The organism is Pectobacterium sp. IFB5596, assembly GCF_021432585.1.
In the GTDB taxonomy this organism is placed as follows: Bacteria; Pseudomonadota; Gammaproteobacteria; order Enterobacterales; family Enterobacteriaceae; genus Pectobacterium; species Pectobacterium punjabense.
The window spans coordinates 1-57,671 of record NZ_LXFY01000004.1; the positions used below are offsets into that span (position 1 = coordinate 1).

Sequence of the window (57,671 nt, forward strand, 5' to 3'; positions counted from 1 at the left end):
TATAACAGGTATCAATATTTCGACGAGAGGAAAGAAGCTTTAGAATTATGGTGCGATTTACTTATCTCTTTGGAGAAAGGGGAAGGTTATAATGTTACTCCATTGAGAAGAAAAATAATTTGATATTTTTATTTTATTTGAAAAGCAAGTATCATTAATGATACTTGCTAAGTATACAATTATATTATTCCCTAATGCGAAAAAAATATTTATTTTCCTACCTTATATATTCCATCCATAGAGCCGACAGCAGAAAGGCCACAATAACCTTCACAATCTCGAGTCATAATCTCCACTGTGCCATTTTTAAATTCACTAATAACCATCACGCACATGCTCGAAGAATCACTATAAGCCCATCGATTCTTTTGGTTTTTCATTGCCCCAATAGATACGGCTTCCCCTTCAATATTACATACACCAGAAGCCTGTCCGTGAGAGGCGTTAATAATGAAATTAGCGGATGAATCATTTTTACTCAATGAAAGAAAACCATCTTTTTTCACATACTCTTTGGCATAACTTGTTGATATTAAAGCGGGCATGAAGGCAATAGCAACAATAAACCGCATCATTCTATTAATACCAGCATTAACTGAAATCATAGTTTAGCCCCATTAGCATCTAAGACATAGATAGCATAGCTATAAAAAAGTTCGTAAACTCTCGTGTCATCAATATTATTTTTTGATCTTATAATATCATTACCAACAACAATACCCTTTAGATAAAACTCCCCGTCTTCTGAATAAAAAGAAAATCCTGCATATGGCTGCCCTGATATTTTGATCCTAATACCAATTTCTCCTTTTTCATCTATTTTGCTTATTGATTTTAAGTTTTTTAATTCAAACATCATCGCTAAGTACTCTCTTAGCGTAGAGTATTTAGAAAAATTTACAGCAGGATGACTTCTTACATATATTTCCGAATCTAATTGTTTATTACTAAAACCTACTCTTGATATATCACCATTATGTTTATCAACTAAATCATTAAGAACATCTCTTACAGGCCTAGTCTTTTTATCTGATACTTTTTCAAATCTAGCATCATTAAGCATATGAGATGGAGTAGTTGCATAGCTAACATTTATCGTGGGTAACATAAATAAAAAAATAAAAAACACTTTCCGATTTATCATGATTTTTTCCTATCAATAAATCATTCTGAATACCAAGTTTCTCTTTTTGATGAAAAATCAAACAAGAGAACACAAAACATCACACACTGATCAACAATACCCTCACGAATAGTCCATAAGAGAGTATTTATGGATTTATAATCCATGCCAGATGTTTATGCAAGAGTAAAAAGCCAACAAAATTCCAATAATAGACTATTACTAGGGATCTGAACGGCATATGGCAAAATTAACATCAGACATGACAGATAAGCTCGTCGGGCAACGAATCCAAAAGAGACGTAGAGAACTTGGCATGACAGCGCAGCAACTATCAGAAGATATTGACATTTCTCAGCAGCAACTTTCTCGCTACGAGCGAGGTACAAACAAAATTAATGTCGCCCATCTTGTGAGTATTGCTACAAAATTAGATACACCCATTGGATGGTTTTTTATGGATTGTTTCTCAGAAAACGAGAAAAAAATTGAATTTGTACCAATAAAAGATATAGAAATAAAAACAAGGCTGGAACAGATATGGCCCAAAATGTCACATGAGCAGAGAAGAGTATTAGTGTTATTCTTGGATGAATATATAAAATAAATTTCGGTCTTAAATCAAGTCAATGGGGTGATTTTATTTACTCGCCTAACTTTATTATCTAAATTCAAAGGAGAGAGTCTTTCCTTATATACAGCTCTAGTAGAGGGTTTATTGGAAATAGCACCTTTATCTTGTTTTATTATCTCCTGATCTATTTGGTTAATAAGATAAGAAAATACTTTAGAGTATATTTCAACGAGATTGCGTTTTTTCTCTTCTGGCCTTGGATAACTAAGTGCCTCACACAAGTCGGCTAGTTTATTGTAATCATCATTCGACACTTGAATTATCAAGCTATGTTCGCCCAGACCCTTCAGTTTATTCCTTCTCACTCTTTGATACTCGGCATCTCTACGACGGCGATCAAAGTCTATTTTTCCGCTACTTGCCATATCTAACCCATATGTCATGAATAAAATCTGACAGTCAGATTATCATGAGCCATTTTATTGTCAAGTCACAATTCTGACAGTCAGATTAAAGGTTGATTGTTCGCGAGAAAAAATCTGACAGTCAGATAATAAATAACATAATTATCAACAAGTTAAATATAGTTAAGCATTTATTTTCACCTTAAAAAAATGATGTCCTAAGAATCTGTAAAAACTTTTCGTATCAATCGGATACGTAAACATAACGAGTTTTTGCAATGAACACTTCACGACTAATCAAACTGAAAACAGTCCTTGAATATTGTGCTTTTTCACGAGCAACACTCTATCGTCAGATTAAGGCAGGTCATTTCCCAGAGCCTGTTCGTCTAACAGGCGGCTCAAATGATGAAAGTTGTTCTTCTCGTTCAGTTGCATGGAGAGAGGAAGAAATAAGGCAATGGATAAGTAGTCGCCAGAAAATTCCGCTATCAGAAAAGCAAAATAGCCAGTCGCTCTAATAGCACGTTATATGCACATCTATATGGATAGTGATTATCTCACTCAATACTCACTATCCCATACCGATAGTTATTTCTGTAAGAGATACAAATGTTACTGAACAAACGCAATATAGATTTTTGTTGCTCGCTTGATATTGGCATGAATACCAGAGATCAAAAACTAAAAATGAGAGCTGATAAACTCAGTGTTGTAAGCAGTTTCTATAACAGTGAAGAAAGAAAGATTACTCATACAAAACTAAAAAAAATGAGAAAGAATAAATTCAAAAAATACCGTGTTCAATATATCCGAAACAAAGAAGGAAAACCTTACCGAAAAGCATTATTGATACGAGGAAAGAAGAAATATTCGCCTATACTGTTGCGAATAGATTACTCCCCTATAAATCGAAATACAGGCGGGATCCGTTTAGATTTCCGTCCCCAACATATGACAACAAGAGAAATAGATCATTTGTTATCGTGGATAGACCGTCGACTAGGTGGAATATTTTACCAACTCCTTGCACGAGCTTGGGTTACTCAAATTGATGTAGCTCTCGATATTTATAATTGCAAGTTAGATGATTACATATGGGGTTTAGAACGCTCTGGGAAATCAAAATATTTCAATACAGAGAATGGGTTACCAGGTCTCAGAGTAGGTAGTAACCGTTCTATTTTACATATTCTTTGCTATGAAAAAGTAGATGCTAATAGCGGTATAAAACTTGCCTATCATCATAAAGCAGAATTCATTAATATCAACATGGGTGAATATCAGCAATTTTTACGTATTGAAGCCCGATATAAGCCGGGAGCGAAACCTACAAGCAAAAGGGGCAATCCGGTGATGTTAGCTGACATTATGGGAATAAAAAACCCTTTCGAACGGCTTCAAATATACTCGAAAGATTTGGCACATGAACTACTGATAGAAGGATTTATTAATAAGATCCCCAAAAAAACCAGTATATCTGCATTGAAACACGCTATCGTGCTAAACAGGAAAAATGCACGCTTGTCCCGTCAATCCATTGGCATAATAGTTAAACACAAAATTGAGCTATTCGATAGGGATATAATATGGCAGAAGTGGTCACTCTGCACTGAAAAATTAAGCAGTATATTTAATATAGATTCTTATTTGTCCATGAAAAAAAGTCAAGATAAACCTATTAGACCCAGAGAATAGATTCTATTTTTTTAATATTTATTTCCGATGATATAAAAAATATTAAATAGGTAAAAAACAATGATTTAAATTTTTTACCTACACTTTCTCATTTATAAATCAATACTCTTGTAGAAGAGACGTCAATAACTACAGCCATGAATAGCTTTAATTGACTAAATACATGATAAAGTACGGTAAAAAACTCCGGTACATTGGTGTGAATATATTTATTTTAAGATATTCATCTACGATATACCAATGATATCCTCTTCAAGCTCTTTAACAGCGGATGTTATTTTATAGTTAAATTTTCTTTCAACTTCAGCATCCCTTAAATTGCTAGCAGCCTCTATACCAATCCACATAGAAACTATCTCCCGTTTCTGATCTATACTAAGATTGTCAAAATTTGGGATATATCTTGATGTAAATGCTGCACCATGATTCAACTCATAGAATGTCTTTATAAGAGATTTTGCTTTAATATCTTTAGTAAGTCCAAATCTCTTAATAAAAATTGTTACAGTATGGTTTACTGCACGTAACTGAGCGGTACTGGAAATCTGAGAGAAATAAGAAACCCATCCAAGACGCTTACCATTAAAAATACAACCAGTGATCCTTAAATTTAGTTTCCATTTACAATAAGCTATTGCTTTCTCTTTATCTTTCTTATTTCTAGCTTGAGAAAGTGCATGCCGATAGGCAGTGAATATTTTCGCAAGAGATGATTCAAAACGAAGAATACTTTCTTTCTTAATTAAAAGTTCATTACCTAAAATCTGATATCCTAAAAAACTAAAAGGTGTTCCTATCATTCCTACTACTGATTTTGAATTCTCTTCGTTAAGAGGATGTGGCTGAAGTCCGATAGCTTCCAGTTTTCGAATAACACTACCAGCCACACTACTTGCTTGACCGGAAGGAGCCAAAATCAATATATCATCAACATATCTCTTAAACCATATATTTGGATCGGTTGATAATTCATGATCAAATTTTCTAAGTGATATTTCAGCAAGGATATTAGAAATAGCTAGACCTTGGGGAACTCCCTTTTTATTTGGCAAGGCATGCCGACCTCCTTTTAATTCATTAACCGTAGGAACAAATAATGCTGACATGATCAGTGTTCTTAATTCAGTTTTTCTGATTCTATTTTTAATAGCATTTTCTATAAGAGAATGTTCGATTGAGGGATAAAAGGATTTGAGATCGATCTTGGCATATTCCGAAAAGATACCACTATGCAAGGCATCCTTGAGAGAATCAATAACCGTATGAGGTAACTTAAGCCTTGCTTCAGGAAACACATCTGTCAGGCATTCACATAACGCCCTAAGTGTTATCCGATCTCGAACTGTAGGAATTGAAATCTGCCTAGGATTAGAATTTGCGCCTTTGGAAATTAATTTCTCTTTATAAGCTGTGAATTTATAGTTTCCACTATTAACTTTTTTCGATATTAGTTTTATTTCATCACTAATTTTTTTTTCTAGATTTAAAGGACGAACTCTATCTATACCTATAGCTCCGGATTCTTTGATCTTGTTTTGATAAATCATTTTTAGATTTTTTACAGAAAAACTGCTCTTAAACTTAAGCGCTGCACTCATAATTAATCCACAATAAAATTAATGGGATAATATACAATAATACTGTAATAATAACTTTCAAAGACTTCCAGAATCGAACCTCTCTAAATTCTTCCGATGTTGGTTTCCGTGTCGTTAATGTTAAATGAGCAGAAACTCTAGCTATTTTGTCATCAATTATCTGATGATTTTCAACTTCACTTAAAAGGTTATTATATTCTGTAAGTTGCAATGGTGTAAGAGGTTGTCCTTGGGGGATTTCAGCATATAACTTCTGGAGAGCCAGATAATTTTTTCGCATTGCGATAGCTCGTCCACGAAAGTCAAGATTTGATACAGCTAAAGACACACCAAGCAAAACAATAGATAAGATTGCAGCCCAAATATCTGTATTATCTCCAATAACTTTAGGATAACGAATTGTTATAACAGAAAGCACAGCTCCCAAAATGGCATACCAGACAAGAAGAAATTGTGAGTTTCTTTCCATCCATTCTAGTCGATGGTGCGCATTTATACGCGCTTTGTAAGTAAACCAAATATTATCGCGCAAAAATATCTCCGATTTACAATAGGGGAAAGGACAGGAATTATTGAGAACCGTTGAACACCCCGAAGGATCAGTGAGCCGAAACTCAACAGCTAAAAACAAAGCTGTTCTTTATTAGAGCCACCCTTACACAAAGTAAGAGGAAAAACCTGCCTTTCCAAGCATACCAATAGCAATTTCATTTAGCTAAAGTCAACTCAATTTTTACTTTTTACAACCCTGTAGCGTCAATATTACAATAATGAATATAAAAATAGCAGATAAGATAGAATGGTTATAATAACTTCATATACACAATATCACATCGAAATACTGCATTGCATAACGTTAGTTCCAGAAAACCTCTGTGCTTAGCACATAGTATGATACGTGGTAGCTAAATAAATCAGCATAGTATGACTCACGTCATACTATGCTGCTCGATTAAGTAGCATTTCCATTATAGCGTTCGTTTTCTGTGTACATACACGTGTACATAATGAAAAGACGGGTTAGATAAAATTCAATAAAATCAATGCTTATAGGCCATAACTCAACATTCAGATCCAATCGAGTGATTTTCGTATCGCTTAAATCGTTCATATAATGCCCTGTTTTCAGGGCATTTTTGTTTTTATGGTTAAGCATAATGATGCAACAAAGTGCATCATTTTTGTACATGCAAGTGTACACAACCGCTAAGGTCTAAAAGACCAGATACCTACTACCCTATCTAGTTTGGATATTATCAAAATGCCAAAAATAACAGGCATTCAGAGCAACGCATCGATACCTAAACAGGTATGTTTAAGCAAGTTACTAGTACAATATGGGATAGCTTTATTTGTATAAAATTAGGCAAAATCAGTAGAAACGAATTGACGCGAGATCGGCGTTGCACAAAAATGAAGCTGGGTAATAGGCGTTTTTATATTTAAGGGTGCAATGACAGCAGATGGGCAAGAAAAATAGCCTGACTCTCAAACTTGACGGCACAAGCCCAGACAAACTGCCGATGGCTAGGCTGGGTAAGTATCTGTCTGCACTTTCAGAGCTTTACGGTTCTGCTGATGCCGTTCACTTCAAAGATGTGAGCGAGGGTTCTGCGTGCCTAAACAGCTGGGTTGACAATGACTCTGCATATAATGATGTATTGCAGCGTTCCATATCTCAAGCATCTAACTCAGGTAGTTCTTACCTGAAGCTGCTTACCTTATTAGAGCAAGATAAGCTAGAAGGGAAAATTATCAATGACGATGACATTACAATTGTTGATTTCCCACGAATAAAACAAGATTCTCCGTTTTTGATTAGAAAGAAAGCAAAAATACAAGGCAAGCTATATAACGTCGGCGGCAAAGATGAATCAGTCCCAGTAAAATTAGAAGGTGCAAATGGGGAGACATTCAACTGTGAAGCTTCTCCATCGATGGCTATTAAACTCGGAACCCTGCTCTTTCAAGAGATAAGAGTAGAAGGCGATGGTGAGTGGGAAAAAAAAGACGGAATATGGAAGCTCAAGAAGCTTAAAATTTCATCATATGAAGAGTTGCAAAAATCATCTCTAAAAACCGCTTTGTCATCTATACAGAATGCGCCTGGAAATCAATGGAAAGAACAAGATGACTTACATGTTGTCTTAAAAGCATTAAGGGCTCTCAATTGCGAATAGTCTTTGATACCAATGTGCTAGTTCAAGCGATTACTGGCACTAAAGCTGGTTGTACATTATCAAACCCTGTGAATGGAGAGGTTATATCTAACCTTGAACGCAGGATGGATGCCCTAATTGATCACGTAGAAGCAAACCGTGGCAAGATAATCATTCCGACCCCGGTTTTAGCAGAATACTTAGTTGGGATCGATAAGAGCCACCATCAGACACATTTAAATCTTATACAATGTCAGTCATGCTTTGAGATTGCCCCATTTGATGAAATTGCGGCCATTGAGTGCGCACAGATGCCAAGCATAAAAGAGCTAAAAGCGATGATGGCTACAGACACAGCAAACAAAGTTAAGTTTGACAGACAAATAATATCGATCGCGATTGCGCTGAATGTAGATGAGGTATGGACTCACGACAAAGGTGTTTACAACCGTTGCAAGGAACTAGGCATTGTAGCCAAATCTCTAGCAGACATAACACCAGCACCAATACAAGAGATTATTGATTTGTCGAATGAATTTCCAACTGAGCTTCATTGACACTAACCTGCTACAGGCTTTTTATTGCCCTGTCTACGCACCTAAAATTTTAGCCAACTACGAAACTCGTAGTATCTGAACTCGTAAAAAGCATCGACAATTGGCGGCACTGACTTTCAAGGAGGATCGCCAATGACCACCATAAATGCTGCCGCTACCGAGAGTTCCATTACCGTTTTCCGAGATCTGATCGCTTCGCTACCCATTGAGCACCTTAGTCGTGCTCAACGTGACGATCTCAGTGCAATCGCCACAGAGTCAGTTGAAGGGTTGTGCCACGGTCTGCAATATGCCAGCGAATCACTGGCGACAGAAACCACCACAGAAAATCGTCAACAACTCAGCACCTATTTCAACGCATGTGCACACTTGATTCCGGCATTGCTGGTAATCAGTGAAAAGGTTCATTTCACACCAACAAGCTGCTGTATTATCCGTTGAATGACGGAACCACCGAAACATACGATTGAGGTGTGAATTAAGGAGAACACAGATGCAAATCAATACCTCAACCAACACCAGAGACACGGCATCTTCCAAACTGGATACCGCCGTGGAAGCCACCCAAAAAGGCATGAAACCTGCCGCTGCGGTTGGTAAAGAGGGCATAGAGGCGTACCAAAATGCCAAGTTAGACGCCGAATTTGCTCTCATCATGCGGTGCCACGACCATACCATTGAAACGCTGAACGACCGATGATACATGCAACAAAATAGGACTGTATTCCTACAATAGCACCAAAATCTACCCACGCTTTCATAGGTCACAGATTGACCAATTCTTAAATGACAAGTAGACTACATTCATATAGACCAATTTTTTTTAAGAACTTGACCAACTCTTCGGAGGATCTGTGCAAAAAATCAATCTCTACGAGGCAAAGACCAATTTCTCTAAAATTATCAACCATGTATCTGAAACGGGAGAATCCTATGTTATCGCCCGCAACGGTAAACCTGTAGCGAAGATCGTTCCTCTTACCGTTACCGAGAAAACACCACGCATTGGTTTCATGAAGGGCCAAGTTTCAGCACCAGAGAATTTTAATGATTTAAATAAAGAAGAAATTATCGACATGTTTAATGGGAAATAATGATGACAATCAACAAGGACGATGCCCCAAAGCGGCGCTCTACTAGCTACTTGTTAGATACGCACGCGTTGATTTGGTTAGCAGGTGAGCCGGAAAAACTTAGCAGCGACACAATCACCATTCTTTCCGATGACAATAACCGTTTTTACTTCTCTTCCGTCAGCATACAAGAGATAGCAATCAAGACTGCGTTGAACAAACCCAGCTTTAGCATTGATGCTGAGGCTATGACGAAAGGTTTATTATCCGCGGGTTACCTTGAGCTTCCGATGCAGGCAACTCACGCCTATAACCTCGCTGACTTACCCGAAATGCACCAAGACCCGTTTGACCGAATGTTAGTCTCTCAGGCGAAAATAGAAGGTCTGACGTTGATAACGAACGATGGAAATATCATCAAGTATTGTTCAGAGTATATCAACGTGATCGAGTGCTGTTAGTACACCAGGGAAAATAAACCGACATGCGTTATCTCGTTCTCCCCCTCATTCTTCTTGCCTTAACAGGCTGCCAGGCGTTAACCACCTTCGATAAATACGCCACGCTGCGTCTTTACGAAGTCTATGAAGCCGAGAATCTTTCTGCCTGTGATTACAAACCGCAGTTTCGTGACTGTACTGTGGATAAGCGATCTTTTAACGTCAGGATTACTGACGATAAGAGCAAAATTGCGTTAGTGGTAGGAAAGCGCTATGCCTATTTCGGCTTCACGCGTGATGATTTTTCGCGCCAGACGCAGCCGCTGCGTGACTTCCTGATCTGGGCAGAAAATCCGAACGCACAAGATAAACAGATCAAGCAATTACGTAAGACCGGAAACGTTGGCGGAAGTTTGTTTTACAACACGGAGGTGGAATATCAGTTCGATTATCTGCACACGCGTGCCGATGTTCCGCTGCTCGTCGTTAAACCTCATGAAAATGCAAATTCTTACGGCCTGACCGTCGAAGAAGTGAAAAACCTACTGTCGGTGATGGATGCCTGGTATGCCGGCACGTTCTCAGGAAAACAACTGACGTAAACGCGGTAAAGACGGCCAGACAAGTTTACGTCTGGCCGAGTATTTCATTAAAACTTCTGCATTCTGGAAGAGAACTGGCCGCAGTTTTTCAGCATCAAATCTTTGACTGGCCTGCGATCGTAGTAGCCTTTTTCCGTCTTGAACACTTCGTAGACTTCAATGCGGCGTGGCGAATAAGTATCAACAAATTTACCAGTAACATAATAGTAATTCCCCACCACGGGCTTAAAGGTCACGGTACTAAATCCGCCATTCGCAGCAATCATTCTGACTGCAATATTGTGCTGTGCGCTGACCCAGAATTCACGAATCATTGTTGGCGTTTCAGGAATAGCCGGGAAGCCGAGCTCTTTATTATTGAGCTTAGTTTGGAACCCAAATGCATTATTGGTGTAGCCATTTTCTGGCGCATCAATATTAATGCATCTATCGGTCGTCGGATAAACACGAATATAGTCGAGATTGCGATTATCGAATGTGACCCCTACGCGCTCAGCACCCTGATCATCTTCCAGCTTATGACTATAGGTCGCAACCGAACATCCGCTAAGTAATAACGCACCCATTCCTATCAGGAGAATTTTCCCAAACATAACCATCCCTTACCTTTATAAAATCAGAACGTCCTGATTATTTTTCGCCGTTTTTTCTTCGAGAATTTATGTTGTATTACCTCACCTTAAACCCTCCTGAAGAGAGGGCTGTTGGCGAATTGGCCTGTCGTTCTTCGCCAAAGCTCCCTCAGGCGTCGTGTGGATCACGCCTGAGGGCAAGGGATTTGGACGTAGTGCAGGCGGATCACTCTGCCTTCTTATTTTCCACGTCCTGGCTTTCCCCCCTTCGCTCCGTTGCCGTCTTGCTATCCAAAGGCTGACTCGCCGTCGCATCAGCGCCTTCTGGATTCACTGTACTCGCATACAGGCGACCCTCTTCGATAAAGTCTTCATCAATACCTTCAATATTTTCCTGATTATCGCGGCCAGACAGAATGTTCCAGCAGGCGATGAACAGCGCAGCAATGAGCGGACCAATCACAAAACCGTTAATACCGTAGATTTCCATGCCGCCCAGCGTGGCGATCAGAATCAGGTAATCCGGCATTTTTGTGTCTTTCCCCACCAGCAGCGGACGCAGAATGTTATCCACCAGCCCAATCACCAGCACAAAGAATGCGACGATGAAGATGGCTTGCCAGAGCATATTTGTAGCGAACAGGAAGACGGCGGCAGGTACCCAGATAATCGCCGAACCCACAGCGGGGATCAACGACAGGAACGCCATCAGCGAGCCCCATAACAAGCTACCTTCTATCCCCGCGATAGAGAACGCAATGCCGCCCAGCGTTCCCTGCACAATCGCCACGACGGCTGTACCTTTCACCGTCGCCCGCGATACGGCAGCAAATTTCACCAGCAGGTGATGTTTAACGTGGGTGGAAAGCGGCAACGATTCCAGAATCAGGTTCACCAGATAGGAACCATCTTTCAGAAGGAAAAAGAGCAGGTAGAGCATCACCCCAAAGCCAATGAAGAAGGTGAATGTCCCTTTGCCGATCAGGAGCACGCTCCCTGCCAAATATTGCCCCCCTTTCAGCGCCACCTGAGAAAGCTCTTGCTGTATTTTGGCAGCGTTATCCAGATTGTGTTCCGTCAGGAAATGGCGTGCCCATTTGGGCAGATGCTGAAGCAGCTCCGCTAACACCACCGGAAATTGGGTATTACTGTCCTGCAATCGGGTGTAAACCCCGTTAATCTCAACCACCAGCGAGGAAACAATGATCCCTAATGGAATGAAGACGATCAGGAAGATAATCAGAACGGTCAGCAGCGAAGCGATGCCGTTGCGATCGTTCAATTTTTGCCGAATCTTGCTTTTCAGCGGATGGAAGATAATGGCCAACACTGCCGCCCATAAAATGGCGGAATAATACGGCGCCAGTATGTCAAAAAACGCCAGTGTGACGGCAAATAGGATCAGGATGAAGAATCCCTTCGTAAGCCCTTTAATATTCACAACGATTTCCCCTTCGTTCAATCTATCCCCGAAATATAGAACGAAGTAGGACGTTTGCAATACAGGAAAAAGCGCATAGTGCTGAGGAAATGGCTATGCACGTGCCTCATGCGTTGCAATAAAGTCATTTTTTAACTGACTATACACTGCGGCATCGTTGCCACATGCCAGCGCCGCGGCACGCTTTACTGCCGCGTATTCCGCACACACGGAAGGATTAGCTCGCAGGTAATCACGAAAAGCCAGGTGCCGCTGAACATGCTCGTCACCCACCACAAAAGCGTGAAGATGATGAGTACGCGCCTCGCCGCCCTTGGTGTAGTAACGGCGTCCCGCCATGCCATTTTCGCCGCGCGGATGATAGCCCAAATCGATCATGGCGCAATCTAGCCTGTCCAACTCGGACAGCGAAACCACTTCCAACAACATATCAATCACCGGTTTAGCGGGTAGCTCTGGTACGGCCGTACTGCCGATGTGATGCACTCTCACCGCAACCGCGCCGAGCGCCTGCGTTAGCGCTCTCGCCTCTGTTGCGTAATTCGTCACCCAATATGGATCGTAATCCACCACGGCTATTGTTCGTCTGCCCATTCACGTATCCCCAACACAGTCTTATTGCATACAGGTTATAACGTTTAGGGGAAGGATCAAAAGCCATCAGGAAACGCGGCGAGAGGATGATTCCTACCGCCTGATTAGCGCTTACAGACCATTCAATCGCTACCGGGTCGCCTGCACCAACGAATCGGCGGTAATGTCGGCAATGGATTTGGCACCCGTGAGCGTCATCGCCACTCGCATCTCTTTTTCGATCAGGTTCAGCAAGTTAACCACACCCGCTTCACCCGCCGCCGCCAGTGCGTAAACAAACGCACGTCCGAGCATCACACCATCCGCGCCCAGCGCAATCATGCGCACCACGTCCAGACCGGTGCGAATACCGGAATCCGCCAGAATGGTGATATCGCCTTTCACCGCGTCGGCTATCGCTGGCAGTGCACGTGCCGTTGACAGCACGCCATCCAACTGACGACCGCCATGATTGGAAACCACAATCCCGTCTGCGCCGAACCTCACCGCTTCCTTGGCATCTTCTGGATCGAGGATACCTTTGATGATCATCGGCCCTTTCCACAACTCGCGAATCCACGCCAAATCCTGCCACGAAATAGAGGGATCGAAATTCTCCGCCAGCCAGCCGATATAGTTTTCCAGCGTCGTCGGCGTGCCGCGATAGGCAGAAACATTCCCCAAATCGTGCGGCTTACCATGCAGCCCGACATCCCACGCCCACTGTGGATGAGTAACCGCCTGTAAAATACGCCGTGTCGCCGCATTCGGACCACTCATGCCAGAATGCGCATCACGATAGCGCGCACCCGGCGTCGGCATATCCACGGTAAATACCAGCGTCTTCACCCCCGCCGCCTGTGCACGCTCCAGCGCATTACGCATAAAACCACGATCTTTTAGCACGTAGAGTTGGAACCACATCGGGCGATCGATGGCGGGAGCCACTTCCTCAATCGGGCAGACTGAAACGGTAGATAAGGTAAACGGAATCCCTTTCTGTGCTGCCGCTCGAGCAGCCTGTACTTCGCCGCGTCTGGCATACATACCGGTCAGGCCAACGGGTGCGAGCACCACCGGCATCGCCAGCTTTTCACCGAACAACTGCGTCTCCAGACTCAGGTCAGACATATTTTTCAGGATGCGCTGACGCAGCGCGATATCTGCCAGATCGGTAGTATTGCGCCTGAGCGTGTGCTCGTTGTATGCCCCGCCGTCAATATAGTGAAAAAGAAACGGTGGCAGCCTACGTTGCGCTGCCGCTCGGTAGTCCGTTGAAGCAGAGATGATCATCGTCCTTTCCCATCCTTCTTCTTGTTGGTGCCATTATTGCGGTCAGTAATAACCGTTACTGGAACGGCTTTTAGTGAAATTGATGCTGTGCGCGTAAGCCCGTTTTTAGGGGAAACACAGGGGGAGGTTTCCACAGGGACACCTCACCCCTGTGGTCACCCCGTGTATCTCGATGCTTAAACGATCGGCATGACTTTAGTAAAATTACCTGTTAATGAAATTGCAGGTACGCGACATGCGTTTGCAGGTATTCCTGCAAGCCGTGTTTGCCGTCCGCACCACCTACACCGGATTTACGCCAGCCCGCATGGAAGCCCTGCATCGCCTCGAAGTTTTCACGGTTAATGTAAGTTTCGCCGAACTTCAGCCCTTTCAGCGCTTTCATCGCGGTATTGATGTTTTGAGTATAGATCGACGATGTCAGGCCGTATTCGCTGTCGTTCGCCATTGCAATCGCGTCTTCCAACGTGTCGAAGGTCGCTACCGGCAGCACCGGACCAAACACTTCTTCGTGCATGATTGGCATCTCTTGCGTCACGTTCACCAGCAGCGTTGGCGGATAGAAATAGCCCGTACCGCTTTCAGGCTTGCCGCCGAGCAACACTTTCGCCCCCTGCGATACCGCTTTGGCCACTTTGTCTTCCACACGCTGTAGCGCTGCCGCACTAATTAGTGGCCCCATATCTAACGCCTTTTTCTCCGCCGTATTGCCGAAGGTCACCTGCTCCATCGCGGCTTTAATACGCGTGATAAAGTCGTCGTAGATGCCTTTCTGCACGTACACACGCTCGGCGCAGTTACACACCTGCCCGCTGTTAATCACGCGAGAACTGACAATCGCTTTGACGGCCAGATCGAGATCGGCGTCGTCCATCACGATGGCAGGCGCTTTGCCGCCCAGCTCCAGCGACACTTTGGTCACGTTCTGCGCCGCCGCCGTCATGGTGGCAATCCCCGCCGCCACACTGCCAGTCAAACTGACCATGCCCACTTTCGGGTTAGCGGCCAGCTCTTGCCCGACCGTCGGGCCGTAGCCGGTAACGAAATTGATGACGCCTTTCGGCAGGCCAATCTTGTGAATGATTTCGGCAAAAATCACCGCATTATTCGGTGTGATCTCACTCGGTTTGATAACGATGGTGTTGCCGGTGATCAGCGCTGGCGCTGCCTTACGCGCAATCAGGAAGAAAGGAAAGTTCCACGGCAGAATACCGGTCGTGACGCCAATCGCTTTGCGGAAGACGAAAATGTTCTCATTCGGGCGGTCGCTCTGAATGATTTCGCCTTCATAACGGCGCGCCCACTCTGCCATGTAGTCCAGATAGTCAGCGGTGAACAGCACTTCCGTCTGCGCCAGGCCGTGGGTTTTACCGCCTTCCGCAATAATGGTATCGGTCAGTTCGGCTGCGCGTTCGCGAATACCGGCAGCTATTTTGTGTAACCAGACGCCGCGTTCAACCGCGGGCAGTGCTTCCCAGCCCGGCTGTGCGGCTTCTGCTGCATCAATCGCTCTTTTTGCATCGTCAGCGGAGCCTTCCGGGATCTGCGAAATGACCTGTTCTGTGGCCGGGTTCACCACATCAATCCACTTCCCGCTTCTGTTTTCAACAAACTCACCGTTGATGTACATACGTTTCTGGGTGGTGCTCATGTCAGGCATCTCCAAAGTGATATACGAGTTGTTAAAAAAACACGTCTTTTTTGTGAAGTTTTGCCATGCTGCGCGTTCTGCGCCGCATTTACCTTTTCATGGCTGCCATCTCAGTCTAGCAAGTGGCAAAAAAGTCATGATGAGAACGTCTGACGTAACACTTTTGCAAAGTAGCGGATAACACAGAGAAATAACGGCAGTGTGGGGATGAAGAGGGGGTGGCAGACGCCGCATTCATCTACGGCGTCTGTCTTTAAAGCAGGGAAATCTTACGGTTCGTCGCTTTCCGCGATCTCTTCCGTCACTTTCCATTTACCGCCCACCAGCTCGCGAACGGTGACTACCGTCGCCTGCCTTTCTTCAGAATAGGCTTCCGTGGTTTCGACAATCAGGACAGGCTTATTATTGACCACCTTGTAGGTAAACGACTGGAACCAGCAGCAGCTGCTTTTGGCAACCGTCGTGATAGTCTTACTTTTCTCATCGATATCGAACAGGCTGAGGTCGGAACTGGCTAACTCGGTCAGCGGTGCATTCAGGGTGAACTGCTGCTTTTCCACATCAAACAGGTACACATCGTAAGACGATCCGCCAGAAGCCTCGTTAATGCCCGTGCGCAGCATGATATCCGCATGATGATCGAAGTTAGCGTCATCAATTACCAGCCCGCGATGGTTCTCGACGTCGACCCGATTCGCCGTCACCTCGCTCTTCGTGTTCAGTTCGATAAACATATTTTCCATCGTGATACGCTGGAACAGGTCACCACGCCCTTTCTTAAAAATATCCAGCGTGCCGGAGCCTTCACAGGTTGAATAAGAGGAATCAAGATGGCACGTTGCCACGCTGAGAACGAAGTCCCACTGGTCTGATGCCTGCGTAATCAGGGAGATATTTTCACTACCGGAAAGTGCCTGAATACGGGAAATCATCTCATTCTCCAGACAAACGTCATCCTTACAGCGATCACGTTCGACCAGCCACGTGTGCTGCTCCTGACGCACCTGCGCGCTGTCTGCCTTTTTTACATAACCCTGATTCGCCTGGTTTAATACCGCATCGAGCTGCTGTAAGCGGCTGCTGGCGCAAATCCTTTTCTCGGCGTCTGTGCTGGCCTTGCTGCAATCCATCGCCCAGACGGACGAGGTGAAAAAGAACAGCAGGGATGAAACGGCCAGAAATAAATAACGCATGACGTATCGCTCCTTGAATACAGATTGATAAAAATGGGTAATAGCGATTGTTAGCCACCCTTTCCCATCTTTTTAAGAAAGCGCTGCTGCTCAACTAAAATTGCTTTCAGCGTAATGCACTGATACTCAATGCCGTAACGTGGGGCAACGTCCGCAATAATTTTCGATAGCGCGGGATAGTGTCGGTGATTCCAGTTGGGGAAAATATGGTGGGTCAGGTGCATATTGAGCTGCCCTAGCCAATAGCCAAGCCAGGCGGGACGAGTAGACCAATCTACCGTGGTGGAAAAGACATGCTGATAGCGGCCGTGCCTGAACAGGCCATCTTCCGGTGCCTGATAGAACGTCCCTTTTGCCCAATGTGACCCCAGAATCAGCACGACAAAAATCAGCGACGACAGCATCTGGCTCAGCAAATAAACCAGCAGCAGTGAGCCGAAGCCGATCGGCATCGGCGACAACAGCCAGTAAGGGATCGCCAGCGCTAACAAAGCATGCAGCGCTTTTGATAATAGAAACACGCTCCAACCTTTCACGCCCTGAAGCGTCATATTGCGCGTCACCTGCGTTTTCCCCGCACGATCGATCCAGTCAAAAAACCAGATAATGCAGGGGAAGGTCAACGACGCCACCATCGGCCAGTAATAGCGCTGGGCACGCATAAAAAAGCGAAACCGATGGTAGGGTGACTGCCGCAAGACACCGTTTTCTTCGATATCCAGATCGTAGTGCTGCACATTCACGTGTGCATGATGGAAAATCACATGCCGCACGCGCCAGCAGTCAGAATCCATACCAAGTGGAATACTCACCACGATATTGAGCAGGCGATTCGCCCACGGTTGGCGGAAAAAGACGTTATGCGAGGCGTCATGCACCACGTTCACCGCCAGAAACATCGCGGTAAAAATAAAGCCAAAATAGCAGCCAGCAAAACCCCATAGCGTTGTCTGCTGGAGGCTAAAACCATAAAACGTCAGGCTCAGCGCCACCAGAAACAGCATCTTGCCGATAAACCCCGCATTGGCAAAACGGTGATCGCCCGTCTCTGCCAGATACGCATTTGCGGCCTTCATCAGCGCCCGATGCAACGCCAAATCGCGACCTTGTTCATAGCGGAGTGGCTTCAGCGGTGCGGGCATCATTATTCCTCCCTTCCCTCTTCCGCGGTACGTTGTGCAGCACGTTGATCGCGACCTTCGCCCATCGATTTTAAAAACCGACGCTGGCTAGCCAGTAGCTCACGATAGGTAATGCAGCGATAGTGCATACCATGCTCGGCGGCAACGCGCCGTAAAATAGCGGCGAGCGCGGGGTAATGCCGGTGATGCCATCCGGGGAAAAGATGATGCGTCAGGTGTAAATGCAGCCCTCCCGTCCAGTACGCAAGCCAGCGCGGCGTCGGCAGCCAGTCGCAGGCGGTCGCAAAGTTGTGTTGATACCAGCCCAGGGGCATGGTCTCCGTATCGGTCACCGCATAAAATTCCGCTTCTGCCCAGTGCGTGCCCAGCAGTAAAAATACCACCAGCAACGAGGCCAACATCTGACCCAGCAAATAGCTTAACAGCACGATACCGGGGCTAATGCCGTGTGTCGCCCCCACCATGATGGGAATCACCAGTAGCAGCAGGAGATGACCGACTTTACTGGCGATAAAAATCAACCATCCATCACGGCCTGATTGCGCCGAACGGGCGTTGACGGGGGTTTTACCCAACCGATCGGCCCAGTCAAAAATCCAGGCGATATAGGGGAGCGAGAACGCGGCCACCAGCGACCAGTAAAGGTGCTGATAGCGCATGTAGGCACGGTGGCGCTGGAAAGGCGTTTGGCGAAAAACACCGTTCTCTTCCGTATCCAGATCGTAATGCTCCACATTCGGGTAAATATGGTGGAAGTCCACATGGCGCAAACGCCAGTAGTCAGGATCGATGCCTAACGGCAGCGTCACGATGCGCCCAACCACGCGGTTTAGTGTGCGATTGCGGAAAAACGTATTATGAGAGGCGTCATGATTAACAATGATATTCAATACCATCGACAGCATGATGAAAGAAAAATAGCTCAGGAAGAACGTCCATGCCGTCTGCTGCATCAGGCTCAGCGCATAACAGACAAGGCAGCCTAAAAAGAGTAATCCAGCCTTAACAAACTGGCCGCGATCGGCAAAGCGATGATCGTGATTCGCGCGCAGATAAGCCGATGTTTCCCGCTGTAATGCCCGATGAAAGGCTTGTTCACCCTTCGCGGGATACGGTTTGGCAGGAAGCACACTAGCCATTTTCATGTTCCTCTGTAAGGGGGCGTCGACCCCAGCCGACAGCCATCGCCAGCCCGTGTAGTGCCAACATCAGCATAGTGACTTTCCAATAGAGTGCTTCCCAAGACCAATAAACAAGAAACACGACAGGAAATAACAGGGTCACCAGCAGCCAGACGTAAACGCCCCAGCGTCGTCCTTCGGAAATGCCACCCAGCGCACCCGCACCTGCCACTAGCAGCAGGAAGAGAGCCACCTGCGACAAGTTGGCGGAGTCATAGCCGTAGCCATACAGGTAGACATAGCCCACCACCAGCGCAAATAGCAGCATCGCCCCAGAGATCAACGCTATCGGCGTACAGTGAAACGTCGCCCGACGCGTACGGCGCACCGACAGTTTCAGGTACGGCATAAAAGGCAGGTTACTGGCCCAAAACGGATTGTTCGATGGCGTGTCTTTGCCTGCGCCGTAGCGGAAAGGCGTATCGGGCAGGTGTGGGCAAAAGCTGCCAAACAGTTTGTCCCAGAAAATGAAGGTGCCGCCAAAATTCTTATCGGCATAAGCACGGTCGTTTACGTGGTGGACACGATGGTGTGCTGGCGTCACCAGCACCTTTTCCATCCAACCCAGTTTGGGCGTCATCGCATTATGGTTAAAGAGCTGGACGCTGTAATGCAGGATGGAGACCGTGACGAACACGTACAGCGGAACACCGAGCAGCGCCAAAACCAGGAAGAACGGAATTGAAGTCAGTGAGGAGTACCAGGAGTTACGCACGCCCAGCGACAAATTGAAATGTTCACCCTGATGATGCACCACATGCACCGCCCACAGTACGCCAAAGGTATGGTGCAGCCGGTGTAGCCAATAAAAGCCGAAATCCCAGGCGAGTAACGCAAACAGCCACATCAACACCGGCGGCCAGTTTTCTACCCAGCCGAAACTGAAATGTGCCGCAACATAGCCATAGCAAAAAATTTCCACGCTGCGAAAGAGCCACAGCATGATATGCCCGGAATTCAGGTTGAACACCACGTCATGCCAGTTCACCTTCTCACGCTGCATCCACTGTAAAGCCAGCGCTTCACCCATCACCACAGCCAGCATGAAGATGATAGGTAATGCTAAATCAATCATGATGTCATTCCTGATGGCGCTTATCGTTAGGCAACGGAGCCCGTGGGGAAATGGCCTTGACCGTCTCCCGACTACGCAGAAAAATCCATCCGGCTATGCCCGCCAGCATCGCCCCCGTCACCAGATCGATGAACAGGTGCCGGCGCAGTTGCAGGATGGAAAAAGCAATTGCCGCTCCCCATAGAAGATACAAACCCGTTTTCACTTTCTGCTGGCTATCGCTCATCGCCCACACCGCCAGTGCCGTTAGCGCCATATGCAACGACGGCAGGCAATTTTGCGGCGAATCGATACGTTGCAAAAGCTGTAGCAAACGAGCGGAGAGATCGTCCCCGATAGCCTGCGGATACACCATCGTTGTCGGAAAAATCAGGTACACCGCGCCCGCAATCAACGCAGTAAGCTGCGTTGCCCGACGTAATCCAGCCAAGCGCGTAATTGGGCAGGATAAGTAAGACAGCGGAATGATGATGAAAAAGGAGAGATACAGCCAGATAGCCGAGGGGCTAAAGGGAATCCATTCGTCGACAATCGAGGGAGGTAATACCGTTCCCCGCCCTTGAAACTGTGCGCTCAGTTGATACACCACCCCGACAGCTCCCCAGCCGAAGAGCAGCGCTTTCAGTCGTAATAGCATCGTTCCTTGAGGAAATCGCATTAGGCTTCCTCCTTCAGGCGGGTAATACGTCGGCGCTTTTGCGTAAATTCTGGCGCGATCTCACCTGCGCTTAACCGCCACTGTAGCCGCGTCGTATCAATACCCTGCACTGCAAACTGCTGCGACAGACTGTCCCGACAGGCCTCCAGCTCCGACAGACTACACGCGGCGGATAAATGCAGCGTCGCGTCTCCCTGCTGTACTAGCCGATAATCAGCATGCAGCGGCAGCGCGTTGGCAATCACCCGGTTACAGAAATCCGCAAAGACGGTCTGCGGTTCACCGCGGTTATCCGGCAATCGCAGACTGTCATCGCTGCGCCCTTCAATGCGGGCTATCGCCATGGTCACGCGGCCACACGCGCAGGGCGCTTTTTGCTTCACCAATACATCGTCCAGCCGATAGCGCACAATCGGCTGCGTGCTGCGGGTGAAATCGGTAATGATCGGCGTAAAGCGCTCGTCATCCAGCCACTGTGGCTCGATGTGAATAAATTCTTCGTTGAGGTGTAGCGTACCGTGCTCGCAGGTCGATGCCAGAAAGCCTTCCGTTGCCTGATACACTTCTCCTACCTGTCCGAACACCTGCTGCAACAGTTGCTTATCCTGCGGTTCCAATACTTCAGCAACAGAAATTACCTTCTTGACCGACAGACGCAGATCACCGCGCTGTACCGCCAGCGCCAGTTCGCGCAACACCTGCGCGGGTGCGACGATAATCGACGGCGACCAGGCTTCCAGACGCGAAAAATGTTCGGCAAACGGCGCAAAGAGATCGTAAAACGACAGGCTGAGCCAACGGTTATCGACGCTGTGATACAGATTGTTATCCGCCCGCAGGAACAACGCCACCCGTTCACCGGCGCGTAAACCGTCCGGCAGCATTTTCGCCAACATACCTCCGGCCCAAACTTGCTGTTCGCGCGGACTGACGACAAACAGGCCACGCTGACCAGAGGTGCCGGACGACAGCCCGACGCTGAACCCGTTTACTCTCGGCGTGAAGTCGCGATCGTCCTCACTGCGGCGCGCGCAGGCAAGCAGTTCGTCCCGCTTAAGCCCGGCGGTATTCATCCGATCGAATTCGGCCATCATCACGGCTTTATCCATCATCGGCCAGGAGGTAATGGGTAGCTGGCAGTACGGACGGAAGTAGGGGCTACGCGCCAGTACCTGCCGCGCAAAGCGGGCGAGCTGACGCTGCTGATGGCGTTCAAGCGTCTGACGGGTGGTGAAACGCAGGCGTCTGGCGCGCAAATAGTGCCAGATCGTCATCAGCGGGATCATAGGTCACCCTCGTGACACAGCCGAATCTCAACCTGCCCGTTCAGATGCAACTGGTGCAGTTGGTCTAACGTGTGGTAATAGGCTTTTGGGTCGTCCATCACCAGATTCGCCAAACGCGACGGCCCGCGACCTTCACGATAGCTGTGCGGCGACCAGGCGGCATCGCTTGCCAGCAACACCCAGCCGTCTTCCGTCAACACAAACGCGCCGAGGTGTCCGGCGGCATGGCCAGGCAACGGCACCAGCACGATTTCTTTATCACTCCCCGGCAGCACATAGCCTTGCGTAAACGGCGCAAGCGCCTCTGGCAGGTCGGTAAGCGGGAAGTTTTCGACAAACTGAAGCGCCTGCTCAAAATGTTCAGGGATCAACGCAGGCACAAACGCTCGTTTCAGGGCCGCGAAACCACGCAGATTCCGCGTCTGCTGCCAGCCCAACGCCGAACAGATAAACGGCACAGAGGGGAAATCCCGCAGCCCCGCGATATGGTCGCCGTGAAAGTGGGAAATAATCAGGCCATCAATGTCCGCAGGTTGAATACCCCGCACGTGTAGCTGATGAATCAACGCGTCTTTCGTCTCGAAATGCACCGGCGTCATTCTACGGTACAGTTGAAACAGGCCAGAACGCGTGGCGTCGGTAAAATGCTGCGCATAACCGGTGTCCCACATCCAGCGCTTGCCCTGACTTTCCAGCATCCAGACCCGCGCCGGAAAACGGCACACCTTCCACCCCGCACCGCGCAACGCCATACAGCCCGGATGCAGGCAGTACCCAACTTCAAACGTCGAAATATTAGCCATGCTCGTTAGCACTCCGCTGCGTAAGCTGTGCGTTGAACCAGCTACCCGTTATTTCGATGCCCTGTTGCAGGGAGAAACGCGGCTGATAGCCCAGCTCTTGCCGCGCTTTTTCAGCACTGAGTGTCATATCGAAATTCACCGCTCCCGCACTGTAGCGCGTCAGCAGTGGTTCTTTCCGGCTAAACCACGAGAACAACTCCATCCCACTCGCCACCGCATGCAGCAGCGGATACGGCACCGCCTTAATGCGATAATGCATCCCCAACTGCCCGACCAGCAGTTGCTCCAGCATATCGACAAGGCGCGCAGGTTCATGGTTGGTGATGTTGTACGCCGAGCCAGACACTAACCCGCTTCTTTGGCTGGCAAGCGCCATCGCTTCTACTACGTTGCCGACAAACGTCAGATCCAGCAACGCCTCACCACCGCGCGGGAGCCGTAGCACGCCACCGCCCACCGCGATTTGTTCCAGAATACGCGGCAGAATCACGCGGTCATGCGGGCCAAACAGGCCACGCGGACGCAGGATCACATAGGTGGTTTGCGGATAGCGCGACGTCAGCGTCTGAAGCCGTTCTTCCGCCAGAAATTTGGTCTGCGCATAATGATTGGCAAAACGCGCCGCGCGGTAGTTTTCATCAATATTCAGGTGGTGCTGGTAATCGAAGTAAATCGCCGGCGTGGAGATGTGCACAAAACGCGGGATACCCAACTGACCGGCGGCGTCGGCCAGTCGTGCCGTCACTTCGGTATTATTCTGATAGAAGTCATCATATTGACCCCACGGCGATGACTTCGCCGCACAATGCCAGACGACATCACAACCCGCCATCAGCGTTCGATACTGCTCTACCGAGGTTTCTACCAAATCAATGCAGGCAAACTGCGCGCCCTGCATGCCAAGCTGCTGTCCCACCGTGCGATCGCGCCCGCAGGCCAACACCTGATGCCCAGCCTGAAGCAACCATTCCACCGCGTTACGTCCCAGCCCGCTGGTGGCCCCCGTGACGAAAACCTTCATGGAATCAGTACCATTCCGCCCAGCGTCAATCCGGCAGCCGTACCAACCAGCATCGCAGGCTCACCTTCAGGCAAGCGTTGCGTCACGATGGCATGATGCAACGCCGTCGGAATCGAGGCCGCCACCTGATTACCGTGATAGCGGTAAATATCAATCAGCTTTTCCGTCGGGATCGCCAGCCGCTTGCGCATATGCTCCAGCGACAGATGGCTAGCCTGATGCGGAACCACCGCCGCCATCTGCTCCAGAGAATAACCACTGGCATCCAGCAGCCGTTGCAGATAGCCCTCAATCAAGGCAGAAGCCTGCCTGAATAACCGTTTTCCCTGCATATGGAACAGAAAATCATGCAGTTCCATGCCCGCTCGCGGATTACGCAACGTACCACCTGCGCGGATCTGGCACAGTTCATTGCCTTTCGGGTAGGTTTCCAGCAGACAGGCGGCAATCCCGCTGCGACCATCACCCCGTTCGACGATGGCACAGGCGGCACCATCACCAAAAATCAGCGACGACTCTTCGTCATCCCAGTCAATACCGCGTGAGGCCAGTTCGGTAGAGACAATAGCAATGCGTCGATAAGCACCGGTATTTAACAGTCCAGCCGCCACCTGAAGCGCGGAAATAAAGCTGACGCAGCTGCTGTTAATATCAAAGCAGGCTGTCCCTTTAGGCAGGGACGATGCCTTTAATACATGGCTGGCGCTATAAGGCAGCGCCTGAATCGGGATCGCGGAAGCAAACAGCAGCAAATCGATGGACGCGGGTGGAATAACGCCCCGAGTCAGCGCGTCATTTAACGCCGCCACGCCAAGTTCAGCCTGGCTGGCATGATTATCCGCATGGTGACGATAGATAATGCCTGAACGGCTTTCGACATAGCCTGCGGGTTTATTAAGCCGCACATCTAATTCGGCCGACGTCACCCGCTGCGCAGGAAGCGCGCTGCCGGTAGAGATAATCTTGAGTGGAACCAATCCCTGAGTAAATGCACTACTTTGCGTTTTCAACGTCAATCCTTTCCAGCTTCATTATCGTTTTATCTGTACCTTCAGTGCCATATACCCTAAATAATTCGAGTTGCGTGAAGGCGGCAACCGCGTGAATCCCCAGGAGCTTACACAAGTAAGTGACTGGGGTGAGTAAGGGCGGCCAACGCACAAGCAGCTCGAAGTATGACGGGTATCACGTACAGTATTTATTCATTCTGCTGCTAAGAATAACGAAATCACCACAAATTTAAATCTTTACCTATGAACACCCACTCTTCCCCACCGCTTTTTTTTCAGTATGCTCTACTTATTCGCTGCGTTATTAAGCTAGAAGTCATACTTATGTCATTGTTTATCAAATCTGTTATCGGTGCGTTGATCGTATTGCTCATCAGCGTACTGGCGAAAAGCCGAAACTATTATATTGCCGGGTTGGTGCCGCTTTTCCCCACGTTCGCGCTGATCGCACATTACATTGTTGGCAGTGAACGCGGGCTGGACGCGCTACGCACCACCATCCTGTTTGGCATCTGGTCCGTCATTCCTTATCTGGCTTATCTCATTTCACTTTATTACTTTACTGCATGGATGAAGTTACCACAGGCGCTGTTCGCGGCAGTTGTGTGCTGGAGTGTATCGGCGGCACTGCTGATCAAAATCTGGACGTGGTATCAGGGGAATTAAGTTCTGGCAGAAGGACCGTATCCCTCTGCCAGAGTCAGGTGATATCAGGCGAAGGCGAAGCCTTCATCTTCCCATCCCGTCATTCCCCCTATCATAATTTTTACCGGGCGACCTAGCTGTGCCAACTTCAGTGCAGCCTGATCTGCGCCATTACAGTGCGGTCCCGCGCAATAGACGACAAACCGCGTGTCGTCCGGCCACTCCGCCATACGCTCAGGTGTGATTTCACGGTGCGGAAGATGAATCGCCCCCGGAATATGGCGTGCGGTAAAGTGCTTCGTCGATCCCACCACATGCAATAACACAAAGTCCTGCTGAGTGTCAGAGAGGGATGCCGCCACATCCGCACAGTCAGTTTCAACAGACAAACGCCGTGCAAAATGGGATAGGGCAATATCAGAAGCAGCAAAGGGATAGTCAGTCACGTAACTCATCGATCTTCCTCACGGATTGGAATAAGTCCCGACTATAAAACGGATACATCAAGGCTGGCAGATGGCATTATTGCCATATATCGTCAAGATCATGACAAGTTATTGAGGCAGGAAAATCGATGTTCAACCCGCTTGTTGTCGCACTCGCTTATGACGGCTTATGTACATTCGAGTTTGGTATTGCTGTTGAAGTCTTCGGTCTTCCACGCCCCGAAATGGGGGAGAACTGGTATCAATTCGCTGTCGCAGGCTTAGAGAATGGCGCTATGCGGGCAACGGGCGGCATCCATGTTGTTGCCGATGGTGGCCTTGAGCTATTAATACAGGCGGGCACGATTATTATTCCCGGCTGGAAAGGCAGTGATGTCGCAGTCCCCGGGCATCTTGTCGATGCATTACGTCAAGCACATCAGCAAGGTGCCAGACTGCTCTCCATCTGTTCTGGGGTTTTTGTCCTCGCGGCGACAGGCTTGCTTTCCGGACGACGAGCGACGACACATTGGCGCTACAGCGACACATTAAAAATGCAATATCCTGATATCAACATAGAACCAGACGTTCTTTATATTGATGAAGGAACGATTCTTACGTCAGCCGGGAGTGCTGCGGGCATCGATCTTGGGTTACATCTCATCCGTCGGGATTACGGCAGCAAAGCGGCCAATCAGGTTGCTCGCCGGTTAGTGGTCGCCCCGCATCGTGATGGTGGGCAGGCACAATATATTGAAAAAGCAGTACCGGTAGACTATGAACGCTCACGCCTCGGGCCGCTTATCGATCATGTTCGAGCCAATCTCGCGGAAGAGTATTCCGTTAGGAAGCTAGCGATGATTTCTTGCATGAGTCCACGCACGTTCCTCCGCCGTTTTTCTGCTGCTACAGGTACGACGCCAGCCCGCTGGTTACTAGCAGAACGGCTAAATACCGCACGCGATCTACTGGAAAACACCCGCTTATCGATCGAAAAAATCGCCGAAACCGTAGGGTTCGGTACCGCAGCCTCGTTACGCCATCATTTTCGCCAGCAGCTCGATCTCACGCCCTCAACCTACCGGCTGCGCTTCGGGCAGAGAACCGATGATATCCCAGAGAATCTTGCCGCTAAGAGAGGATAAGATCATGACAAAAACAACCTATCCCGGTACAGCTTCTCGCCCTGTACTCTCTGCTCAGGAAGCGGATCGCTTCACGCTCCCACACTATTTTACGCGGTGTGGGCACGATGGCCATTCTGACACGGATATTTGGCAACCTACACCGATTGAAGTCAATCCGGCTACGCCATGGGTTGTCGGGCCACAGGTCGGGGTGGATGGCGCAACACACCGTACAGTGCAACAGGCCGTCAACGCCGCGCTACGGACGCAGCAGGATCGGCCGTATATTGATATTAAATTACTACCGGGCACCTATACTGGAGCGGTCTACATCCCCGCCGATGCGCCACCGCTCACGCTATTCGGCACAGGGGAGCAGCCAAGCGACGTGGTGATTCAACTCGCGCTGGATTCGATGTTTTCACCAGCAACCTACCGAGAAACAGTGAACTCACAGGGTGAGTATCAACCCGGTGACCCAGCCTGGTACATGTACGATCTCTGTGCGTCAAAACAGAATGCAACAATTGATACCATCTGTGCCGCCGTGGTTTGGTCGCAGAGTGACAATTTCCAGATGAAGAACCTGACGGTGGTAAATGCATTGCTGGATTCAGTCGATGGCCGTGCACATCAGGCCGTGGCGCTGCGCACCGATGGCGACAAAATACAGCTTGAAAGGGTTCGCCTGATCGGGCGTCAGGATACGTTTTTCGTCAACACCAGTAACCTCCGCAACGAGTACGTCATAGACCGCTACAGCCGCGCCTACATTAAAGACAGCTGCATTGAAGGTGATGTCGATTATGTTTTTGGGCGGGCGACCGCAGTATTCGAGCATGTCCACTTTCACACAGTTTCCAGCCGTGGAGCGAAAGATATTCATGTCTTCGCACCTGACAGCATGCCGTGGACGCAGTACGGTTTTCTGGCGGTAAGTTGCCGCTTTACAGGAGACGAAGGCTTCAATGGAGAAAGAAAGGCCAAACTAGGCCGCGCCTGGGATCAAGGAGCAAGGCAGACGGGATACCAGCCCGGCCAGACGGCAAACGGCCAACTAGTCGTTCGCGACAGCACGATTGACGCGAGCTATGACAGAGAACAACCGTGGGGAGCCGCGGCAACCACCGCGCGGCCTTTTGCAGGGAACGCGGATTCAATACGTAATCTGGACGATGTGCATTTCAATCGGTTGTGGGAATACAACAATACTGATGAGGTGTGATATGCAGCGAAGTTGGACATATTATTCAAGGCAGGTGCGACTCATTAAAGCACCACACAGATATAACTAATGCCATTGCAAATTAATGGGCCTGTAAAACAATACAGGCCCTGGAAAAGAAAAATTATTTTTTATTATATTACTGATAAATCTCGCTTAATTAGCATTCCCTGATGTCAGCCAATCATCACGCTTATCCTGAGCGATGTTTATTTCTTTTGCTTTGCGCCCTTAACAATGTTGTAAGATTTTATGTTTTTTCACCCCAAAGAAAAGCTATACTAAAGTATAGTTAAGGCTATCTGTATAGGTTACTATGGATGTACGTATAGGGATGGGTATATACTTTTTCAATTACAGGATGTTGAATTTTCAGGCAGAGGTCATGAGATGTCGCAATTATTCTACAACAATGAAACTATAAGCAGGATAATAAAAAGTCAATTTGATATGGCATTAAGCCACTACGGCGACATCAAATATGCCTACATGGTGTTAAATAAAAAGAAGCCAACAGAAATTTTGATCATTTCCAATCACCATGACGAGTGGCGAGAGATATACCAAGCAAATAACTATCAACACATTGATCCTGTGGTAATTTCAGCCCTTAATAAAATCACACCTTTTCCTTGGGACGAAGATTTACTGGTTAGTTCACAACTGAAGATGTCAAAGATATTTAACTTATCGAGAGAGCATAACATCACCAACGGTTACACTTTTGTTCTTCATGACCACAATAACAATCTGGTTATGTTATCAATCATGATTGATGAATCTAATGTGAATAACATCGATGACGTAATCGAAAGTAACAAAGATAAGTTACAAATGACGTTGATGAATATTCATGCAGAAACCATCTCTCTTTACAGAGAGATGATTAGAAACAAAGAAGATGAAAGATCAAATGATAAAGATATTTTTTCTCAACGGGAAAATGAAATTCTTTATTGGGCCAGTATGGGTAAAACCTATCAGGAGATAGCACTGATATTAGATATTAAAACAGGCACCGTTAAATTTCACATCGGCAATGTTGTGAAAAAACTCGGCGTATTAAATGCCAAACATGCAATCAGACTTGGCATCGAGCTACAACTCATTCGACCGGTTCAGTCATAGGCTCGAAAGACAGTGGCCACTCTCGTAACTTACTTTCAACAAATTCTTGGTTGTGATTGATACGACGAACGAGTACATCCTGGCTTTCATTATCGACAGGTAAGAAAAGTAGATAAACCCTTTCCTGTTTTTCTGACATACCCTGCTCGACAATCGAAATTTTCCAACCAGAACGCTTCAGTATTGTGAGCATAGGGTGACTGACAATAGTGTAAACACCATCATATCCCTTACTTCTTGAATAATTCACTGTGGCCAAGAAGAACATCGTACTAACGGGATAAGAATTTCCTAAAATAGTTTTTGACCGCGCTTTATCTACAAAAAACCGGCTCGACTCAATATATTTCCCATCAGGAATATTTATTTTCTCAAAATAAGAAAAAAATGTTCCGGTAATCATATTAGGATATTTCGTTTCAATTAGCCGAGAACTGCAAATAACCTGGTCATCCTCTACGCCGAAAAGATAAGTCGCATTATCATCATCATACTGATCGAACTCCATCCCGTTAATACATTTCACCGCCCAATTCAGCCTGTCCTTGAACGTTTCTTTCCTAAGCGTAAACAATTCTTCCGATTTTTTTTCCGACAGTAGTGTGTAGCTTACATCGAATATTTCTAACATTTTTCCTCCATTAAAAATTTGCCGCTAGACATCAAAAAAACAGATAGACCATCCAATAGATTCTTTCGCCTTTTAACAAAAATCTAGGCTTATTGTTATTGTATTCTGTCGCTTTCCACGATAGTTGTACAGATGCAACCTGCATTGTCAGCAAGAGTTCACACACGAAAAAAATCGCGAGAAAATCAAACATAAACATAGGGTAAACAGATAAAAAAAATCCGGAACGCGAGACGGTTCCGGATTTTTATGTAACCCAATCTGTGCGTTACTTCTCTGTTTTATCCTGCAATTGCCCAACCTGCGGCAAACCGGTGCTGGCAGAAGAAGAAAGCAAGCCCGTCTCAGCATAGTTAAACAGTTTTTCACGCGTGTCCGTGATGTCCAGATTGCGCATAGTCAGCTGGCCAATACGATCATCCGGTGAGAAGACCGAGTCGCCTTTCTCCATCGTCAGACGTTCTGGCTTATAGGTCAGATTGTCGGACACAGTGTTCATGATGGAGTAATCATTGCCACGACGCAGCTCCAACGTCACTTCACCAGTGATGGCACTGGCGATCCAACGCTGAGAAGCATCACGCAGCATCAGCGCCTGGGAATCAAACCAGCGTCCCTGATACAGGAAACGACCCAGTTGACGCCCATTAGCATGGTATTGCTCGATGGTGTCTTCGTTGTGGATACCAGTGACCAGACGCTCATAGGCAATGTGCAGCAGTGCCATTCCCGGCGCTTCATAGATGCCGCGGCTTTTTGCTTCAATGATACGGTTTTCAATCTGGTCGCTCATGCCCAAACCATGACGTCCGCCAATGCGGTTCGCTTCCAGCATCAGCTCAACATCGTCGGTAAAGGTCTGGCCGTTCAACGCAACTGGGTGCCCACGTTCAAAACGAATGGTCACTTCTTCTGCCGGAACCTTGACGTTCTCATCCCAGAATTTAACGCCCATAATCGGGTTAACAATTTTGACGCTGGAATTCAGGAATTCCAGATCCTTCGCTTCGTGCGTCGCACCCAGAATGTTGGAATCCGTCGAATAGGCTTTTTCGGCCGACATTTTATAGCCGAATCCTGCCTGCGACATAAACTCGGACATCTCCTGACGGCCGCCCAGCTCATCAATAAAGTCGGTATCCAGCCACGGCTTGTAAATCTTCAGTTCAGCATTGGTCAGCAGGCCGTAACGATAGAAACGCTCAATATCGTTGCCTTTATAGGTGCTGCCGTCCCCCCAGATGTTCACGCCGTCTTCCTTCATCGCCGCAACCAGCATCGTACCGGTCACTGCACGGCCCAACGGGGTGGTATTGAAATAGGTCACGCCTGCCGTTGTGTTATGGAATGCGCCACACTGAATCGCAGCGATACCTTCGGCGACCAATTGTTTACGGCAATCGATAAGGCGAGCATTTTCTGCGCCATATTCCATAGCCCGACGTGGGATTTCATCGTAGTCATCCTCGTCTGGCTGCCCCAGATTTGCGGTATATGCGTAAGGAACCGCGCCCTTTTGACGCATCCAAAGCAGCGCGGCACTGGTATCCAGACCACCCGAGAACGCAATACCAATACGCTGACCAACCGGAAGATGCTTGAGAATCGTTGTCATATATGTAATCCCTGCTCGAAAGATCTATGGTGATATACCCGTTATACTTCAAGCTGCATGTGCGTTGGCTTCTCTTACTCACCCCAGCCACTTACCGATGTAAGCTCCTGGGGACTCGCGCGATTGCCGCCTTCCTGCAACTCGAATTATTTAGGGTATAAGCTTAGCCGCCACACCATTATGTTACGCCATACATTCCTGAGCGCTCGTGCCCTGTGTACATCCTACATCAATGGGCTGGTCGATGACCAAAATCGACACGCTCACAAATGCATATTTATGCAAAATAAGTGAGTGATAATTTAAACATCTTTTTGGCGGGACAGGAAGAGAAGAGTCATGCTTTCATGCAAAAAAATTCGTGGCCGATTCACGACCAAGTTAGCAAGTATAACGCCATCTTCTCTTTAGGCTAAGCAGCAAAAATCGTTTACGCGACTCAATCGACATTAATAAAACATCGTTTCATTTTTACGATATTTTTTTGCTATCCTCTTGCGGTTAACACCTTCCCTTGCATATTGCTGGAGATGCTATGTCTAAGAAAGTCGCCGTTCTGCTGGCTCCTGGGTTTGAAGAAGCAGAAGCGATTATGGTGATTGATGTTCTGCACCGTATGAAGATAGAAGTCACCATGCTGTCATGCTATGACAGACTGGAGTTGCACAGTTATCACAATATTCGCATGTTTGCCGATGCGCTGCTGGAAAGAAACCAGGACACGCTGTTTGATGCCGTGGTCATTCCTGGCGGCCCGCAGGGTACAGTTAACTTGGCCGCAAACCCGATGGTTGTCGAGTTCATCCGTCGCCATGACGACGCGGGCAAGCTGATCTGCCCACTGTGCTCAGCAGCCGCACGCGTACTGGGTGGCAACAAACTGCTTAAAGGCCGCCGCTACGTCTGCTCTGGGGATTTATGGCAAGACGTAACCGATGGCGTTTATGTTAACGAGAAAGTCGTTGAAGATGGCAATCTGATCAGCGGCAAGGGGCTGGGCGTGTCATTCGATTTTGCCTTTACCCTCGCCACTCGTCTGACCGGTGACAAAGAAGACGCCAACTTCCAGGTTGAGCACATCGATTACGATTACTGGCGCGTGCCAGCGTAACGGTTCACCAACCTAAGATAATAAGGCGCGCACCGCCGCGCCTTCCTGCTTGACCTTCCTACTTGAACAAACTGAATAGCCTTAATAACCTTCCCCATAACGCTCACGGTACTCTTTCGGCGTGATGTCATAGCCTTTCTTAAAGACAGCGTAAAAGTAAGGCAGTGAAGGGTAGCCGCACATCAACGAGATCTCGCCAATCGAGAGCGAGGTCGATATCAGCAAATTGCGCGCCCGATCCAACTTCTCTGCGTGAATCACACCGTGAATCGTCTGGCCTACCTCATCTTTGAAGCGCTTTTCCAGATTTGAGCGGGAAATCCCTACCGCATCCAGCACCTGCTCGACCTTAATGCCTTTACAGGCGTGATAGCGAATAAAGTGCATGGCCTGGATAACGGCAGGATCGTGCACGGAGCGATAGTCTGTTGAACGGCGTTCGACCACCCGAACCGGCGGCACCAGAATACGTTGCAGCGGCAAGCCAGACTGATCCAGCAGCAGCTGATGCAGCAGTTTCGCGGCACGATACCCCATTTGACGCGTACCTTGCGCTACCGATGACAGCGCCACGCGTGAAAGATAGCGAATCAGATCTTCGTTATCGATCCCGATGACGCACAGCTTCTCCGGTACGGCAATATTCAGGTGTTCGCAGACCTGCAACAGGTGGCGTGCACGGGAGTCCGTCACCGCGATAATGCCTGTCTGCGGCGGCAGCCCTTGTACCCAGTCGGCCAACCGATTTTGCGCGTATTGCCAGTTATCCGGCGAGGTTTCCATTCCCTGATACACCACACCCTGATACTTTTCTGCCGCCACCAGTTGCCGGAAAGCATGCTCCCGCTCCTGCGCCCAGCCTTTCCCACCCGATGCGGGTAGGCCATAAAAAGCAAAGCGATTCAGTCCCTTTTCTTTAAGGTGCATAAACGCGCTTTCCACCAGTGCATAATTATCTGTGGCAATATAATGCACAGGCGGGTAATCCTCAGGCTGATGATAGGAACCGCCCACCCCCACCAATGGCACGTTCACATCCTGTAATAGCTGTTTGATCTCACCATCGTCAAAATCGGCAATCACGCCATCGCCTAGCCATTCTTTGATATTATCAATGCGGCAACGGAAATCCTCTTCAATGAAGATGTCCCAATCACACTGAGAAGCCTGTAAATATTCGCCAACACCTTCAACCACCTGGCGGTCATACACTTTGTTGGCGTTGAACAGCAGCGTAATGCGATAGCGTTTTTCAAACATGGTTTTCGGTGCTCATTAATCGCAAACTCCTTGAATAAAATCCTCTTTCTTGAATAACACAGCTCCCCCAGAGGCCAAAATAATTTGCTGATTATTGCGAGCCGCCACGTATCGCCGCCATGAACCCACTATCACGTCACACACGCCGCTTTGTGGCAGTATCCATCCACACCGCCAGCAGCAGAATTCCACCTTTCACGACGTATTGCCAGAATGTCGGTACATCCAGCATACTCATCCCGTTATCCAGCGACGCCATGATAAATGCTCCCATCACTGCACCTGCGACGCTGCCAATACCGCCAGCCAGACTGGTTCCACCAATCACGCAGGCCGCAATCGCATCCAGCTCAGCAATATTCCCGGCGGATGGTGACCCCGCCCCCAATCGTGAACTGAGAATCAACCCTGCGACCGCGACCATCAGGCCATTAATCGCAAACACTGCCATTTTAGTGCGTTCGACGTTTACCCCCGATAAACGTGCAGCATCAATGTTCCCGCCCACCGCATAGATACGGCGACCAAATGCAGTTCGCGTCGCCAGAAAAATGCCGCCCAGCATCAACAACGTCAGCACCAGAACCGGCGTTGGCACACCGCGATAATCATTTAGCAGATAGATCGCACCCAATACGACGAGTGCCGTCACTGTCTGTCGACCGATGTCGCCTGCGGGTGGATTTATCGGTAATCCTAATCGGGCGCGGCTACTGCGCCGACGCCACTGCCAGGCAATGAAGACCATCAGCCCGATGGCACCGAACGTAAAACCGATGCCGGAAGGCAAATAGCTCTGCCCAATCTGCGACATTGCCTCGCTGGTCGGGGAAACCGTCGTCCCATTGGTAATGCCGATCAAAATGCCTCGAAAAGCCAGCATCCCTGCCAGCGTCACGATAAAAGAAGGGACCTTACGGTAGGCGACCCACCAACCATTCCACGCGCCAAGCAGCAACCCCAGCGCAAGTGTCACAACGATGGTCAACGGTAAAGGCCAGCCAAACCAGACATCAAAAATAGCCGCCGCCCCGCCCAATAGCCCCATCATCGAGCCAACCGACAGGTCAATCTCGGCGGAGATAATGACAAACACCATGCCGACCGCCAGAATACCGGTGATCGCCGTTTGCCTCAGCAGGTTGGAGAGATTACGCGCGCTGAGATACGCCCCATCGGTCATGTAGGTGAAAAAGAGCATGATGGCGATGATGGCGGCAATCATCACGTAGACCTGAAGATTGATGCTTTTCAATCGTTGCAGCATCGAGGCAGAGCCAGCGACATGTTGTTGTTCAGACTGCGATGTTTTCAGCACGATGTTCACTCCTCAATGCAGCTTCCATAACCTGTTCCTGGGTTAAATCACGATTGATCAAATCCGCTTTGATACGCCCCTGATGCATCACCAGCACCCGATCGCTCAACCCCAGCACTTCGGGCAATTCAGAAGAAATGACAATCACAGCAATGTGCTGTTTTACCAGCGCATTAATAAGCTTATAGATTTCATATTTGGCACCGATATCGATACCGCGCGTGGGTTCATCAAGGATCAGAATGCGAGGATTCAGCAGCAGGCATTTCGCCAGCACCGCTTTTTGCTGGTTACCGCCGCTTAAGCGGGCGATCGCCAACTCCGGGCTGGAGGTTTTCACTTTCAGATTTGCTAGCGACTGCCGGATGATGTCCTGTTCACGCGCATCGTCCAGCATGGAAAACGGCCCAGAGAATTGATCGAGCGCTGCCAGCGTCATGTTCTGCGCTACGCTCATCACCGGGACGATGCCATCCTTCTTACGATCCTCTGGCACCATCGCAATACCCAGTGCCATCGCCTGCTGGCAGTTGCTGATGGTTACCTGCGCGCCATCAATAAAGATGTCGCCTTGCCAACGGCCGTGATAGGCACCAAACAGGCATTGCACCGTTTCCGTACGCCCTGACCCAACCAGCCCGGCAATACCGAGAATCTCACCTCGGTGCAGCGCAAACGAGACATCATCCACCCGGCGAATGTGGCGATTGATAGGGTGCCAGGCAGTCAGGTGTTCTACGCGCAGTACTTCTTCGCCAATGACATGAGGTTCATTGGGATAAAGCTCTGTCAGCTCTCGCCCCACCATCATGGCAATGATCTGGTCCTCGCTCAGTTCGACCGCCGGGCGCGTGCCAATCGGCTTCCCATCGCGAATTACGCAAATCACATCGGAAATGGCTTTAACTTCGTTGAGCTTGTGCGAAATATAGATACAGGCAATACCGTGATCGCGCAGATCCTGAATGATCTCAAGCAGAATGCCCGTTTCCCGTTCAGTCAATGAGGCCGTTGGCTCATCCAGCACCAACAAACGCACCTGCTTGTTCAGCGCCTTGGCAATTTCCACCAACTGCTGCTGACCTAATCCGAGCTCTCCCACTTTGGTATTCGGATCGACGGCCAGTTTGACCTGCTCCAGCATACGTTGGCAGCGAAGGTACATATTGTCGTAATCCATCACGCCAAAACGCGTCCACTCGTTGCCCAAAAAGAGGTTCTCTAGCACCGTCATCTCTTTCACCAGCGCCAGTTCCTGATGAATAATCGCGATACCTTTTTGTTCCGTATCACGAATATGGCTGGCGCGCAGTTCGTCACCGGAAAAAACGATCTGCCCGTCATAGCTACCATGCGGGTAAATGCCACACAGCACCTTCATCAAGGTAGATTTACCTGAGCCATTCTCGCCGCACAACGACAAGACCTGACCCGCCTCCAGCGTCAGGCTGACATTATCGACGGCTTTCACCACGCCAAACGCCTTGGTGATGTTTTTCATTTCCAACAGATGTGGCATCACGGCCTCCGTGATTCAGGTATCTCAGACCTCGCCTGCGACAGTGGCGAACCACAACCTCGTGTCGTGGCTCGATGAACGTCTTTCCTGCATCCTGAAATCTAGTGGCTGCGACGTGTGTTAATACACATCCGCTTTTTTGTGGAAGCCATCAGCAATGACGGTGGAGTCGATATTGGATTTATCGACGGGAATCGGCGTGAGCAAGAAGGAAGGAATGTCTTTCAACCCATTGTTTAATTTAGCATTAGACTCAGGTGCTTTACCGGAACCCAGCGCCACGGCGATATCCGCAGCATCTTTCGCCAGCTTGCTGATCGGTTTATAGACCGTCATGGTTTGCGTGCCTGCCACAATACGTTTGATTGCCGCCAGATCGGCATCCTGACCGGAAATGGCAACTTTCCCAGCCAGTCCCTGTGCGGCAAGCGCCTGAATCGCGCCGCCCGCCGTGGCATCGTTCGACGCGACAACCGCGTCAATCTTATTGCTGTTCGCCGTTAGCGCATTTTCCATAATTTTCAGCGCATTCTCCGGTAACCAGGCATCGACCCATTGATCGCCGACCACTTTGATTTTTCCGCTTTCGATCAGCGGCGTGAGCACTTTCATTTGCCCCTGGCGAAACAGCTTCGCATTATTATCAACAGGTGAACCGCCCATTAAGAAGTAGTTCCCGCCGGGCACCTTATCGACGAGATATTTCGCCTGTAGTTCGCCAACCTTTTCATTATCAAATGAAATATAAAAATCCACATCTGCATTATTAATCATGCGATCGTAAGCAAGCACTTTTATTCCTTCACGCTTTGCTTCCGCAATAACATTGCCAAGTACCTGGCCGTTATAAGGAATAATAACCAATACATCGACACCACGATTAATCATGTTTTCTATCTGAGAAATTTGCGTGGCTTCATTGCCGTTTGCCGATTGAACAAACACATCAGCACCCTGTTTTTTGGCTTGTTCAACAAAAAGATCGCGATCTTTTTGCCAGCGTTCAAGACGCAAGTCATCAATCGCCATGCCTATTTTAACATCTTTCGCGAATCCGGGCTGACAAGCTAAAGTGAATACGGCACAAGCTGAGAGTAAAAAATGTTTAACTTTCATCATAGCGTACCTTTTTTTATTTAAGATGCAGGGCCTAAGACTCCAATAGCAATAGCCAGATGAGTATTGTCGCTAAACATGCCCCCATCAATTACAGATTTTTATCCTCCAATTATGTTTTTTGGTTTAATTCCCATTTTTTGATACGGGTCATATTTTATTGTTGAGCTACATTTTTATGTTGTTACTTATTGCGGCGCGCATTCAGATTAAAACGCCATCATTTTTGCGACACAGCGCACATTTAATAATTCTCTGAATTTCAGTGTGAAATAACGTAATTGAGGAAACCTTCATCTGCTCCGAAAATTAATCCCATTCCCGCCTCTTCCGTCCGGGTGGTTTCTAAGGAGTTAACGATGCAAGCCTATTTTGAACAGATCGAAAAAGTCCGTTATGAAGGTAGCCAAAGCGATAATCCCTTCGCCTTTCGTCACTACAATCCCGATCAGGAAATTCTCGGTAAACGTATGGCGGACCATTTGCGCTTTGCTGTCGCGTATTGGCACACGTTCTGCTGGAACGGCGCAGATATGTTCGGCGTCGGCTCTTTTGCCCGGCCGTGGCAACAATCAGGCGATGCGATGGAGCTGGCGAAGCGCAAGGCGGACATCGCGTTCGAATTCTTTCAAAAGCTGGGCGTGCCTTACTACTGCTTTCATGACGTCGATGTCGCTCCAGAAGGGAACTCACTGAAAGAGTATCTACATAACTTTGCAGCGATCGCCGATGTGCTGGCGGAAAAGCAGCAGGCTAGTGGTGTGAAGCTGCTGTGGGGTACCGCCAACTGTTTCACTAACCCCCGTTATGGCGCAGGCGCGGCCACCAACCCTGACCCAGATGTGTTTGCCTGGGCGGCCACACAGGTGTTCACCGCAATGAACGTCACCCAAAAACTGGGCGGTGAAAACTATGTACTGTGGGGTGGGCGCGAAGGGTATGAAACGCTGCTCAATACCGACCTGCGCCAGGAACGTGAACAGATCGGCCGCTTCATGCAGATGGTCGTCGAGCATAAACACAAAATCGGTTTTCAGGGCACGCTGCTCATCGAGCCAAAACCACAGGAACCGACCAAACACCAGTACGATTATGATGTCGCTACCGTTTATGGCTTCCTTAAACAATTTGGGCTGGAAAAAGAGATTAAAGTCAACGTTGAAGCCAACCACGCGACGCTGGCGGGTCATTCATTCCACCATGAGATAGCCACCGCTGTCGCGCTCGGCGTTTTCGGATCGGTCGATGCGAACCGTGGCGACCCGCAGCTTGGCTGGGACACCGATCAGTTCCCTAACAGCGTGGAAGAGAACGCGCTGATCATGTATGAGATTCTCAAAGCGGGCGGCTTTACGACGGGTGGCTTGAACTTTGACGCCAAAGTTCGTCGTCAGAGCACCGATCGCTATGACCTTTTCCATGCGCATATCGGCGCGATGGATACGATGGCGTTAGCGCTCAAGGCTGCTGCCAGAATGATTGAAGATGATAAGCTCAATCAGCTTGTTGCTAAACGCTATGCGGGATGGAACGGAGAGCTGGGTCAGCAAATTCTGCAAGGCAAGGCCTCGCTGGAATCACTCGCCCACTATGCGGAAAGCCACCAACTGGCACCACAGCACCAGAGTGGCCAGCAAGAATTGCTGGAAAATCTGGTTAACCGCCATCTATACCCTAAATAATTCGAGTTTCAGGAAGGCGGCAAGAGAGGGAATCCCGATGAGCTTACTCAGGTAAGTGATTCGGGTGACTGAACGCAGCCAACGCACATGCAACTTGAAGTATGACGGGTAATTTGGCTAAAACGGTACGCTTGCCTACTGCGGCAGGCTAAGCACTGCCGCAGAGGCGATCAGGAGCCACTATGTATATCGGTATTGATCTGGGTACGTCCGGTGTGAAAGCCATTCTGCTGGATGAATCTGGAAAAGTGATTGCCAGCCATAGCGCGGCGTTGAGCATTTCGCGTCCGCACCCGCTCTGGTCGGAGCAAGCGCCTGAAGACTGGTGGCAAGCAACCGATCAGGCACTACAGGCGCTGGCGACAACGCACAGCCTTCACGCCGTGAAAGCGTTAGGGCTGACTGGGCAAATGCACGGGGCCACCTTATTAGATGCCCGCCAGAACGTGCTGCGCCCTGCAATTCTCTGGAATGACGGACGTAGCGCGGCTCAATGTCGAACGCTGGAACAGTTGGTGCCTACATCGCGCCAAATTACTGGCAACCTGATGATGCCTGGCTTTACCGCACCCAAATTGAAATGGGTACAGGAAAACGAAAGCGCTATCTTTCGCCAAATTGACAAGATCTTGCTGCCAAAAGACTATCTGCGTTGGCGCCTAACAGGGGAGTTTGCCAGTGATATGTCAGATGCAGCTGGCACCCTTTGGCTGGACGTCGCCAAACGAGACTGGAGCGACACCCTGCTGGAAGCCTGCGGGCTGAGCCGCGAGCATATGCCCGCGCTGTATGAAGGCAGCCAGATTACGGGTTATCTGCGGCATGATATCGCCAGCCGCTGGGGCATGGATCGCGTCCCCGTTATTGCTGGCGGTGGGGATAACGCAGCAGGTGCAATTGGCGTCGGGCTGTATCAAGCCGGTCAGGCGATGCTGTCTCTCGGCACATCTGGCGTTTACTTCGCCGTTAGCGACGGTTTTCTCAGCAATCCGCAGCATGCCGTTCATAGCTTCTGCCATGCGTTACCAAATACCTGGCACCTGATGTCCGTGATGTTAAGCGCAGCATCCTGCCTGGATTGGGTCGCTCGCCTGACACACGCCGAGAGCGTGTCCGCAATGTTGCAAGAAATCGCCTCGACACCAACCGATAATGCCATCACGCCAGTGTGGTTCTTGCCCTATTTATCCGGTGAACGCACGCCGCACAATAATCCCGATGCCAAAGGCGCATTCTGGGGGCTCACCCATCAACACGGTCGCCCGGAACTGGCAAAAGCGGTACTGGAAGGCGTGGGGTTTGCGCTTGCCGATGGAATGGACGCACTGCATATGACGGGGCTAAATCCCGATAGCATCACGCTGATTGGCGGTGGTGCACGCAGCGCCTACTGGCGGCAAATGTTGGCGGATATCAGCGGCCAAACGCTGGAGTACCGCACAGGAGGGGATGTCGGCCCGGCGCTAGGTGCTGCACGTCTGGCACAAATCGCCATGCATCCGCATACGCCACTGGCAGAGCTCTTGCCGCCACTACCGCTGGAGCAGGTTCATCAGCCGGATGCTCAGCGCCACGCCGACTATGCCGAACGGCGGCGCACATTTAAATCGCTCTACCAACAGCTTAGCCCACTGATGTAACACGATGAGTCCGGTGCACCGGGCTCATCGTCAGCTCACCCAGCGACGCACATCAATCTTCTGTAGCGCCATCGAAAGCAGCAGGCTTGCCACCAGCGCAACGGCGAAGACATAGAAAATATCGAGAACCGGGTGAGATGGCAGCGCCACATCATGCGTACGCAAATAATGAATAATCAACGCGTGGAAGCCGTAAATCGCCAGAGAATGGCGCGAAATCGTAGCAAAACCCGGTAAAATCCGCTGGCTAAAGTAATGCTTAAACACCACCAGTAGGCTGACCGCAGCCAGAAACACCAACGGACCACAGTAGATATAAAACGTCTGAGTGAACGTATCGTTCAACAATGTGTGGTGCTTCGTTCCCATCGCCACCAATGCGACACACACGATGAAAAAGGGGATAGCAGCAAGCACGACTTTCTTTGGTACATCCAACATGCCCAACGCTCTCCCCAGCGCGGCATACAGCACGTAGTAAAACGTATCGCCGTAAATATAGAGATTAACAGGCAGTAATTTAAAGCCTTCAAACCCCACCCGCCCCGTATTGGGATTAGCGACAACAGCCAATAAAACAATCAAGACAACCACATATTTGCCCGATATTGGCTTGACTGTAATCAGTGGGGAAAGCAGATAAATCACGATAATGGCGTAGAAAAACCATAAGTGATAAAAGATCGGTTTTTGCAACGCATGGTGTAATGAGTTCAGGCCATTAATCGGTGTGAGTGTCGCAATATAGATCAGCGCGACCGTACTATAAAAAAGCAGGCATAAACCGATACGCAGGAAATGCTTCTTCCCCGCACTGCGTTCACCAAAAAATAAGTATCCCGAGATCATGAAAAACAGCGGGACGCAGACGCGCGACGCAGAGTTCAGAACATTCGCCACATCCCAATGTCCATCGCCCGGCATGCCCCCCGCGGTAATATAGTAGGTTGTACTATGAATCAGAACGACCATCATGCAGGCCAGCGCCCGCAGGTTATCAATCCAGCCGATCTTATCCGTCATGCACAACCTCTTGAAAGCAAAGCGCTATTCAAAACAGCGTAGCCGTTGTTAAGCGCTGACACAATCAACTATCAATCATCAGCTATAACAACCGGGCAAATCCTAGTGTAAGGACGGCTTAATACGGAAAACGGTGTTGAGTTAAGCTATGCGCGCCTACGGTGGCAAGCGCGCAAGGTTTTAAGGAAGTATGCTGTTAGAACAGCCCCATCGGCTTATCAGAGTAACTTACCAACAGGCACTTGGTTTGTTGATAGTGTTCCAGCATCATTTTATGGTTTTCACGCCCGATACCAGACTGCTTGTAGCCCCCAAACGCGGCATGTGCCGGGTAGGCGTGATAGCAATTGGTCCAGACGCGACCAGCCTGAATGCCGCGTCCCATTCGGTAAGCGATATTGCCGTTACGGCTCCACACACCCGCACCCAGGCCGTATTCTGTATCGTTGGCGATCTCCAACGCATCTTCCATCGTCTTGAACGTCGTTACTGCCAATACCGGACCGAAAATTTCCTCTTGGAAGACGCGCATACTGTTTTTACCGAACAATATCGTCGGTTCCAGATAGTAACCTTCCGCCAGACCACCCGACATCGCCTTACGCTGGCCGCCCGTGAGCACCCGTGCGCCCTCTTTCTTACCGATATCAATATAGTTAAGGATGGTATCAAGCTGGCCTGCTGACACCTGTGCACCCATCATGGTGCTGCTGTCCAGCGGGTTGCCGATGCGGATCGCCTCAACGCGCTTGATTGCCCGCTCCATAAAGCGATCGTAGATCGATTCCTGCACCAGCGCACGACTCGGACAGGTGCAGACTTCTCCCTGATTGAAGGCAAACAGCGTGAAACCTTCAAGCACTTTGTCAAAGAAGCTGTCTTCCTTATCCATCACATCGGCAAAGAAGATATTTGGCGACTTGCCGCCCAGCTCCAGCGTCACCGGCGTCACATTCTGCGCCGCATAGCTCATGATCTGCTGGCCTACTTCTGTCGACCCAGTGAAGGCAACTTTCGCGACGCGTTTCGACGTCGCCAGATATTCACCGATTTCGCTTCCCGACCCGTTAACGACATTAATGACACCCGGCGGCAACAGATCCTGAATTAGCTCCATCAAAACCAGCACCGACATCGGCGTCAGTTTGGCGGGCTTCAGCACAATACAGTTACCCGCGGCCAGCGCGGGTGCCATCTTCCAACAGGCCATCAGCAGCGGGAAATTCCAGGGAATGATTTGTCCAACCACACCGAGAGGTTCATGAAAATGATAGGCTACGGTATCACCATCAATTTCGCTGATCGCCCCCTCTTGCGCGCGGATACAGGCCGCAAAATAGCGGAAGTGGTCAATCGCCAACGGCACATCCGCCCCGCTGGTTTCACGTATCGGTTTACCGTTATCCCAAGTTTCTACCTGCGCTAGCCGCTCAAGATTTTGTTCCATTCGGTCAGCGATGCGGTTAAGCACCAGCGCCCGTTCCTGCACCGACAGGCCACCCCATTGCGCTTTTGCTTTGTGAGCAGCATCCAACGCATGGTCAATATCTCGCGTTGTCGAGCTGGCTACCTCACACATCGGTTGACCCGTTACTGGCGTTAAATTGACAAAATACTGACCCGCATCAGGTGGAATCCAGGCTCCGCCGATAAAATTGTCATAGCGTTTTTTCAGATTAAGAGAGCCGATTTCGCCAGATGCAGATCGGCCTTCGAGATTATCGTGCGCCATTTCAGTCTCCTTTTCAGTTCCGGGTGAGCGGCCAGGCCGCAGTGAAAAAAGAGGCAAACAGTAAACCGTTACATTAAGCCTATACGGGGTATGGAGTTAGCGACAGGATTCGGCCAGAGAAGAAGGCAACTCTTCGAGTTGACGCACAGTTTCTTACGAGAAAAAGTCGCATCCCTTCAGGCGCGGTGAAATAATACTTTTAATTTCCAGGGTTACTAACATGCAGGTATTTCAGGTGGAAGAGGTGCATTTACGCGCAGATACGGCCCTCGAGGGCGCAACGCAACATTCGGTCTATCATCCCGACTCGCTACACCAGCCACAACCTGACTGGCTGGCGGAAGAAGTGCCCGTTGCGCTGGTTTATAACGGCATCTCACATGTTGTGATGATGGCTTCACCAAAAGAGTTGGAACAGTTCGCTCTCGGGTTTTCCTTATCTGAAGGCATTATCCAATCACCCGCAGATATCTACGGCATTGATGTACAGGCCGCCTGTAACGGCATCGAAGTGCAGATTGAGCTTTCCAGCCGACGCTTTGCCGGGCTAAAAGAACGACGTCGGGCAATGGATGGCCGCACAGGCTGCGGCGTATGTGGCGTAGAGCAGCTTGCAGAAATCGGCAAACCAGTGATGCCTCTGCCCTTCACCCAGACATTTTCCCTCAGCAAACTTGAAAACGCACTGGTGCGACTGCGCGATGTACAAAAGATCGGCCAGATGACAGGCTGTACCCATGCAGCCAGTTGGATAGCGCCAGACGGCACGCTGTCAGGCGGAAGCGAAGATGTTGGCCGCCATGTCGCACTGGATAAATTGCTTGGCACCCGAGCAAAACAAGGATGGCAACAGGGTGCCGCGCTGGTTTCCAGCCGAGCCAGCTATGAAATGGTACAAAAATCTGCCATGTGTGGTGTGGAAATCCTGTTTGCTGTCTCGGCAGCCACCTCACTGGCCGTTGACGTTGCACAACGTTGCAACCTGACGCTGGTGGGGTTTTGTCGACCAGGGCATGCGACCATTTACACGCATCCGCAACGTCTAAGCGCATAAGCCATTACCGTTAGGATCGCGATGGCTCCCCGCCAGCGGACAAGCAATTTGAAGCACGACGGTATAGATTAATTTGTTTTTACATAGTGCAATAACGACATAAGCGTTTGTTATCATGAAGTAAAGCAATCTGATTCATGCCACCCATTCGAGAATAATCATTTTCAATATCATTTAATTAACTATAATGAAGGTATTGCTTACGCGGCACTAACAACACAGTGCCGTAACATTTTTTTTACCATGGAGATGCTAAACATGAGTTATTCACTGCCATCGCTGCCTTATGCTTATGACGCACTGGAACCGCATTTCGACAAAGAAACGATGGAAATTCACCATTCCAAACACCATCAGGCTTACGTCAATAATGCTAACGCCGCGCTGGAATCTCTGCCTGAGCTGGCTAAATTGTCTGCTGAAGAGCTGATCGCTCAACTGGATAACGTTCCTGCGGAGAAAAGAACGGCACTGCGTAACAACGCGGGTGGCCACGTTAACCACAGCCTGTTCTGGAAAGGCCTGAAAGTAGGCACGACGCTGACTGGCGATCTGAAAGCCGCCATCGAGCGTGATTTCGGTAGCGTTGACGCGTTTAAAGAGAAATTTGAGCAAGCAGCAGCAACCCGCTTCGGTTCTGGCTGGGCGTGGCTGGTACTGAAAGACGACGGTAAACTGGCCGTTGTATCGACTGCAAACCAAGACAGCCCGCTGATGGGTGAAGCTGTTTCTGGCGCATCTGGCTACCCAATCGTCGGTCTGGACGTATGGGAGCACGCTTACTACCTGAAATATCAGAACCTTCGTCCAGCTTATGCTAAAGCATTCTGGAACGTATTGAACTGGGACGAAGCCGCTGCTCGTTTCGCTAGCGCAAAAAAATAAAACCGCTGAGTGCCTGATACCATCAGGCCTCTTCTGCGTTTGAATATAAACTGGAATAACAGTCTGTTATTCCAGTTTTTTATTATCCCTCCTGGACGTCGAGCCTCATGTACGCTGGCTATCCTCGCTCATTGGCGCATAAAGTTTCAGAGTAAAGTGCCGATATCTACTGCGGATTTTTATCATGCTGTTTTGCAGGGATAAGCTTGGTAAGTGGTAATCCGAGATGCTAACACCGCTAAGCAAGTGTGCATCAGGATAGTGAATTCGACTCAATACGATATAGTGGTGGGATGTGATGGCTATGAATTTTGACAATCTAAAAGTCGGTAAAAAATTAGGATTGGGCTTTTTCCTGATTCTGCTGATGACCATGGTGATTGCCGGCGCGGGCATTATGCATATCAGCTCGCTGAAAGACAGTATTGATAAAGTTAATTTAAGCAACAATATCAATGATGAAATTAACCAGGCTAAATATTACCGCGCATTATACGGCACCACTTATAACCCAGATGATATAAAAAGGAACATTGAGCATATTGCCAGCGTCAGTAAACTCGCTGAAAAAGCAAAAGAATTTCACTGGCCTGAAAGCGACGCAAAGAAAATAGCCAGCATCCCCACATTAATTACCAGCTATCAGGAAAAACAAAATAATTATATTAATGCCGTGAGCAAAAAGGATGCTGTAAGAAAGAGCTGGAATATTTCAACCACGGAAAAACCCCTACAAGAGCTCAACGATCAATTAAAGACAGACAACAACAGTACAAACCTGCAATTATTACTTTCAGACCTGAACCAAAAACTGATTGCCGTCCGCTACCACGTTCGTGGTTTATTACTTTCTACCAATAAAGAATCCGAAGAAAAACTGACGGATGCCATCAACGCGGCACAAACATCATTGACCTTTCTGTATCAGAGTCTGTCTGCCGAACAGCGTGACACGCTGTCTCCCGTTCTGGCAATAATGAACAATTATGAAGAACAGGTTCTGGCCTATATGCCAGCCTATCAGGAGGAAATGGCGCAGGCGGGGCAAATGCAGACTGTCGCCGAGCAGTTGAACATCGTGGTTAAATCCCTGCTGAGCGATCAGCTTGCTGCCTCACAGGCCGATATTCACAACGCCACGCTGCAAATGAGCATCGCGGCACTGATTACGCTGCTGCTTGGCCTGCTGATTTCCTGGTTTATTTCGCGTCAAATCACCACGCCACTGGGCAGCACGCTGAGCATGGCTGAAAAAATAGCAACAGGCGATCTCACCATGTCCATCAACACTACCCGCAAAGATGAACTGGGTCAGTTGATGAGTGCAATGTCGAAAATGAATGACAACCTGCACAATATGATCGATGACATTCGCGTCGGCGTCAGCCAGATTTCTAACGCATCTGGCGAGATCGTTGCAGGCAATACAGATTTATCTTCACGTACCGAGCAACAGGCCGCTGCCGTTGAACAAACTGCCGCCAGCATGGAGCAACTCACCGCAACGGTTAAGCAAAATGCAGACAACGCACACCACGCCAACAAACTGGCCATCAGCGCTTCCCACACCGCGAAACAGGGTGGCGAACAGGTGAATAACGTGGTGCAAACCATGACGGCAATTGAGAACAGCTCCAAACGTATCGCGGAAATTACGTCCGTCATCAACAGCATCGCCTTCCAGACTAACATTCTGGCATTGAACGCCGCGGTGGAAGCCGCCCGTGCTGGTGAGCAAGGCCGTGGCTTTGCCGTTGTCGCCAGCGAAGTCCGTAGTTTAGCTCAGCGCAGTTCTCAGGCTGCGAAGGAAATTGAAGACCTGATCTCTGAATCGGTTAATCAAGTATCACGTGGTGCGACACTGGTCGGCAATGCGGGCAAAACCATGAACGATATCGTCACCTCAATCACGCAGGTGCATGACATCATGGGTGAAATTGCCACCGCATCAGATGAGCAAAGCAGGGGAATCAGTCAGGTTAGCCAGGCGATTGTGGAGATGGACAGCACTACGCAGCAGAACGCCGCGCTGGTTGAACAATCCTCTGCGGCCGCCGATTCGCTGGAAGAGCAGGCGAGACTGCTGAAGCAGGCCGTCTCCGTCTTCCGTCTAGCCAACGCACAGCATGATGACACACCGGCCGGTATCGCGTTTACCAACCAAACACATCATCTGCACGCGCCGCGCTAATAGTAAAAATCGCAGAGCACCAAAAACGACAAAGCCCCTGTTAAGCAGGGGCTTTGCAATTAATCCAGTATCCTCTGTCTACGCAGAGAAAAGGCCTCAGAACGATTTCGGCGCGTAACCTGTCATCTCTTTTAAGCCCATTTCACGCCCGAGTGCAGTCATCGGGTGCACAATCACCAAACCGCGAACGCTCTTCTTCAACGTCCCCATATCAGCCTGCTCTTTTTTGGTAATCGCACGGTTGAAAGGCAGCTTCGCCAGTTTCTGCGCTTCTTTGCTAAGTTTCTGTTCTCTCACGTTACGCAGGCGCTCAATCTCAGCCGTAAGCTTTTCGCAAGCTTCCAGATTGAGTGCGATAGCTTCGGCATCACCTTGTGCCAGCAGCGTAGTCTGCTTATGCGTCAGCTTATCCAATTGGTCGCTAAGACGTTTGATCTCTGCTTTTTCCTGCTCTTTCATAAAAGATAACCTATATAACGGGAGAATAATGCGGGGCACAGCATACACTATACGCTAAATAATTCGAGTTGTTGAAAGACCAGTCAGCTTGAAGTATGACGAATATAAACACCTGACAGGTTAATGTAGCGTGATATCGCTGAATGGGACTAAAACGCCTTTTTCAGACTGATTTGCGCAATCAATGCAGTCAGAGATAAAACCAGTGTAGAACGTACCATCTGCTGGTAACGCTGCTGTTGCATGCTCACCAGAAGTGGATCGGCAGCTTCTACTACGGGCGGCAAAGCGGGTTCTGTGGGCAACGCAGCAACGCAGTGCAGCTCACCGATAGGCCCCAGAATTTCATCATCGGTAAAACGATAATGCCGATCGTCATGCGCCAGCTCTTCTCCCAACGCCATCAACAGTTCCGCATCTTCGTACTCTTTACGGCTGATCATTCCCAAGCCATAAATCAGTTTCAGGCGCACGGAAAGGTCGCCCAGTGGCCCCGTGCCCGTCATCAGAGGTTCAACGGCATATTTCACCGCATAATCGTCTTTGCGGAACACCTGCAACATCAGGATGCTGACCGCTTCAGCCAGTAATTCAACGGCACAGAGCATAAAGTCGCGCACTGTCTTCCCTGAGTTCAGCGCTTCCAGAACCCGGTTTTCAAACGCCTGTGTTTCTTCCATCGTCACTTCTCGACCCTTTAAACCCGCACACAGCATACCCATCTCGGTAGCATGCTTACCGGCAGGTGTGGCGACATCGCATCCCCGACGTCGCCCGTATACCTTTACACCGTGTCGAAAAGACCACACTTGCCTGGTGACGAGACGCGCCGATTACTGCATGGCGTTATACACATTCACTGCTTGCGCGACAACCTTGCTGTCGGCATCCAGACCAGAAATCTGCACCAACGCCGCCTGCACGCCCTGGGTGTGGATTAACTCAGCCAGTTCCAGCGCCTGCGGATCTTGTTCGCTGCGATAATGCATCGCCGCGGCAATACCGGTAATCAGGTTGTCATGCGGTAAATGGTATTCCAGCGTTCCCAGCAGCGGCTTGATCAGACGGTCTCCTGCACTCAGCTTACGCAGCGGCTGACGACCAACGCGTTCGACATCATCATGCAGATGGGGATTTTCAAAGCGGCTGAGAATCTTGTTGATATAGGCAGCGTGCTTATCCGCATCAAAACCGTAGCGTTTGATGAGTACCGCGCCGCTCTCTTCCATTGCACCTTTAACAACGGCTCTGACTTGCGGGTCAAGAATTGCATCGCGGATCGTTTGATGGCGCGCCTGCTGACCGAGATAGGCCGTAATCGCATGGCCGGTATTAAGTGTGAACAGTTTACGCTCGACAAACGCCATCAGATTGTCGGTCAGTTCCATACCGGGAATCGCTGGCGGCTCACCGCAGAACTGGGTTTTATCGACGATCCATTCGCTGAAGGTTTCTACCGTCACCGCCAGAACATCATCGCTACCGACTTCGGAAGGGGGAACGATGCGATCTACGGCGGAATCGACGAATCCCACATGCTCGACCACCCATTCATGATGGCCTTCCGGCAGCAGTTTCAGTACATGTTGTTTTAACTGGCTGGTGCCACGCACCATATTTTCACAGGCAATAATGTTCAACGGCCGGATATTGCCGTCTTCGTGACGCTTAACCAGCCCCTGAGCGATAGTTCCGGCGATTTTTTCCAGAATCTGTGGCCCCACAGCGGTCGTCACCAAATCGGCCACGGCAATGAGCGCGACAGCATCCTGACTGCCGCTGTGAACAGCGCTAACGTTGCTGACGGTATCAACCTGCGTGTTATCACCGACAATCCGCACCGCGTAGCTTTTACGACTGTTCAGGGCATCTAACAGCGGCTGATTGACGTCAGCAAATGTCAGTTCGACATTGGCATCCGCCAGCAATTTCCCAATAAACCCGCGGCCAATATTACCCGCGCCAAAATGTAATGCTTTCATGAGACGTAACCTTAAAAAGACATAAAAAGAGGCCGCCCGAAGGCGGCACTAGCCAAATTAATCAGGCACTCTTTTTACCGGAGAGTAAGTCGAGTACTTCCTGAACGTCCTGCGTGTGTGCCAGACGTTCAATAACCGCGTCATCATCCAACGCATTGGTCAGGCTGGTGATGACCTGAATATGTTCGTTGTTACGGGCAGCGATACCGATAACCAGACGCGCAACCTCATCCTCTTCATCGCCAAAGCGAACGCCTTCAGGATATTGGCAGAAGACAACGCCGGTTTTCAACACGCGGTCTTTCGCTTCTATCGTACCGTGCGGCACGGCGATCGACTCGCCCAGATAAGTGGAGGTCAGCTTTTCACGCTCCAGCATGGCTTCAACATACGCAGGCTCGACGTAGCCGCCTTTCACCAGTTGCTCGCCGGCGAAACGAATTGCCTGCTCTTTGTGTGTCGCATGCTGATTCAGGAACACGTTACCCGCCCCCAGTTGGAACAGGTTCGTCTGCGTGTCGGCTACAGCGGGTGCAGGCGTCGCGACGGTTTCAGGCTGCGCGGCACCCTGCGCTGCCACAAGACGAGCAGCCAGATCGCTATACAGACCGCTATCAAGGAAGTTGGTGAGAGAAATGTGCTGCGCCTGCGGCGCATGGCGCATAGCGCGTTCAGTCAGATCGCGGTGCGTAATCACCAGATCGACATCGTCCGGCAGGCTATTGATCGCGCTGTTGGTCACCGAAATGTTGGTCAGCCCAGCATCCTGAACTTTCTTACGCAACACGCCAGCACCCATCGCGCTGGAACCCATACCAGCATCACACGCTACGATGATTTTACGCACGGTGCTCATATCACCGCTGACGCCCGTGTTAGTCGCTGCACCTTTAGAAGACGCTTTCATTTCCTGCACACGACGCGTCGCATCGCCCAGGTCTTCTTCTTTTTGCTTGGTGCTTTTCAGCAAAATCGCCGACACGATGAAGGACACCGCGAAAGCCGCTGCAATCGCCGCCAGGTTAGCGAAGTAAGCACCTTTTGGCGTCATCGCCAACACTGCAAGAATGGAGCCCGGAGAGGCTGGAGAAACTAAGCCACCGCCTAGTACGCTCAGCGTAAACACGCCAGTCATCCCGCCCAGGATCACCGCGATAATCAGACGCGGATTCATCAGGACATAAGGGAAGTAGATTTCGTGAATCCCGCCCAGGAAGTGGATAATCGCCGCACCCGGTGCTGATTCTTTCGCGTTACCACGCCCGAAGAACATATAAGCCATCAGCACGCCCATACCTGGACCTGGGTTCGCTTCGATCAGGAAGAAAATAGATTTGCCAGTTTCCGTCGCCTGCTGAATACCCAGCGGAGAGAAGATACCGTGGTTAATCGCGTTGTTCAGGAACAGAATTTTCGCTGGTTCAACGAAGATGGACGTAAACGGCAACAGGTTGTTCTGTACCATCAGGTTAACGCCGGAAGCCAGCACCTGAGAGAAGACTTCAACCAGCGGACCAATTGCCAAGAACGACAGAATTGCCAACAACATACCGATAATACCGGCAGAGAAGTTGTTGACCAGCATTTCAAAACCGCTCTTGATTTTACCGTCGACCATGCGGTCAAAACGTTTAATCGTCCAGCCGCCCAGCGGGCCCACAATCATGGCACCGAGGAACATCGGGATGTCGGTTCCGACGATCACACCCATCGTCGTAATTGCACCCACGACACCACCACGCTCACCGAATACCAGACGTCCGCCAGTATAACCAATCAGCAATGGTAGCAAATACGTAATCATCGGGCCGACGAGCTTCGCCAAGGTTTCATTGGGAATCCAGCCGGTAGGGATAAACAGCGCGGTAATAATACCCCAGGCGATAAATGCGCCAATATTGGGCATCACCATATTACTGAGGAAGCGACCAAAGTTTTGCACTTTGATCTTAATATCTGGTGAAAGCATAAAAACACACCCCTATTGAAACGCGCTGACAATAAGAGCGCGTGGTAATTATCGTGAGACGGCGTGGCAACGTGTGTTAGTCGCAGCGATGGTTAGCAACAACCGACAGCCTTATTTTTACCGAGATATCGACGGTTACCGAAAGCTCAGCTGTTATAAAAACACCGATTGCCACAAAAATATTTCCGTCATTATTACTGTATGCAGCGCGGACTCTAACACGCTGTTTTCATACCGCAACCTCATGGCAGGAACGTGACAAAAATCACACAACCACCCTACATCAACGATACAAATAGGTGATTTACTTCACAAAAAACCGTTAAAAATGAAAAACTAAACAGATTCGTAGACAAATACAGCGCCTTATATGTGATTTACATCACATTTTAAGCGGTCATGTTTGTTTTATTTATGTGATTCAAATCACAATTTATTTTTCTCCTCTCGTCCGTCACACTCATTTTATCCAGAATACCTACCCGCTAATATCGACTCGCCAAGAGGCTATTAAGGATAATTCACGCTATTTACCCCTCTGAGCGCATTCATCACATTCTGTTGCTGCACAGGTAATGCCGCCACCATACTGTTATATTGCGCCGCCTGCTGTGGGGTGCGGAATTGGACAGATGCGCCGTTAAATACGGCCTGATCGCCCTGAGCCTGGAGGAAATCGCCAACCTGAATCAGGCTTTGTGCAAACGACGTGGCGCCAGGAATAACAGGTAACAACGCATTCGTCGGCTGTATTACCGTGCTCGCATAGAGCCGCTCATAAGGAATTTGCACCTCTTCGGGCTGCTTTAACGTACGGTGGGCATTGTCAGCCTGCGCTTTTGCCGCCTGAACATGCTGCGCCAACAGGCTCATGGTTCCAACAGATTGCCTGAGCGCATCACGCTGTGTCAGATAGTCTTTAGGGACACGAATACGGGAAATTTGCCCCAGCATCGGCGTCAGACTGCCGGATACGGCTTGATTAAACTGCTGAGAAAAGGTGGTTAAAATCGCATAATCGTTGGCAAAATTGCCAAAACTCTTCTTCTGCTCTTCCGTCAATGCGGGCAGCGTCCCATCCTGCTGCGACTGTGCGCTTTGCAGAAATGCAATGAATGCCTTGCGCTGGTCGGCCTCACTATCACCGCAGGCAGCAAGCTGTAATGCCGCCAGAATAACCAGAACTGGCAGCAGCCAGCGTGAACGGTACGTCATCAGCCTCCTCATTCCCTACTCCTGTTATGCTTACTGCCCCGCCAGCCGTGCTTTATTTAGACAAAAACACGCTGACGACGGATTTTCCATGACAAGATTTTCTACGATATAAGCATAGTCGAATCGGGCTTGCTGTGTAGAAAAAGGCCAGGTCTTACAACGAATACCGACTGTTTAAGTCTCGAGATACACGGGGCGGCTATAGGTGGGCGTTCTGGAATGAGAAGAAAATAGCCCCCGAATAGGAGAACCTATTCGGGGGCTAAGATGACAATGACGCAGTTATCGTTATTGCAGAACGGAAATATCCGCAACCTGCAAGAACAGCTCACGCAGTTGGCTCAGCAGCGTCAGGCGGTTCACACGCACCTGCTCATCTTCCGCCATGACCATCACCTGATCGAAGAATGCATCGACCGGTTCGCGCAGCGAGGCCAGCTCAACCAACGCTTCCTGATAGCGGCCTTCGGCAAACAGCGGCGTCAGTTTGTCACGCAGCACGACAAGGTGTGTTGCCAGCGTAATTTCCGCCGCATCTTTCAATACAGCAGCGTTGACGCTCTCATTCAGCGTATCGGTAGACTTCGCCAGAATGTTGGAAACGCGTTTGTTAGCTGCTGCAAGCGCCGCTGCTGCATCCAGCGAACGGAAGTGGCTAACGGCTTTCACGCGGGCATCGAAATCAGCCGGACGAGTTGGACGACGCGCCAATACCGCCTGAATGGTATCCACACTGTGCCCTTCTTCCTGATACCAGGCACGGAAACGACCGAGCATAAACTCAATCACGTCATCCACAACCTTGGTATTAGTCAGCTTGCTGCCATACAAACGTACCGCTTCTTCGGTCAGTGTCTGCAAATCGAGCGGCAGACGTTTTTCGACAATAATACGCAGCACGCCGAGGGCTGCGCGACGCAGTGCAAATGGATCTTTGTCACCTTTTGGATGTTGGCCGATGCCAAAAATCCCTGCCAGCGAATCCATTTTGTCGGCAATCGCCAGCGCACAAGCCACCGCAGAAGACGGCAGTTCATCACCCGCAAAACGCGGCTGATACTGCTCATTCAGCGCAACAGCTACATCTTCGGCTTCACCATCATGACGCGCATAGTGCATCCCCATCACGCCCTGCGTGTCGGTGAATTCGAACACCATGTTGGTCATCAGGTCGCACTTGGACAGCAGACCCGCACGCGTTGCGTGGTTCACGTCAGCACCAATTTGGCCAGCAACCCAGCCTGCCAGCCCCTGAATGCGGTCAGTTTTGTCACGCAATGAACCCAGTTGCTGCTGGAACAAAACCGTTTCCAGACGCGGTAAGTGATCTTCCAAACGCTTCTTGCGGTCGGTATTGAAGAAGAACTCGGCGTCAGCCAAACGTGGGCGCACCACTTTTTCGTTACCGGAGATAATCTGCTGTGGATCTTTGGATTCAATATTGGCAACAAAGATGAAATTCGGCAGCAGATTGCCGCTGTTGTCATAAACCGGGAAATACTTCTGGTCACCTTTCATGGTGTAAACCAGCGCTTCGGACGGTACGGCGAGGAATTTTTCTTCAAATTTCGCGGTCAGTACCACCGGCCATTCCACCAGCGAGGTGACTTCTTCCAGCAGGCTGTCGCTAAGATCGGCATTACCGCCAATCTTGCGTGCGGCTTCTTCTGCATCAGCTTTGATTTTCGCTTTACGCGCATCGTAGTCGGCGACGACTTTACCGCGTTCCAGCAGAATCTGTGGATACTGCTCTGCATTGTCGATCGTAAATTCAGCTTCACCCATAAAGCGGTGGCCGCGAAGAGTACGAGCGGAATCGATACCCAATACCTGACCGGGGATCAATTCCTCACCCAACAGCATAGTCACGGTATGCACCGGACGTACAAACTGGGTTTCTTTGTCGCTCCAGCGCATCAATTTTGGAATCGGTAACTTCGATAATGCGGTGCTGACCATACCCGCCAACAGCGCCTGTGCCTGTTCACCTTTAGCATGGGCACGATACAGCAGCCACTCGCCTTTGTCGGTCGTCAAACGTTCAGCTTGCTCAACGGTGATACCGCAGCCACGCGCCCAGCCTTCTGCCGCTTTTGTCGGCTTACCTTCCGCATCAAACGCTTGGGAAATCGCTGGACCGCGTTTTTCTACTTCACGATCGGGTTGGGAAGCGCTTAGGCGTGCAACCTTCAGCGCCAGACGGCGCGGCGCAGCAAACCAGCTTACGTCACCGTGCGCCAGATTGGCAGCATCCAGCTCCGCCGTGAAATTCGCGGCAAAGGATTCTGCCAGATTACGGAGAGCCTTCGGCGGCAGCTCTTCCGTGCCAATTTCCACCAGAAAAGTCTTGTCAGTCATGGCTGCCTCTTAGCTCTCTTTCTTATTACACATCGGGAAACCCAATGCCTCACGAGAGGCATAATAGGCTTCCGCAACCGCTTTGGTCAGGGTACGAATACGCAGGATGTAGCGCTGGCGCTCGGTAACCGAGATCGCTTTACGCGCGTCCAGCAGGTTAAAGCTGTGCGCCGCTTTCAGAATGCGTTCGTAAGCTGGCAAAGGCAGCGGTTTTTCCAGCGCGAGCAGGTGCTGCGCTTCTTTCTCATATTGCTCGAAACAGCTGAACAGGAAATCGACATCAGCGTGTTCAAAGTTGTAGGTTGACTGCTCGACTTCGTTTTGATGGAACACGTCGCCGTAGGTGGTTTTACCTAACGGGCCATCGCTCCAGACCAGATCGTAAACACTATCAACGCCCTGAATGTACATCGCCAAACGTTCCAGACCGTAGGTAATCTCACCGGTCACGGGTTTGCATTCCAAACCGCCAACCTGCTGGAAGTAGGTAAACTGCGTGACTTCCATACCATTCAACCAGACTTCCCAACCCAGGCCCCATGCGCCCAGCGTTGGGTTTTCCCAGTTATCTTCCACGAAACGGATATCGTGAATGGTCGGGTCCATACCCAGTTCTTTCAGAGAACCGAGGTACAGCTCCTGAATATTGTCCGGCGATGGCTTAATGACGACCTGAAACTGGTAATAGTGCTGCAAGCGGTTTGGGTTTTCGCCGTAGCGCCCATCGGTCGGGCGACGAGAAGGCTGCACATAGGCGGCGGCCATTGGCTCCGGCCCCAGTGCCCGCAGACAGGTCATAGGATGTGAAGTGCCTGCGCCGACTTCCATGTCCAATGGTTGAACAATGGTGCAGCCCTGGCGAGCCCAATAATCCTGTAATGTCAGGATCAGGCCCTGGAAGGTCTTGGTATCAAACTTTTGCATGTTGGATTCGCGCGCGATACAAGTGGATTTATAAGGAATGCGCCAGTATACCCTCTGACCGCAAGATATACAGCCAGAATGCGGTAACAAGTGCAAATCCCCACCATCATCTTTCAAATTTCAGGATCAGCTTGAAAAAACAGTCTGCAACATCTTCAGGCTCAGCAGCAGCAGCAGTGCGGCAAAGGCCTTTTTCAGCGTCGCAACCGGCAAGCGATGCGCCAGACGGGCGCCGACGGGCGCAGTGAAGAAGCTGACGACGGAAATCAGGAAAACAGCAGGCAGAGAAACATAGCCGACGCTGTAGTCA

At 49.3% G+C, this 57,671-nt stretch carries 56 protein-coding genes and 1 pseudogene (1 of these 57 running past the window's edge); 21 read left to right on the top strand and 36 right to left on the bottom strand.

Annotated elements, in window-relative coordinates; genetic code table 11:
* Positions 1-123, top strand: a pseudogene (locus A6301_RS05770) (site-specific integrase); the annotation flags it as partial.
* An 86-nt stretch (positions 124-209) separates the two neighbouring features.
* Here the strand turns inward: A6301_RS05770 and A6301_RS05775 are convergent.
* Positions 210-605 (bottom strand): acyl-CoA dehydrogenase, encoded by a 396-nt coding sequence (locus A6301_RS05775; RefSeq protein ID WP_234257319.1) that lies wholly within the window; start codon positions 603-605, stop codon positions 210-212.
* Positions 602-1,144 carry a hypothetical protein gene (locus A6301_RS05780; protein ID WP_234257320.1) on the bottom strand — a complete coding sequence of 181 codons (543 nt, stop codon included), beginning with the start codon at positions 1,142-1,144 and terminating at the stop codon, positions 602-604. Before A6301_RS05780 ends, A6301_RS05775 begins: the two co-directional genes overlap by 4 nt.
* Before the next feature lie 220 nt (positions 1,145-1,364).
* Here A6301_RS05780 and A6301_RS05785 point away from each other — a divergent pair, with 220 nt between their 5' ends.
* Positions 1,365-1,730, top strand: a complete 366-nt coding sequence (locus tag A6301_RS05785) for a helix-turn-helix domain-containing protein (RefSeq protein ID WP_234257321.1) — start codon at positions 1,365-1,367, stop codon at positions 1,728-1,730.
* A 14-nt stretch (positions 1,731-1,744) separates the two neighbouring features.
* Here the strand turns inward: A6301_RS05785 and A6301_RS05790 are convergent, their stop codons facing one another.
* Positions 1,745-2,122, bottom strand: a complete 378-nt coding sequence (locus tag A6301_RS05790; RefSeq protein ID WP_234257322.1) for a hypothetical protein — start codon at positions 2,120-2,122, stop codon at positions 1,745-1,747.
* A 257-nt stretch (positions 2,123-2,379) separates the two neighbouring features.
* Between A6301_RS05790 and A6301_RS05795 the strand changes: the two genes are divergently transcribed.
* Both A6301_RS05795 and A6301_RS05800 read left to right on the top strand, forming a co-directional pair.
* Positions 2,380-2,622 carry an AlpA family transcriptional regulator gene (locus A6301_RS05795; RefSeq protein WP_234257323.1) on the top strand — a complete coding sequence of 81 codons (243 nt, stop codon included), beginning with the start codon at positions 2,380-2,382 and terminating at the stop codon, positions 2,620-2,622.
* Between the two features lie 91 nt (positions 2,623-2,713).
* Positions 2,714-3,799 carry a hypothetical protein gene (locus tag A6301_RS05800; RefSeq protein ID WP_234257324.1) on the top strand — a complete coding sequence of 362 codons (1,086 nt, stop codon included), beginning with the start codon at positions 2,714-2,716 and terminating at the stop codon, positions 3,797-3,799.
* A gap of 227 nt (positions 3,800-4,026) precedes the next feature.
* Here the strand turns inward: A6301_RS05800 and A6301_RS05805 are convergent, their stop codons facing one another.
* Both A6301_RS05805 and A6301_RS05810 read right to left on the bottom strand, forming a co-directional pair.
* Complete coding sequence (locus A6301_RS05805) at positions 4,027-5,397, bottom strand: reverse transcriptase domain-containing protein (RefSeq protein ID WP_234257325.1); 1,371 nt, start codon at positions 5,395-5,397, stop codon at positions 4,027-4,029.
* Positions 5,381-5,929: an SLATT domain-containing protein gene (locus tag A6301_RS05810; RefSeq protein WP_234257326.1), complete on the bottom strand. Its 549-nt coding sequence runs from the start codon at positions 5,927-5,929 to the stop codon at positions 5,381-5,383. The genes A6301_RS05805 and A6301_RS05810 overlap by 17 nt, the downstream gene beginning before the upstream one ends.
* Positions 5,930-6,860: 931 nt before the next feature.
* On the opposite strand from A6301_RS05810, the gene A6301_RS05815 reads away from it, so the two are divergent.
* From A6301_RS05815 to A6301_RS05845, 7 genes are all read left to right on the top strand, one after another.
* Positions 6,861-7,577, top strand: a complete 717-nt coding sequence (locus A6301_RS05815) for a hypothetical protein (RefSeq protein WP_234257327.1) — start codon at positions 6,861-6,863, stop codon at positions 7,575-7,577.
* Positions 7,578-7,681: 104 nt separating this feature from the next.
* Positions 7,682-8,113 (top strand): VapC toxin family PIN domain ribonuclease, encoded by a 432-nt coding sequence (locus tag A6301_RS05820; protein WP_338108227.1) that lies wholly within the window; start codon positions 7,682-7,684, stop codon positions 8,111-8,113.
* 132 nt (positions 8,114-8,245) lie between these two features.
* Positions 8,246-8,554: a hypothetical protein gene (locus A6301_RS05825; protein ID WP_234257328.1), complete on the top strand. Its 309-nt coding sequence runs from the start codon at positions 8,246-8,248 to the stop codon at positions 8,552-8,554.
* A gap of 52 nt (positions 8,555-8,606) precedes the next feature.
* Positions 8,607-8,813, top strand: a complete 207-nt coding sequence (locus tag A6301_RS05830; RefSeq protein ID WP_234257329.1) for a type II toxin-antitoxin system prevent-host-death family antitoxin — start codon at positions 8,607-8,609, stop codon at positions 8,811-8,813.
* Between the two features lie 154 nt (positions 8,814-8,967).
* On the top strand, positions 8,968-9,207 hold the full coding sequence (locus A6301_RS05835; protein WP_039289402.1) for a type II toxin-antitoxin system Phd/YefM family antitoxin: 240 nt from the start codon (positions 8,968-8,970) through the stop codon (positions 9,205-9,207).
* Positions 9,207-9,647 (top strand): type II toxin-antitoxin system VapC family toxin, encoded by a 441-nt coding sequence (locus tag A6301_RS05840; RefSeq protein ID WP_205540525.1) that lies wholly within the window; start codon positions 9,207-9,209, stop codon positions 9,645-9,647. The genes A6301_RS05835 and A6301_RS05840 overlap by 1 nt, the downstream gene beginning before the upstream one ends.
* 23 nt (positions 9,648-9,670) lie before the next feature.
* Complete coding sequence (locus A6301_RS05845) at positions 9,671-10,228, top strand: hypothetical protein (protein WP_234257330.1); 558 nt, start codon at positions 9,671-9,673, stop codon at positions 10,226-10,228.
* 47 nt (positions 10,229-10,275) lie between these two features.
* Here the strand turns inward: A6301_RS05845 and A6301_RS05850 are convergent, their stop codons facing one another.
* From A6301_RS05850 to A6301_RS05915, 14 genes are all read right to left on the bottom strand, one after another.
* Entirely contained in the window at positions 10,276-10,821 is a 546-nt protein-coding gene (locus A6301_RS05850; RefSeq protein WP_234257331.1) for a hypothetical protein, read from the bottom strand.
* A 205-nt stretch (positions 10,822-11,026) separates the two neighbouring features.
* Positions 11,027-12,241, bottom strand: coding sequence for an AI-2E family transporter (locus A6301_RS05855; protein WP_107169274.1), 1,215 nt, complete (start codon positions 12,239-12,241; stop codon positions 11,027-11,029).
* Between the two features lie 93 nt (positions 12,242-12,334).
* Entirely contained in the window at positions 12,335-12,835 is a 501-nt protein-coding gene (locus A6301_RS05860) for a GrpB family protein (protein WP_107169275.1), read from the bottom strand.
* 129 nt (positions 12,836-12,964) lie between these two features.
* Positions 12,965-14,107: an FMN-dependent L-lactate dehydrogenase LldD gene (gene lldD / locus A6301_RS05865; protein WP_234257332.1), complete on the bottom strand. Its 1,143-nt coding sequence runs from the start codon at positions 14,105-14,107 to the stop codon at positions 12,965-12,967.
* Between the two features lie 211 nt (positions 14,108-14,318).
* Positions 14,319-15,758, bottom strand: a complete 1,440-nt coding sequence (aldA, locus tag A6301_RS05870) for an aldehyde dehydrogenase (protein ID WP_205540528.1) — start codon at positions 15,756-15,758, stop codon at positions 14,319-14,321.
* 269 nt (positions 15,759-16,027) lie between these two features.
* The gene (locus A6301_RS05875; protein ID WP_234257333.1) at positions 16,028-16,951 is read right to left on the bottom strand and encodes a lysozyme inhibitor LprI family protein; all 924 of its coding nucleotides are present in this window, start codon (positions 16,949-16,951) and stop codon (positions 16,028-16,030) included.
* A 50-nt stretch (positions 16,952-17,001) separates the two neighbouring features.
* Positions 17,002-18,093: an acyl-CoA desaturase gene (locus A6301_RS05880; protein WP_234257372.1), complete on the bottom strand. Its 1,092-nt coding sequence runs from the start codon at positions 18,091-18,093 to the stop codon at positions 17,002-17,004.
* A 2-nt stretch (positions 18,094-18,095) separates the two neighbouring features.
* Complete coding sequence (locus tag A6301_RS05885; protein ID WP_234257334.1) at positions 18,096-19,232, bottom strand: acyl-CoA desaturase; 1,137 nt, start codon at positions 19,230-19,232, stop codon at positions 18,096-18,098.
* Positions 19,225-20,349: a sterol desaturase family protein gene (locus tag A6301_RS05890; protein WP_234257335.1), complete on the bottom strand. Its 1,125-nt coding sequence runs from the start codon at positions 20,347-20,349 to the stop codon at positions 19,225-19,227. The genes A6301_RS05885 and A6301_RS05890 overlap by 8 nt, the downstream gene beginning before the upstream one ends.
* 4 nt (positions 20,350-20,353) lie before the next feature.
* Positions 20,354-21,007 (bottom strand): phosphatase PAP2 family protein, encoded by a 654-nt coding sequence (locus A6301_RS05895; protein ID WP_234257336.1) that lies wholly within the window; start codon positions 21,005-21,007, stop codon positions 20,354-20,356.
* Positions 21,007-22,293 carry a F390 synthetase-related protein gene (locus tag A6301_RS05900; protein ID WP_234257337.1) on the bottom strand — a complete coding sequence of 429 codons (1,287 nt, stop codon included), beginning with the start codon at positions 22,291-22,293 and terminating at the stop codon, positions 21,007-21,009. Before A6301_RS05900 ends, A6301_RS05895 begins: the two co-directional genes overlap by 1 nt.
* Positions 22,290-23,096, bottom strand: coding sequence for an MBL fold metallo-hydrolase (locus A6301_RS05905; protein WP_234257338.1), 807 nt, complete (start codon positions 23,094-23,096; stop codon positions 22,290-22,292). The genes A6301_RS05900 and A6301_RS05905 overlap by 4 nt, the downstream gene beginning before the upstream one ends.
* Positions 23,089-24,117 (bottom strand): NAD(P)-dependent oxidoreductase, encoded by a 1,029-nt coding sequence (locus A6301_RS05910; RefSeq protein ID WP_234257339.1) that lies wholly within the window; start codon positions 24,115-24,117, stop codon positions 23,089-23,091. Before A6301_RS05910 ends, A6301_RS05905 begins: the two co-directional genes overlap by 8 nt.
* A complete protein-coding gene (locus A6301_RS05915; protein WP_234257340.1) occupies positions 24,114-25,127 on the bottom strand; it encodes a 3-oxoacyl-[acyl-carrier-protein] synthase III C-terminal domain-containing protein in 1,014 nt (337 codons plus the stop codon). Before A6301_RS05915 ends, A6301_RS05910 begins: the two co-directional genes overlap by 4 nt.
* Positions 25,128-25,451: 324 nt before the next feature.
* Between A6301_RS05915 and A6301_RS05920 the strand changes: the two genes are divergently transcribed.
* Positions 25,452-25,793, top strand: coding sequence for a GlpM family protein (locus tag A6301_RS05920; protein ID WP_107169286.1), 342 nt, complete (start codon positions 25,452-25,454; stop codon positions 25,791-25,793).
* A gap of 44 nt (positions 25,794-25,837) precedes the next feature.
* On the opposite strand, the gene A6301_RS05925 is transcribed toward A6301_RS05920, so the two are convergent.
* Positions 25,838-26,227, bottom strand: a complete 390-nt coding sequence (locus A6301_RS05925) for a rhodanese-like domain-containing protein (protein ID WP_205540537.1) — start codon at positions 26,225-26,227, stop codon at positions 25,838-25,840.
* Positions 26,228-26,346: 119 nt separating this feature from the next.
* Here A6301_RS05925 and ftrA point away from each other — a divergent pair, with 119 nt between their 5' ends.
* From ftrA to A6301_RS05940, 3 genes are all read left to right on the top strand, one after another.
* Positions 26,347-27,342: a transcriptional regulator FtrA gene (ftrA, locus tag A6301_RS05930; RefSeq protein ID WP_234257341.1), complete on the top strand. Its 996-nt coding sequence runs from the start codon at positions 26,347-26,349 to the stop codon at positions 27,340-27,342.
* Between the two features lie 4 nt (positions 27,343-27,346).
* Positions 27,347-28,549, top strand: coding sequence for a pectinesterase PemB (pemB, locus tag A6301_RS05935; protein WP_234257342.1), 1,203 nt, complete (start codon positions 27,347-27,349; stop codon positions 28,547-28,549).
* A 390-nt stretch (positions 28,550-28,939) separates the two neighbouring features.
* Positions 28,940-29,677, top strand: coding sequence for a LuxR family transcriptional regulator (locus A6301_RS05940; protein ID WP_205540540.1), 738 nt, complete (start codon positions 28,940-28,942; stop codon positions 29,675-29,677).
* Here the strand turns inward: A6301_RS05940 and A6301_RS05945 are convergent.
* Both A6301_RS05945 and argG read right to left on the bottom strand, forming a co-directional pair.
* Complete coding sequence (locus A6301_RS05945) at positions 29,655-30,308, bottom strand: acyl-homoserine-lactone synthase (protein WP_107169289.1); 654 nt, start codon at positions 30,306-30,308, stop codon at positions 29,655-29,657. The two genes, A6301_RS05940 and A6301_RS05945, sit on opposite strands and share 23 nt — an antisense overlap.
* A 268-nt stretch (positions 30,309-30,576) precedes the next feature.
* The gene (argG, locus tag A6301_RS05950; RefSeq protein WP_107169290.1) at positions 30,577-31,923 is read right to left on the bottom strand and encodes an argininosuccinate synthase; all 1,347 of its coding nucleotides are present in this window, start codon (positions 31,921-31,923) and stop codon (positions 30,577-30,579) included.
* Positions 31,924-32,458: 535 nt separating this feature from the next.
* Between argG and A6301_RS05955 the strand changes: the two genes are divergently transcribed.
* A complete protein-coding gene (locus A6301_RS05955; protein ID WP_107169291.1) occupies positions 32,459-33,034 on the top strand; it encodes a DJ-1/PfpI family protein in 576 nt (191 codons plus the stop codon).
* Between the two features lie 81 nt (positions 33,035-33,115).
* Here the strand turns inward: A6301_RS05955 and xylR are convergent, their stop codons facing one another.
* The 4 genes from xylR to xylF all read right to left on the bottom strand — a co-directional run bounded on the left by xylR (position 33,116) and on the right by xylF (position 38,247).
* Positions 33,116-34,294, bottom strand: coding sequence for a D-xylose utilization transcriptional activator XylR (gene xylR / locus A6301_RS05960; RefSeq protein WP_107169292.1), 1,179 nt, complete (start codon positions 34,292-34,294; stop codon positions 33,116-33,118).
* Positions 34,295-34,430: 136 nt separating this feature from the next.
* Positions 34,431-35,561 (bottom strand): xylose ABC transporter permease XylH, encoded by a 1,131-nt coding sequence (xylH, locus tag A6301_RS05965; protein ID WP_233671783.1) that lies wholly within the window; start codon positions 35,559-35,561, stop codon positions 34,431-34,433.
* A 28-nt stretch (positions 35,562-35,589) separates the two neighbouring features.
* Positions 35,590-37,131: a xylose ABC transporter ATP-binding protein gene (locus tag A6301_RS05970; protein ID WP_234257343.1), complete on the bottom strand. Its 1,542-nt coding sequence runs from the start codon at positions 37,129-37,131 to the stop codon at positions 35,590-35,592.
* Between the two features lie 120 nt (positions 37,132-37,251).
* Positions 37,252-38,247: a D-xylose ABC transporter substrate-binding protein gene (gene xylF / locus A6301_RS05975; protein ID WP_048258294.1), complete on the bottom strand. Its 996-nt coding sequence runs from the start codon at positions 38,245-38,247 to the stop codon at positions 37,252-37,254.
* A 359-nt stretch (positions 38,248-38,606) separates the two neighbouring features.
* On the opposite strand from xylF, the gene xylA reads away from it, so the two are divergent.
* Positions 38,607-39,929 (top strand): xylose isomerase, encoded by a 1,323-nt coding sequence (gene xylA / locus A6301_RS05980; protein ID WP_205540543.1) that lies wholly within the window; start codon positions 38,607-38,609, stop codon positions 39,927-39,929.
* Positions 39,930-40,111: 182 nt separating this feature from the next.
* On the top strand, positions 40,112-41,569 hold the full coding sequence (gene xylB, locus A6301_RS05985; RefSeq protein WP_234257344.1) for a xylulokinase: 1,458 nt from the start codon (positions 40,112-40,114) through the stop codon (positions 41,567-41,569).
* 30 nt (positions 41,570-41,599) lie between these two features.
* Here the strand turns inward: xylB and A6301_RS05990 are convergent, their stop codons facing one another.
* On the bottom strand, positions 41,600-42,592 hold the full coding sequence (locus tag A6301_RS05990; protein WP_107169297.1) for an acyltransferase: 993 nt from the start codon (positions 42,590-42,592) through the stop codon (positions 41,600-41,602).
* A gap of 196 nt (positions 42,593-42,788) precedes the next feature.
* Positions 42,789-44,324 (bottom strand): aldehyde dehydrogenase family protein, encoded by a 1,536-nt coding sequence (locus tag A6301_RS05995; protein ID WP_205540545.1) that lies wholly within the window; start codon positions 44,322-44,324, stop codon positions 42,789-42,791.
* Positions 44,325-44,544: 220 nt separating this feature from the next.
* On the opposite strand from A6301_RS05995, the gene fdhD reads away from it, so the two are divergent.
* The 3 genes from fdhD (at position 44,545) to A6301_RS06010 (ending at position 48,454) form a co-directional block, all read left to right on the top strand.
* Positions 44,545-45,378 (top strand): formate dehydrogenase accessory sulfurtransferase FdhD, encoded by an 834-nt coding sequence (gene fdhD, locus A6301_RS06000; protein WP_205540546.1) that lies wholly within the window; start codon positions 44,545-44,547, stop codon positions 45,376-45,378.
* Positions 45,379-45,636: 258 nt separating this feature from the next.
* The gene (gene sodA / locus A6301_RS06005) at positions 45,637-46,263 is read left to right on the top strand and encodes a superoxide dismutase [Mn] (RefSeq protein ID WP_039533059.1); all 627 of its coding nucleotides are present in this window, start codon (positions 45,637-45,639) and stop codon (positions 46,261-46,263) included.
* A gap of 298 nt (positions 46,264-46,561) precedes the next feature.
* A complete protein-coding gene (locus tag A6301_RS06010; protein ID WP_234257345.1) occupies positions 46,562-48,454 on the top strand; it encodes a methyl-accepting chemotaxis protein in 1,893 nt (630 codons plus the stop codon).
* A 96-nt stretch (positions 48,455-48,550) separates the two neighbouring features.
* On the opposite strand, the gene A6301_RS06015 is transcribed toward A6301_RS06010, so the two are convergent.
* From A6301_RS06015 to A6301_RS06050, 8 genes are all read right to left on the bottom strand, one after another.
* Positions 48,551-48,913 (bottom strand): YibL family ribosome-associated protein, encoded by a 363-nt coding sequence (locus tag A6301_RS06015; RefSeq protein WP_107169301.1) that lies wholly within the window; start codon positions 48,911-48,913, stop codon positions 48,551-48,553.
* Between the two features lie 149 nt (positions 48,914-49,062).
* Positions 49,063-49,635 (bottom strand): MltR family transcriptional regulator, encoded by a 573-nt coding sequence (locus tag A6301_RS06020; RefSeq protein WP_205543228.1) that lies wholly within the window; start codon positions 49,633-49,635, stop codon positions 49,063-49,065.
* A 111-nt stretch (positions 49,636-49,746) separates the two neighbouring features.
* Complete coding sequence (locus A6301_RS06025) at positions 49,747-50,895, bottom strand: mannitol-1-phosphate 5-dehydrogenase (RefSeq protein WP_234257346.1); 1,149 nt, start codon at positions 50,893-50,895, stop codon at positions 49,747-49,749.
* A 61-nt stretch (positions 50,896-50,956) separates the two neighbouring features.
* Positions 50,957-52,864, bottom strand: coding sequence for a PTS mannitol transporter subunit IICBA (locus A6301_RS06030; RefSeq protein WP_234257347.1), 1,908 nt, complete (start codon positions 52,862-52,864; stop codon positions 50,957-50,959).
* A 510-nt stretch (positions 52,865-53,374) separates the two neighbouring features.
* Complete coding sequence (locus tag A6301_RS06035) at positions 53,375-54,079, bottom strand: DUF3053 domain-containing protein (RefSeq protein WP_205540549.1); 705 nt, start codon at positions 54,077-54,079, stop codon at positions 53,375-53,377.
* 288 nt (positions 54,080-54,367) lie between these two features.
* A complete protein-coding gene (gene glyS, locus A6301_RS06040; RefSeq protein WP_107169305.1) occupies positions 54,368-56,437 on the bottom strand; it encodes a glycine--tRNA ligase subunit beta in 2,070 nt (689 codons plus the stop codon).
* 9 nt (positions 56,438-56,446) lie between these two features.
* The gene (glyQ, locus tag A6301_RS06045) at positions 56,447-57,361 is read right to left on the bottom strand and encodes a glycine--tRNA ligase subunit alpha (RefSeq protein ID WP_010286428.1); all 915 of its coding nucleotides are present in this window, start codon (positions 57,359-57,361) and stop codon (positions 56,447-56,449) included.
* A 126-nt stretch (positions 57,362-57,487) separates the two neighbouring features.
* Positions 57,488-57,671 carry the final stretch of a sulfite exporter TauE/SafE family protein gene (locus A6301_RS06050; RefSeq protein WP_234257348.1) on the bottom strand. 623 nt of this gene lie beyond the right edge of the window, so 184 of the gene's 807 nt are visible here — the last part of the coding sequence; its start codon lies off the right edge, out of view; the stop codon is at positions 57,488-57,490.

Excerpts from the sequence above, each read along its gene's own strand:
- A6301_RS06020 (WP_205543228.1), bottom strand. The coding sequence starts at position 49,635 with ATGGGTATGCTGTGTGCGGGTTTAAAGGGTCGAGAAGTGACGATGGAA.
- A6301_RS05910 (WP_234257339.1), bottom strand. The coding sequence starts at position 24,117 with ATGAAGGTTTTCGTCACGGGGGCCACCAGCGGGCTGGGACGTAACGCG.
- A6301_RS05995 (WP_205540545.1), bottom strand. The coding sequence starts at position 44,324 with ATGGCGCACGATAATCTCGAAGGCCGATCTGCATCTGGCGAAATCGGC.
- aldA (WP_205540528.1), bottom strand. The coding sequence starts at position 15,758 with ATGAGCACCACCCAGAAACGTATGTACATCAACGGTGAGTTTGTTGAA.
- A6301_RS05775 (WP_234257319.1), bottom strand. The coding sequence starts at position 605 with ATGATTTCAGTTAATGCTGGTATTAATAGAATGATGCGGTTTATTGTT.
- A6301_RS05905 (WP_234257338.1), bottom strand. The coding sequence starts at position 23,096 with ATGGCTAATATTTCGACGTTTGAAGTTGGGTACTGCCTGCATCCGGGC.
- glyS (WP_107169305.1), bottom strand. The coding sequence starts at position 56,437 with ATGACTGACAAGACTTTTCTGGTGGAAATTGGCACGGAAGAGCTGCCG.
- A6301_RS05830 (WP_234257329.1), top strand. The coding sequence starts at position 8,607 with ATGCAAATCAATACCTCAACCAACACCAGAGACACGGCATCTTCCAAA.
- A6301_RS06015 (WP_107169301.1), bottom strand. The coding sequence starts at position 48,913 with ATGAAAGAGCAGGAAAAAGCAGAGATCAAACGTCTTAGCGACCAATTG.
- xylA (WP_205540543.1), top strand. The coding sequence starts at position 38,607 with ATGCAAGCCTATTTTGAACAGATCGAAAAAGTCCGTTATGAAGGTAGC.
- A6301_RS05800 (WP_234257324.1), top strand. The coding sequence starts at position 2,714 with ATGTTACTGAACAAACGCAATATAGATTTTTGTTGCTCGCTTGATATT.
- glyQ (WP_010286428.1), bottom strand. The coding sequence starts at position 57,361 with ATGCAAAAGTTTGATACCAAGACCTTCCAGGGCCTGATCCTGACATTA.
- A6301_RS06035 (WP_205540549.1), bottom strand. The coding sequence starts at position 54,079 with ATGACGTACCGTTCACGCTGGCTGCTGCCAGTTCTGGTTATTCTGGCG.
- A6301_RS05875 (WP_234257333.1), bottom strand. The coding sequence starts at position 16,951 with ATGCGTTATTTATTTCTGGCCGTTTCATCCCTGCTGTTCTTTTTCACC.
- xylR (WP_107169292.1), bottom strand. The coding sequence starts at position 34,294 with ATGTTTGAAAAACGCTATCGCATTACGCTGCTGTTCAACGCCAACAAA.
- xylB (WP_234257344.1), top strand. The coding sequence starts at position 40,112 with ATGTATATCGGTATTGATCTGGGTACGTCCGGTGTGAAAGCCATTCTG.
- A6301_RS05805 (WP_234257325.1), bottom strand. The coding sequence starts at position 5,397 with ATGAGTGCAGCGCTTAAGTTTAAGAGCAGTTTTTCTGTAAAAAATCTA.
- argG (WP_107169290.1), bottom strand. The coding sequence starts at position 31,923 with ATGACAACGATTCTCAAGCATCTTCCGGTTGGTCAGCGTATTGGTATT.
- A6301_RS05840 (WP_205540525.1), top strand. The coding sequence starts at position 9,207 with ATGATGACAATCAACAAGGACGATGCCCCAAAGCGGCGCTCTACTAGC.
- A6301_RS05780 (WP_234257320.1), bottom strand. The coding sequence starts at position 1,144 with ATGATAAATCGGAAAGTGTTTTTTATTTTTTTATTTATGTTACCCACG.
- A6301_RS05860 (WP_107169275.1), bottom strand. The coding sequence starts at position 12,835 with ATGGGCAGACGAACAATAGCCGTGGTGGATTACGATCCATATTGGGTG.
- A6301_RS05820 (WP_338108227.1), top strand. The coding sequence starts at position 7,682 with ATGGATGCCCTAATTGATCACGTAGAAGCAAACCGTGGCAAGATAATC.
- A6301_RS05990 (WP_107169297.1), bottom strand. The coding sequence starts at position 42,592 with ATGACGGATAAGATCGGCTGGATTGATAACCTGCGGGCGCTGGCCTGC.
- A6301_RS05815 (WP_234257327.1), top strand. The coding sequence starts at position 6,861 with ATGGGCAAGAAAAATAGCCTGACTCTCAAACTTGACGGCACAAGCCCA.
- xylF (WP_048258294.1), bottom strand. The coding sequence starts at position 38,247 with ATGAAAGTTAAACATTTTTTACTCTCAGCTTGTGCCGTATTCACTTTA.
- A6301_RS05890 (WP_234257335.1), bottom strand. The coding sequence starts at position 20,349 with ATGATTGATTTAGCATTACCTATCATCTTCATGCTGGCTGTGGTGATG.
- pemB (WP_234257342.1), top strand. The coding sequence starts at position 27,347 with ATGACAAAAACAACCTATCCCGGTACAGCTTCTCGCCCTGTACTCTCT.
- sodA (WP_039533059.1), top strand. The coding sequence starts at position 45,637 with ATGAGTTATTCACTGCCATCGCTGCCTTATGCTTATGACGCACTGGAA.
- lldD (WP_234257332.1), bottom strand. The coding sequence starts at position 14,107 with ATGATCATCTCTGCTTCAACGGACTACCGAGCGGCAGCGCAACGTAGG.
- A6301_RS06010 (WP_234257345.1), top strand. The coding sequence starts at position 46,562 with ATGGCTATGAATTTTGACAATCTAAAAGTCGGTAAAAAATTAGGATTG.
- A6301_RS05945 (WP_107169289.1), bottom strand. The coding sequence starts at position 30,308 with ATGTTAGAAATATTCGATGTAAGCTACACACTACTGTCGGAAAAAAAA.
- A6301_RS06030 (WP_234257347.1), bottom strand. The coding sequence starts at position 52,864 with ATGCTTTCACCAGATATTAAGATCAAAGTGCAAAACTTTGGTCGCTTC.
- A6301_RS05920 (WP_107169286.1), top strand. The coding sequence starts at position 25,452 with ATGTCATTGTTTATCAAATCTGTTATCGGTGCGTTGATCGTATTGCTC.
- ftrA (WP_234257341.1), top strand. The coding sequence starts at position 26,347 with ATGTTCAACCCGCTTGTTGTCGCACTCGCTTATGACGGCTTATGTACA.
- A6301_RS06025 (WP_234257346.1), bottom strand. The coding sequence starts at position 50,895 with ATGAAAGCATTACATTTTGGCGCGGGTAATATTGGCCGCGGGTTTATT.
- A6301_RS05955 (WP_107169291.1), top strand. The coding sequence starts at position 32,459 with ATGTCTAAGAAAGTCGCCGTTCTGCTGGCTCCTGGGTTTGAAGAAGCA.
- A6301_RS05795 (WP_234257323.1), top strand. The coding sequence starts at position 2,380 with ATGAACACTTCACGACTAATCAAACTGAAAACAGTCCTTGAATATTGT.
- A6301_RS05970 (WP_234257343.1), bottom strand. The coding sequence starts at position 37,131 with ATGCCACATCTGTTGGAAATGAAAAACATCACCAAGGCGTTTGGCGTG.
- A6301_RS05885 (WP_234257334.1), bottom strand. The coding sequence starts at position 19,232 with ATGGCTAGTGTGCTTCCTGCCAAACCGTATCCCGCGAAGGGTGAACAA.
- A6301_RS05850 (WP_234257331.1), bottom strand. The coding sequence starts at position 10,821 with ATGTTTGGGAAAATTCTCCTGATAGGAATGGGTGCGTTATTACTTAGC.
- A6301_RS05895 (WP_234257336.1), bottom strand. The coding sequence starts at position 21,007 with ATGCGATTTCCTCAAGGAACGATGCTATTACGACTGAAAGCGCTGCTC.
- A6301_RS05825 (WP_234257328.1), top strand. The coding sequence starts at position 8,246 with ATGACCACCATAAATGCTGCCGCTACCGAGAGTTCCATTACCGTTTTC.
- A6301_RS05785 (WP_234257321.1), top strand. The coding sequence starts at position 1,365 with ATGGCAAAATTAACATCAGACATGACAGATAAGCTCGTCGGGCAACGA.
- A6301_RS05880 (WP_234257372.1), bottom strand. The coding sequence starts at position 18,093 with ATGCCCGCACCGCTGAAGCCACTCCGCTATGAACAAGGTCGCGATTTG.
- xylH (WP_233671783.1), bottom strand. The coding sequence starts at position 35,561 with ATGCTGCAACGATTGAAAAGCATCAATCTTCAGGTCTACGTGATGATT.
- A6301_RS05900 (WP_234257337.1), bottom strand. The coding sequence starts at position 22,293 with ATGATCCCGCTGATGACGATCTGGCACTATTTGCGCGCCAGACGCCTG.
- A6301_RS05845 (WP_234257330.1), top strand. The coding sequence starts at position 9,671 with ATGCGTTATCTCGTTCTCCCCCTCATTCTTCTTGCCTTAACAGGCTGC.
- A6301_RS05940 (WP_205540540.1), top strand. The coding sequence starts at position 28,940 with ATGTCGCAATTATTCTACAACAATGAAACTATAAGCAGGATAATAAAA.
- A6301_RS05790 (WP_234257322.1), bottom strand. The coding sequence starts at position 2,122 with ATGGCAAGTAGCGGAAAAATAGACTTTGATCGCCGTCGTAGAGATGCC.
- fdhD (WP_205540546.1), top strand. The coding sequence starts at position 44,545 with ATGCAGGTATTTCAGGTGGAAGAGGTGCATTTACGCGCAGATACGGCC.
- A6301_RS05925 (WP_205540537.1), bottom strand. The coding sequence starts at position 26,227 with ATGAGTTACGTGACTGACTATCCCTTTGCTGCTTCTGATATTGCCCTA.